The 46760-nt window shown below is 54.0% G+C and carries 46 protein-coding genes and 1 riboswitch (1 of these 47 running past the window's edge); of the genes, 28 read left to right on the top strand and 18 right to left on the bottom strand.

All coding sequences use genetic code 11. The features are described 5' to 3' along the window. A protein-coding gene (gene bioA, locus CNE01S_RS13630) for an adenosylmethionine--8-amino-7-oxononanoate transaminase (RefSeq protein ID WP_061276780.1) crosses the window boundary here: on the bottom strand, positions 1 to 569 show its start. It extends 718 nt beyond the left edge of the window; only the first 569 of its 1287 coding nucleotides appear in the window; its start codon is at positions 567 to 569; its stop codon lies beyond the left edge, outside the window. An 89-nt stretch (positions 570 to 658) separates the two neighbouring features. Here bioA and bioB point away from each other — a divergent pair, with 89 nt between their 5' ends. The 6 genes from bioB to CNE01S_RS13655 all read left to right on the top strand — a co-directional run bounded on the left by bioB (position 659) and on the right by CNE01S_RS13655 (position 5236). Continuing rightward, positions 659 to 1699, top strand: a complete 1041-nt coding sequence (gene bioB, locus CNE01S_RS13635) for a biotin synthase BioB (RefSeq protein WP_061276782.1) — start codon at positions 659 to 661, stop codon at positions 1697 to 1699. Beyond that, entirely contained in the window at positions 1696 to 2847 is a 1152-nt protein-coding gene (bioF, locus tag CNE01S_RS13640) for an 8-amino-7-oxononanoate synthase (protein WP_061276785.1), read from the top strand. The genes bioB and bioF overlap by 4 nt, the downstream gene beginning before the upstream one ends. Beyond that, the gene (gene bioC / locus CNE01S_RS13645) at positions 2831 to 3589 is read left to right on the top strand and encodes a malonyl-ACP O-methyltransferase BioC (protein ID WP_061276787.1); all 759 of its coding nucleotides are present in this window, start codon (positions 2831 to 2833) and stop codon (positions 3587 to 3589) included. Before bioF ends, bioC begins: the two co-directional genes overlap by 17 nt. Further along, the gene (gene bioD / locus CNE01S_RS13650) at positions 3582 to 4265 is read left to right on the top strand and encodes a dethiobiotin synthase (protein ID WP_061276856.1); all 684 of its coding nucleotides are present in this window, start codon (positions 3582 to 3584) and stop codon (positions 4263 to 4265) included. Before bioC ends, bioD begins: the two co-directional genes overlap by 8 nt. A gap of 176 nt (positions 4266 to 4441) precedes the next feature. Next, a complete protein-coding gene (locus tag CNE01S_RS25735) occupies positions 4442 to 4702 on the top strand; it encodes a hypothetical protein (RefSeq protein ID WP_072279141.1) in 261 nt (86 codons plus the stop codon). Between the two features lie 15 nt (positions 4703 to 4717). Next, positions 4718 to 5236 carry a helix-turn-helix transcriptional regulator gene (locus CNE01S_RS13655; RefSeq protein WP_061276789.1) on the top strand — a complete coding sequence of 173 codons (519 nt, stop codon included), beginning with the start codon at positions 4718 to 4720 and terminating at the stop codon, positions 5234 to 5236. Positions 5237 to 5248: 12 nt separating this feature from the next. On the opposite strand, the gene CNE01S_RS13660 is transcribed toward CNE01S_RS13655, so the two are convergent. Next, on the bottom strand, positions 5249 to 5959 hold the full coding sequence (locus CNE01S_RS13660) for an ABC transporter ATP-binding protein (protein ID WP_061276790.1): 711 nt from the start codon (positions 5957 to 5959) through the stop codon (positions 5249 to 5251). A gap of 790 nt (positions 5960 to 6749) precedes the next feature. Between CNE01S_RS13660 and uvrB the strand changes: the two genes are divergently transcribed. Beyond that, positions 6750 to 8765, top strand: coding sequence for an excinuclease ABC subunit UvrB (uvrB, locus tag CNE01S_RS13665; protein WP_061276792.1), 2016 nt, complete (start codon positions 6750 to 6752; stop codon positions 8763 to 8765). A gap of 10 nt (positions 8766 to 8775) precedes the next feature. On the opposite strand, the gene yvcK is transcribed toward uvrB, so the two are convergent. Then, a complete protein-coding gene (gene yvcK / locus CNE01S_RS13670; RefSeq protein ID WP_061276794.1) occupies positions 8776 to 9684 on the bottom strand; it encodes a uridine diphosphate-N-acetylglucosamine-binding protein YvcK in 909 nt (302 codons plus the stop codon). A 208-nt stretch (positions 9685 to 9892) separates the two neighbouring features. Then, positions 9893 to 10026, top strand: a riboswitch (molybdenum cofactor riboswitch). On the opposite strand from yvcK, the gene moaA reads away from it, so the two are divergent. The 7 genes from moaA (at position 9982) to CNE01S_RS13705 (ending at position 14113) form a co-directional block, all read left to right on the top strand. Beyond that, entirely contained in the window at positions 9982 to 11004 is a 1023-nt protein-coding gene (gene moaA, locus CNE01S_RS13675) for a GTP 3',8-cyclase MoaA (RefSeq protein WP_156479829.1), read from the top strand. (Overlaps the previous riboswitch by 45 nt.) A gap of 24 nt (positions 11005 to 11028) precedes the next feature. Next, positions 11029 to 11541 carry a molybdenum cofactor biosynthesis protein B gene (gene moaB, locus CNE01S_RS13680; RefSeq protein WP_061276797.1) on the top strand — a complete coding sequence of 171 codons (513 nt, stop codon included), beginning with the start codon at positions 11029 to 11031 and terminating at the stop codon, positions 11539 to 11541. 3 nt (positions 11542 to 11544) lie between these two features. After that, positions 11545 to 12030 (top strand): cyclic pyranopterin monophosphate synthase MoaC, encoded by a 486-nt coding sequence (moaC, locus tag CNE01S_RS13685; RefSeq protein ID WP_061276799.1) that lies wholly within the window; start codon positions 11545 to 11547, stop codon positions 12028 to 12030. Next, a complete protein-coding gene (moaD, locus tag CNE01S_RS13690; protein WP_061276801.1) occupies positions 12023 to 12268 on the top strand; it encodes a molybdopterin synthase sulfur carrier subunit in 246 nt (81 codons plus the stop codon). The genes moaC and moaD overlap by 8 nt, the downstream gene beginning before the upstream one ends. Further along, positions 12269 to 12721, top strand: coding sequence for a molybdopterin synthase catalytic subunit MoaE (gene moaE / locus CNE01S_RS13695; protein ID WP_061276803.1), 453 nt, complete (start codon positions 12269 to 12271; stop codon positions 12719 to 12721). A gap of 90 nt (positions 12722 to 12811) precedes the next feature. After that, positions 12812 to 13522 carry a Bax inhibitor-1/YccA family protein gene (locus tag CNE01S_RS13700; RefSeq protein ID WP_061276805.1) on the top strand — a complete coding sequence of 237 codons (711 nt, stop codon included), beginning with the start codon at positions 12812 to 12814 and terminating at the stop codon, positions 13520 to 13522. Between the two features lie 183 nt (positions 13523 to 13705). Next, entirely contained in the window at positions 13706 to 14113 is a 408-nt protein-coding gene (locus CNE01S_RS13705; RefSeq protein ID WP_039291296.1) for a YbhQ family protein, read from the top strand. Here the strand turns inward: CNE01S_RS13705 and CNE01S_RS13710 are convergent. Genes CNE01S_RS13710 through cecR form a run of 5 tightly spaced genes read right to left on the bottom strand, consistent with a single transcriptional unit; the run spans position 14075 to position 19745 of the window. Continuing rightward, positions 14075 to 15181 (bottom strand): ABC transporter permease, encoded by a 1107-nt coding sequence (locus tag CNE01S_RS13710; RefSeq protein WP_061276808.1) that lies wholly within the window; start codon positions 15179 to 15181, stop codon positions 14075 to 14077. The genes CNE01S_RS13705 and CNE01S_RS13710 overlap by 39 nt on opposite strands. Positions 15182 to 15191: 10 nt before the next feature. Continuing rightward, positions 15192 to 16331 (bottom strand): ABC transporter permease, encoded by a 1140-nt coding sequence (locus tag CNE01S_RS13715; RefSeq protein ID WP_061276810.1) that lies wholly within the window; start codon positions 16329 to 16331, stop codon positions 15192 to 15194. Further along, the gene (locus tag CNE01S_RS13720) at positions 16318 to 18066 is read right to left on the bottom strand and encodes an ATP-binding cassette domain-containing protein (RefSeq protein ID WP_061276811.1); all 1749 of its coding nucleotides are present in this window, start codon (positions 18064 to 18066) and stop codon (positions 16318 to 16320) included. The genes CNE01S_RS13715 and CNE01S_RS13720 overlap by 14 nt, the downstream gene beginning before the upstream one ends. Then, positions 18053 to 19060 (bottom strand): secretion protein HlyD, encoded by a 1008-nt coding sequence (gene hlyD / locus CNE01S_RS13725; protein ID WP_061276812.1) that lies wholly within the window; start codon positions 19058 to 19060, stop codon positions 18053 to 18055. The genes CNE01S_RS13720 and hlyD overlap by 14 nt, the downstream gene beginning before the upstream one ends. Continuing rightward, the gene (cecR, locus tag CNE01S_RS13730; RefSeq protein ID WP_061276813.1) at positions 19050 to 19745 is read right to left on the bottom strand and encodes a transcriptional regulator CecR; all 696 of its coding nucleotides are present in this window, start codon (positions 19743 to 19745) and stop codon (positions 19050 to 19052) included. Before cecR ends, hlyD begins: the two co-directional genes overlap by 11 nt. Positions 19746 to 19998: 253 nt before the next feature. Between cecR and rhlE the strand changes: the two genes are divergently transcribed. The 7 genes from rhlE (at position 19999) to CNE01S_RS13765 (ending at position 29380) form a co-directional block, all read left to right on the top strand. Continuing rightward, entirely contained in the window at positions 19999 to 21396 is a 1398-nt protein-coding gene (gene rhlE / locus CNE01S_RS13735; RefSeq protein WP_061276815.1) for an ATP-dependent RNA helicase RhlE, read from the top strand. Between the two features lie 131 nt (positions 21397 to 21527). Continuing rightward, the gene (gene dusC, locus CNE01S_RS13740) at positions 21528 to 22463 is read left to right on the top strand and encodes a tRNA dihydrouridine(16) synthase DusC (protein ID WP_061276816.1); all 936 of its coding nucleotides are present in this window, start codon (positions 21528 to 21530) and stop codon (positions 22461 to 22463) included. A gap of 307 nt (positions 22464 to 22770) precedes the next feature. Then, positions 22771 to 24069, top strand: coding sequence for an OprD family outer membrane porin (locus CNE01S_RS13745; RefSeq protein ID WP_245874284.1), 1299 nt, complete (start codon positions 22771 to 22773; stop codon positions 24067 to 24069). 24 nt (positions 24070 to 24093) lie between these two features. Further along, positions 24094 to 24984 carry a 5'/3'-nucleotidase SurE gene (gene surE, locus CNE01S_RS13750; RefSeq protein WP_061276820.1) on the top strand — a complete coding sequence of 297 codons (891 nt, stop codon included), beginning with the start codon at positions 24094 to 24096 and terminating at the stop codon, positions 24982 to 24984. Between the two features lie 161 nt (positions 24985 to 25145). After that, entirely contained in the window at positions 25146 to 25985 is an 840-nt protein-coding gene (bglG, locus tag CNE01S_RS13755) for a transcriptional antiterminator BglG (RefSeq protein WP_061276822.1), read from the top strand. Between the two features lie 137 nt (positions 25986 to 26122). Continuing rightward, positions 26123 to 27970: a PTS beta-glucoside transporter subunit IIABC gene (bglF, locus tag CNE01S_RS13760; RefSeq protein ID WP_061276823.1), complete on the top strand. Its 1848-nt coding sequence runs from the start codon at positions 26123 to 26125 to the stop codon at positions 27968 to 27970. 15 nt (positions 27971 to 27985) lie between these two features. Next, complete coding sequence (locus CNE01S_RS13765) at positions 27986 to 29380, top strand: glycoside hydrolase family 1 protein (protein ID WP_061276824.1); 1395 nt, start codon at positions 27986 to 27988, stop codon at positions 29378 to 29380. Between the two features lie 51 nt (positions 29381 to 29431). Here the strand turns inward: CNE01S_RS13765 and CNE01S_RS13770 are convergent, their stop codons facing one another. Further along, positions 29432 to 30352 carry a LysR family transcriptional regulator gene (locus CNE01S_RS13770; protein ID WP_061276826.1) on the bottom strand — a complete coding sequence of 307 codons (921 nt, stop codon included), beginning with the start codon at positions 30350 to 30352 and terminating at the stop codon, positions 29432 to 29434. A 78-nt stretch (positions 30353 to 30430) separates the two neighbouring features. On the opposite strand from CNE01S_RS13770, the gene CNE01S_RS13775 reads away from it, so the two are divergent. Next, on the top strand, positions 30431 to 31387 hold the full coding sequence (locus CNE01S_RS13775; RefSeq protein ID WP_061276827.1) for an MBL fold metallo-hydrolase: 957 nt from the start codon (positions 30431 to 30433) through the stop codon (positions 31385 to 31387). A 32-nt stretch (positions 31388 to 31419) separates the two neighbouring features. Here the strand turns inward: CNE01S_RS13775 and yohP are convergent, their stop codons facing one another. The 3 genes from yohP to CNE01S_RS13785 all read right to left on the bottom strand — a co-directional run bounded on the left by yohP (position 31420) and on the right by CNE01S_RS13785 (position 32914). After that, a complete protein-coding gene (gene yohP / locus CNE01S_RS24435) occupies positions 31420 to 31503 on the bottom strand; it encodes a small membrane protein YohP (protein ID WP_008456306.1) in 84 nt (27 codons plus the stop codon). Positions 31504 to 31617: 114 nt separating this feature from the next. Beyond that, on the bottom strand, positions 31618 to 32355 hold the full coding sequence (locus CNE01S_RS13780; RefSeq protein ID WP_061276829.1) for a class I SAM-dependent methyltransferase: 738 nt from the start codon (positions 32353 to 32355) through the stop codon (positions 31618 to 31620). Positions 32356 to 32446: 91 nt separating this feature from the next. Beyond that, positions 32447 to 32914 (bottom strand): nuclear transport factor 2 family protein, encoded by a 468-nt coding sequence (locus CNE01S_RS13785; protein ID WP_038474398.1) that lies wholly within the window; start codon positions 32912 to 32914, stop codon positions 32447 to 32449. 107 nt (positions 32915 to 33021) lie between these two features. Between CNE01S_RS13785 and CNE01S_RS13790 the strand changes: the two genes are divergently transcribed. Next, positions 33022 to 33588, top strand: a complete 567-nt coding sequence (locus tag CNE01S_RS13790; RefSeq protein WP_061276830.1) for a TetR/AcrR family transcriptional regulator — start codon at positions 33022 to 33024, stop codon at positions 33586 to 33588. Here the strand turns inward: CNE01S_RS13790 and CNE01S_RS13795 are convergent. Further along, positions 33585 to 34148, bottom strand: coding sequence for a DedA family protein (locus tag CNE01S_RS13795; RefSeq protein WP_061276832.1), 564 nt, complete (start codon positions 34146 to 34148; stop codon positions 33585 to 33587). The two genes, CNE01S_RS13790 and CNE01S_RS13795, sit on opposite strands and share 4 nt — an antisense overlap. Before the next feature lie 164 nt (positions 34149 to 34312). Between CNE01S_RS13795 and CNE01S_RS13800 the strand changes: the two genes are divergently transcribed. Together CNE01S_RS13800 and pbpG are read left to right on the top strand one after the other, a co-directional pair. Further along, positions 34313 to 34900: a Yip1 family protein gene (locus CNE01S_RS13800; protein WP_061276834.1), complete on the top strand. Its 588-nt coding sequence runs from the start codon at positions 34313 to 34315 to the stop codon at positions 34898 to 34900. A gap of 161 nt (positions 34901 to 35061) precedes the next feature. Further along, positions 35062 to 36003 carry a D-alanyl-D-alanine endopeptidase gene (gene pbpG / locus CNE01S_RS13805; RefSeq protein ID WP_061276835.1) on the top strand — a complete coding sequence of 314 codons (942 nt, stop codon included), beginning with the start codon at positions 35062 to 35064 and terminating at the stop codon, positions 36001 to 36003. On the opposite strand, the gene CNE01S_RS13810 is transcribed toward pbpG, so the two are convergent. Beyond that, positions 36004 to 36558, bottom strand: coding sequence for a GNAT family N-acetyltransferase (locus tag CNE01S_RS13810; RefSeq protein WP_061276836.1), 555 nt, complete (start codon positions 36556 to 36558; stop codon positions 36004 to 36006). 114 nt (positions 36559 to 36672) lie between these two features. Then, complete coding sequence (dld, locus tag CNE01S_RS13815; RefSeq protein WP_061276838.1) at positions 36673 to 38406, bottom strand: D-lactate dehydrogenase; 1734 nt, start codon at positions 38404 to 38406, stop codon at positions 36673 to 36675. A gap of 176 nt (positions 38407 to 38582) precedes the next feature. Between dld and bglX the strand changes: the two genes are divergently transcribed. Next, on the top strand, positions 38583 to 40880 hold the full coding sequence (gene bglX / locus CNE01S_RS13820) for a beta-glucosidase BglX (protein WP_061276840.1): 2298 nt from the start codon (positions 38583 to 38585) through the stop codon (positions 40878 to 40880). Between the two features lie 122 nt (positions 40881 to 41002). Here the strand turns inward: bglX and mdlD are convergent, their stop codons facing one another. Beyond that, entirely contained in the window at positions 41003 to 42313 is a 1311-nt protein-coding gene (gene mdlD / locus CNE01S_RS13825) for an NAD(P)-dependent benzaldehyde dehydrogenase MdlD (RefSeq protein ID WP_061276841.1), read from the bottom strand. A 50-nt stretch (positions 42314 to 42363) separates the two neighbouring features. Then, positions 42364 to 43635 (bottom strand): bifunctional tetrahydrofolate synthase/dihydrofolate synthase, encoded by a 1272-nt coding sequence (gene folC / locus CNE01S_RS13830; protein ID WP_061276844.1) that lies wholly within the window; start codon positions 43633 to 43635, stop codon positions 42364 to 42366. A 571-nt stretch (positions 43636 to 44206) separates the two neighbouring features. Here folC and CNE01S_RS13835 point away from each other — a divergent pair. Next, positions 44207 to 44728 (top strand): DUF302 domain-containing protein, encoded by a 522-nt coding sequence (locus CNE01S_RS13835; RefSeq protein ID WP_061276846.1) that lies wholly within the window; start codon positions 44207 to 44209, stop codon positions 44726 to 44728. A 160-nt stretch (positions 44729 to 44888) separates the two neighbouring features. Here the strand turns inward: CNE01S_RS13835 and CNE01S_RS13840 are convergent, their stop codons facing one another. Continuing rightward, a complete protein-coding gene (locus CNE01S_RS13840) occupies positions 44889 to 45752 on the bottom strand; it encodes a dioxygenase family protein (protein ID WP_061276848.1) in 864 nt (287 codons plus the stop codon). Between the two features lie 279 nt (positions 45753 to 46031). Between CNE01S_RS13840 and CNE01S_RS13845 the strand changes: the two genes are divergently transcribed. Continuing rightward, positions 46032 to 46607, top strand: a complete 576-nt coding sequence (locus CNE01S_RS13845) for a YceI family protein (RefSeq protein ID WP_061276850.1) — start codon at positions 46032 to 46034, stop codon at positions 46605 to 46607. The last annotated feature ends 153 nt before the right edge of the window (positions 46608 to 46760 follow it).

A 46760-nucleotide genomic window follows, 5' to 3' on the forward strand; every position in this document is an offset into this window, starting at 1 on the left:
TCCATCTCGTTCCACTCATCACCAAAGCCACACTGCGGCGCCGGTGCAAAAAGATGTTCAGGCAAGTAACCCTGCCACAGGCTGTGCATCGAATTATCGGGATCGCAGACCGACATCGCGCCAAAGGTATCCCCGTGGTAGCCGTTACGGAAGGTTAGAAAACGCTGGCGAGGCTGGCCCTTTGCGTGCCAGTACTGCAGCGCCATTTTCATGGCGACCTCAACGGCGACCGAACCGGAATCCGCTAGAAACACACATTCCAGCGGTGCAGGCGTCATCGCTACCAGCTTGCGGCACAGCTCAACGGCCGGCGGATGCGTGATACCGCCGAACATCACGTGCGACATGTTATCAATCTGGGCCTTCATTGCCTGATTCAGCCGCGGATGATTGTAGCCGTGGATAGCCGCCCACCAGGAAGACATGCCGTCGACAAGCATTCGCCCGTCATCCAGTTGCAGCTCACAGCCCGATGCGGCAACAACGGGATAAACCGGGAGCGGCTGGCTCATTGAGGTGTAAGGGTGCCAGATATGTTGCTGGTCGAACGCTAAATCAGCAGGGGTCATAGGGTGACTTGTAAACCATTTTAAAAACATTTAGGTTTACAAGTATAACGTCAATCAGTTTTCTATAACACCCTTTTTGGAGATGCCCCATGGCTCACCACGCACGCTGGACAATGTCGCAGGTCACTGCTTTATTTCAAAAACCTTTGTTGGATCTGCTGTTTGAAGCCCAGCAAACGCATCGCCAGCATTTCGACCCCCGGCAGGTACAGGTCAGTACCTTGCTGTCGATCAAAACCGGAGCCTGCCCGGAAGATTGTAAGTATTGCCCGCAAAGTGCCCGCTATAAAACCGGCCTGGAGGCCGAACGCCTGATGGAAGTTGAGCAGGTGCTGGACTCCGCCCGCAAGGCTAAAAACGCAGGTTCGACCCGTTTTTGTATGGGGGCTGCCTGGAAGAATCCGCATGAGCGCGATATGCCTTACCTTGAGCAGATGGTGCAGGGCGTTCGCGCTATGGGGCTGGAAACCTGTATGACGCTGGGTACGCTGACCAATGAACAGGCGCAGCGACTGGCCTCCGCAGGGCTTGATTATTACAACCATAACCTGGACACCTCCCCGGAATTCTACGGCAACATCATCACTACCCGAACCTATCAGGAGCGCCTGGACACTCTGGATAAAGTCCGTAATGCGGGGATTAAAGTTTGCTCCGGTGGGATTGTCGGGTTGGGTGAAACCGTCACCGACCGCGCCGGTTTACTGCTGCAATTAGCGAACTTGCCAACGCCACCAGAAAGCGTACCTATCAACATGCTGGTGAAAGTCAAAGGCACGCCTCTGGCGGATAACGAAGACGTAGATGCTTTTGATTTTATTCGCACTATCGCGGTGGCGCGCATCATGATGCCGACTTCCTATGTGCGGCTTTCCGCAGGCCGTGAGCAGATGAGTGAACAGACACAGGCGATGTGTTTTATGGCCGGGGCTAACTCCATTTTCTACGGCTGTAAGCTGCTGACGACGCCGAACCCGGAAGAGGACAAAGATCTGCAGCTTTTCCGCAAGCTTGGGCTTAATCCGCAGCAAATTACCACCGAAATGGGCGACAACGAACATCAGCAGCAGCTTGCCGGACAGATCCTGAACGCCGATACCGACAATTATTACAATGCGGCGGTGTTATGAGCTGGCCACAGCGAATCTCCGGGGCTTTAAGTGAACGGAGGGCCAGCGCAAGCCTCCGCACCCGGCAGGCCAATATGCTCGGTAACGGGCGTATTTTTTCGGCCAACGGTCGGGAATATTTGAATTTTTCCAGCAACGATTATCTCGGACTGAGTCACCACCCGCAGATTGTGGAGGCCTGGCAAAAAGGCGCGACGCAGTTTGGCGTTGGCAGCGGCGGGTCTGGTCACGTCACGGGGTATAGCCGTGCACATCAGGCGTTTGAAGAGCAGCTTGCGGATTGGCTCGGCTTTGAGCGAGCGCTGCTGTTTATCTCCGGCTACAGCGCAAACCAGGCGGTGATTTCCGCGCTGGCGCAAAAAACGGACACGCTTATCGCCGACAAACTTTGCCATGCCTCAATGATGGAAGCGGCGATGCAAAGTCCGGCTCAGCTACGTCGATTTCATCACAATGACGTTCAGGCCCTTGCCACGCAGCTTGGTAAACCGCATGAAGGTGAGCAGCTTGTCCTGACCGAAGGTATCTTCAGCATGGACGGGGACCGCGCACCGCTGGCTGAAATAGCACAGGCGGCACGACAAGCAGGCAGTTGGTTAATGGTCGACGACGCGCACGGCATTGGTGTCCTGGGCGATGAAGGGCGTGGCAGCTGTCATCTGCAAAATACCAGACCAGATATTCTGGTTGTCACCTTTGGTAAAGCGTTTGGCGGCAGCGGCGCGGCGGTATTGTGCAGCGAAGACATTGCAACTTACCTGCTGCAGTTTGCCCGCCACTTGATATACAGCACGGCCATGCCGCCGGCTCAGGCCGTCTCGCTTCAGGCCGCGTTAAAGGTGGTTCAGCGGGGCGATGACCACAGAGCGAGGCTGGCTGAAAATATTCAGCATTTTCGCCAGGGAGCCGCTCGGCTTTCGCTGAATCTGGCTGATTCAGATAGCGCGATACAACCTCTGATTGTGGGTGAGAATCAGCGCACGCTGGATCTTGCCTGCCGCCTGAAAGAGCGGGGGTTCTGGTTAACCGCCATTCGCCCGCCTACCGTTCCTCCTGGCAGCGCTCGCCTGCGGATCACTCTCACGTCAGCCCATACTTCTGGCGATATAGACGCATTGCTGGAGGCGCTTTATGACGCAACTTGTTGATAAAGCCGCCGTTGCCGCAGCGTTTAGCCGGGCGGCAGGCAGCTACGAGCGTTTCGCCGAGTTGCAGCGAGTCTGCGGCGATAACCTGCTGACAGAGGTGGCAGGCCGCCCCGCAGTCAGTGTGCTGGATGCAGGCTGCGGCACCGGCTGGTACAGCCGAATTTGGCGGGATAAAGGAAGCGAAGTTTTGGCGCTGGATATTTCGCAAGCGATGCTTGAGCAGTGCCAGCAAACCCAGTCGGCGCATCGTTTCCTTGAGGGCGATATCGAGTCTATTCCTCTGGCGAATGAACAAGTAGATCTGGCGTGGAGTAATCTTGCTGTTCAGTGGTGTAGCGATCTGCAGCAAGGTTTATCCGAACTTTACCGCGTGACAAAAACGGGTGGGTGCATTGCATTTACTACGCTTGCAGCAGGCTCACTGCCTGAACTGCACGAGGCCTGGCGCGGGATAGATGAACGGGCGCATGCCAATCAGTTTTTATCCGTGGCCGAGATTGAACAAGCGTGTCGGCCGTGGCGGTCCGTCGTCGCCAGCCGCACGGTCAGCCAGCGTTTTCCCGACGTCATGAGCGCTATGCGATCGCTGAAAGGCGTCGGCGCGACACACCTGCACGAGGGGCGCAAAAACACTCTGCTGACGCGTGGGCAGTTGCATCGGCTCAGCGAAGCATGGCCAAAGCAAAATGGGCAATTTTCCCTCAGCTGGCAGATAATTTTTGGAGTAATTGAACGTGATTAAAAAATGGTTTGTGACCGGTACTGATACCGAAGTCGGGAAGACCGTCGCCAGCTGTGCGCTGCTGCAGGCGGCGAATACTGCCGGGTATCGCTCCGTGGGCTATAAGCCCGTGGCCTCTGGCAGTGAAATGACGCTTGACGGTATTCGCAATAGTGACGCGTTAGCGCTACAGCGCAACAGTTCGGTCAAACTGCCGTATGAGGAGATCAATCCGCTGGCTTTTCTTGAGCCAACCTCTCCGCACATCATTAGTGCCGAAGAGCAACGCCCCATTACCTTTTCTGCTATGTCCGGTGGGCTGGAAAAGCTGACTAACAAAGCCGACTGGGTTCAGGTTGAAGGGGCTGGAGGCTGGTTTACCCCGCTATCAGACACCACGACATTTGCCGAATGGGCCATCAGCGAGCAACTGCCGGTTATTTTGGTGGTGGGCGTGAAGCTTGGCTGCATTAACCATGCGATGCTCACGGCGCAGGCTGTGCTGGCCGCCGGATTGCCGCTGGCAGGCTGGATAGCAAACGGCGTTCAACCCGCAGGGAAAAGGCACGCAGAATATCTTGCCACGCTCGAACAACGGCTACCGGCTCCTCTGCTGGGGGAGATCCCGTGGCTTGAGGATATCAGCGATGAAACCTCGCTTGGCCACTATCTCGATCTCTCTGTCATTGCGGTGTAAGCCGCAAGACTAACGCAACAAAAGCCATGCTCGCAGCGAAGCCTCGGGCTGGCTCCCGCTTTAACACATTCCCCAAAGACAAAGATTTTTCTCTGCCGGCAACGCGTATAGAGTAATTCATAATTTAAGTTGTCATGTGACAACCTTTATGAGATGCTTTTTTAGCCGGAGGAGATATGGCAAGAAAACGGCACCCGCAAAAAGAAATTGAAGCGGCATTAAGCTATGCCGAATTTCAAGGATGGCGGGTCAAAGAGGGCGGTTCTCATTGCTGGGGAAAGCTTTATTGCCCGTGGAATGATAAAGCCTGCCGCTGCGGAGAGTTTTGCATCAGCTGTGTCTGGAGCACGCCTCGCAACGCAGAGAACCATGCCAGACAAATTCGCAGGCTTGTGGATGGGTGTGCAAATATGGCCCCACGCAGCGTCCTGCATTAACAAGGAGAAGGACTCATGGCGGAATACACGTTCACGCTTGTTTTTACGCTACCTAAAGGGCAAAAAGATCCGGAAAAGTGGGTTGGTGCGCTGGGCGCTGGTCGCTGTGATGATGCTCTGGTTGGCATTGGCGTGACGGGGCGCATTGCCCTGAATTTCATCCGTGAGGCAGACTCCGCAGAAGATGCCTTGCTCAGTGCGCTGAGGGACGTTTCAGGCATTATCCCTGGCGCTTTATTGGTTGAGGCGGCTCCTGATTTGGTGGGGTTGAGTGACGTTGCGGAACTGCTAGGCGTATCCCGGCAGTATATTCGGAAGGTCATGGTTTCCCGGGAGGCGTTTCCAGCCCCGGTACATGACGGGAAAACCGCACTATGGAATCTCGAAGCGGTTTTGCGCTGGATGAACAGCTCTGGCGTGAAGTCCATACCTTCGCCTTTGCTGGACATCGCAAAAGTGACGCGGCAGTGCAACCTGCATCGGGCTATGACGGATCTCAACCCGGTATTTCAGGCAAAATTAAACAATTTGTAGCAGAGCGCGCGTTCAGGGTTCCAGCCAGTCCGCAACGAGCTTGTCATCCAGCTGTGAAACATTGCCTTGCGCGACATTTCGGCCTTTATGTAGCAGGCAAAACTTGTCTGCAACCCGGCGTATAAAAGGCAGCTGCTGCTCAACCAGCAGAATGGTCAGGCCGAAGTCGCGGTTTAAGCGCCGAATGAGGTTGCCCATTTCTGTGATAAAACGATGTCCTCTACCGAGCGTTGGCTCATCCAGGATCAGCAGCTTTGGCTCCAGAACCAGTGCCCGGGCAAGCGCTAACTGCTGCTGCATATCTCCGCTAAGTTCGCCGCTTTTCACCTGCCGTAGACTATAAAGCTCGGGGAACAGGTCATCAATCAGCACAGGAATGGCCCGGGGGGCCTGATGGCCCGCCATCATCGCTATCTGAAGGTTCTCCTCAACGCTAAGCTGGGAGAAAATGCGTCTGTCCTGGGGAACATAGCCGATACCTAGCGCAGTCCGGCGTTCAATGGGTTTATTGACCAGGTCTTCAGGCGGCTGCCCCGCCTGTTGCCACAGCATAATGCCGCTTTGTACTGGCAAATAGCCGGTAATGCAGTTTACGAGCGTGGTTTTTCCCTGGCCTGGTGCGCCAAGGACGCAGGTGCATTCCCCCGGGGTCAGTTCGAGATCGAGGTTCCACAGTATGTGATGGTCACCGTAGAACTGATTAACAGCGCGTAAGCTAAGCATGGCTAATCTCCGTGGTTGGGGAGTCGTTTCCCCCCTTGATATGCTGCAATTAGCTTGCCAGCTTGGATATAACGCCTGAAAGTATGGCGCTCTTCAGGATAAAACTGAGTATCGGTTCCCTGAAATGGTGAGACCGGTATGCAGAATTGCACTTAGCTGCACCCGGCGGGTGCTAAAAAGAACGAATTTGGTGCAATAAAACGCCTTTTAACCTCAGGATATATCTCGATTTCGAGATCTTGCTCAATATGGCCGGGTATAGCGAAATCGAATGAATAAAAGCAAAAAAATTAGCGAAATTTTTTTTTCATCCCTGACACAGAAAGATCAGGGATTTTTCCGAGTGGCTAAGCAAAAGGGCTGGATGCAGTTATCCACTATTCCTGTGGATAACCTTGTGCATTAGAGTTAGAAAACTTGACGAAAGCGAGAGCGGGCGCGGCCTGCGGCCAAATTGGCGCGAAACCGGTCTTTGTGAAATATTCATTTGAATTCAAGTTGTTAAATAAAATCAACTACTGCAATAAAACTGTCAAACATTCGGCCAGAGGTATCCTTACCTCCCTTGACAAATGTTAAAAGGCGAAAAAATTTGGGGATAACCGGTAGTGACTGGAGATTTATCTGGCGAAGGGGCAAATTGTGGGCAAACAAAGTGGCAAAAAGCAGCCGTTAGCAGGCTTAGTAAAAATGAGAACTGGTGTTTTATACAGTTTTCTACTGGCAAAAATCCCACTGCCGGGTAAAATTACTCTCCGGCCCGCTCGTTTCTTCATCAGGTAGCCCGTTCATGAGTAAAGCGTTCAAACTGAATTCCGCATTTAAACCTTCTGGCGACCAGCCTGAAGCAATCCTCCGCCTTAAAGACGGGCTTGAAAACGGGCTGGCGCACCAGACGCTGCTGGGCGTAACGGGGTCGGGTAAAACCTTCACGGTGGCAAACGTGATTGCCGATCTTCAGCGCCCAACGATGGTGCTGGCGCCAAATAAGACGCTCGCGGCGCAGCTTTACGGCGAGATGAAAGAGTTCTTCCCGGACAATGCGGTTGAGTTTTTTGTCTCTTACTACGATTACTATCAGCCAGAAGCTTATGTGCCGAGCTCGGACACCTTCATTGAAAAAGATGCATCGGTGAACGAACACATTGAGCAGATGCGTCTGTCGGCAACCAAAGCGCTGCTTGAGCGCCGGGACGTTATCGTGGTGGCATCCGTGTCGGCGATTTACGGTCTGGGCGACCCGGACTTGTACCTGAAGATGATGCTTCACCTGACGAAGGGAATGATTATCGATCAGCGGGCGATCCTGCGCCGCCTGACCGAGCTGCAATACACGCGTAACGATCAGGCTTTCCAGCGCGGTACGTTCCGGGTAAGAGGGGAAGTGGTTGATATCTTCCCGGCGGAATCAGACGATCTTGCGCTGCGAGTGGAGCTGTTCGACGAAGAGGTTGAAAGGCTGTCGTTATTTGATCCACTAACCGGGCAAATCGATCAAACTATTCAGCGTTTTACCATCTACCCTAAATCGCACTACGTTACGCCGCGCGAGCGTATTGTGCAGGCGATGGAAGACATCAAAGTTGAGCTGGCCGAGCGTCGAAAATTCCTGCTGGAAAATAATAAACTGCTGGAAGAGCAGCGTATTGCCCAGCGTACCCAGTTTGATCTCGAGATGATGAACGAGCTGGGTTATTGCTCGGGCATTGAAAACTACTCGCGCTTCCTCTCCGGGCGAGGGCCTGGCGAACCGCCTCCAACGCTGTTTGACTACCTTCCAGCCGATGGTCTGCTGGTGGTGGATGAATCCCACGTCACTATTCCGCAAATTGGCGGGATGTATCGCGGTGACCGCGCCCGTAAAGAAACGCTGGTGGAATACGGCTTCCGCCTTCCTTCAGCACTGGATAACCGCCCGCTAAAGTTCGAAGAGTTCGAAGCGCTTGCCCCGCAGACCATCTACGTTTCAGCGACGCCGGGTAACTACGAGCTTGAGAAATCCGGCGAGGACATTGTTGACCAGGTTGTACGTCCTACGGGCCTGCTTGATCCGGTGATTGAAGTGCGTCCGGTGGGCACTCAGGTGGATGATTTGCTCTCGGAAATTCGTAAGCGTGTGGCTATCAATGAACGTGTATTGGTGACGACGTTAACCAAACGGATGGCGGAAGACCTGACCGAATATTTAGAGGAGCATGGTGAACGCGTCCGCTATCTGCACTCGGATATTGATACCGTAGAGCGCATGGAGATCATCCGCGATTTGCGCCTGGGTGAGTTTGACGTGCTGGTGGGGATAAACCTGCTGCGAGAAGGTCTTGATATGCCGGAAGTGTCGCTGGTTGCGATTCTGGATGCAGACAAAGAAGGTTTTCTGCGTTCCGAACGTTCGCTTATTCAGACCATTGGCCGTGCGGCGCGTAACGTTAACGGCAAGGCGATTCTCTACGGCGATAAAATCACGCCGTCAATGGCCAAAGCGATTGGTGAGACCGAACGCCGCCGTGAGAAACAGCAGCGTTACAACGAAGAAAATGGCATTACGCCGCAGGGCCTGAACAAGCGAGTAGTGGATGTCCTGCAGCTTGGTGAAGGCATGGCGAAGACCAAAGGGCGGGTTAAAACCAAAGCACGCAGCGTGATTGAAGACGATGAAATCGTCATGACGCCAAAAGCGCTGCAGCAGAAAATTCACCAGCTTGAAACCAAAATGCTGGAGCACGCGCAGAATCTCGAGTTTGAAGAGGCGGCGCAGATTCGCGACCAGCTTCACAAGCTGCGCGAACTGTTTATCGCCACCTCATAAGCTACGAGGTTTACCCGAGCTGCTGTACGGCCTGCTCGAGGGCCGCTCGCAGCAGCTGGCGGTCGTGGCGATACCGGATGTCGCTGGCTTCCAGCGGCTGCTGAATAACCAACCTGTCGCCCACTTCGCTGACGTCGACCTGCGGGCCAACCAACACGGCATCGATAACGCGTTTTCCGATATGCTGTTCCATCAGCTCCAGTTTTTGACGCAATGAAAGGCCTGCCGCCGCAGGGCTAAGCTCTTTGCCCAAATTTCCGATGTACACCATTGGCGCCGGCGTGCGGCGCAATGCCTGATCCATCTCTTCAAGCAGCAGAATAGGCATCAGGCTGGTGTAAAAACTGCCGGGGCCAATCAGAATTAAATCGGCCTCAGCAATGGTCTCTATGGCTTCACGCGTGGCCGGGACTTTTGGGTAGACCGCGAGATCCTGCGGTGGATTGAGCAACTGGTCGATACTGACTTCGCCATAAACGGCGTTGCCCTGGTCGTCGGTAGCCATTAAATCGACCGGATGTTCCGACATCGGAATCAGCTGCGCATCGACCTTCAGCAGGTTACGAATTAAATTGATTGCCTCCAGAGGGCGCACGCTGAGGTGATCCAGCGCCTTTAACATCAGGTTTCCGAGGTTATGTCCTGAAAGTTCGCCGTTACCGCCAAAACGGTACTCAAACATTGTTGATGCTACGCTTGGTTCGGTGATCAACTGGTTCAGGCAGTTGCGCATATCTCCCCAGGCAATCCCACCCTCAGAGCGTCGAATGCGTCCGGTTGAACCGCCATTGTCGGTTGTGGTGACGATGCCAGTTAAACGTGATCCGAGGGAAGAAAGGGATGACATTACGCGACCCAGGCCGTGTCCACCGCCCAGCGCGACAACGCGATCAAGATCTGCAAGCGTGCGATTACGCATAGAAAAGATAATCCTTAAGAGGCATACAGGCGCTTAAGGTAGCGTAAAAGCGTTAAAAAGACGATTCTTGCTCTGTGGATAATGATGCATATCAAAGTAAAAGTTAGCTTTTTAAGTACTCTGTAGCGAAATTAAGCAATCATCCCGTTATGTATGGATTTATATAGCGAAAACTGATATGGCGCGAAGCCAGATGTCGCGCTACTATCGCAGTAACACACACTCAAGCCCTGGTACCTAAGTCACAAGATAAGGTGCCCTGGCCGCAGCCCTGAGGTTGCCAGGGTGCAGGAAGAAATGACTGCATCTCCCGTATTTGGAAAGGTGTATTCAGTGTCCCAGCTTACCGATGCTTTTGCGCGTAAGTTCTATTACTTGCGCTTATCAATTACCGACGTCTGCAACTTTCGCTGCAGCTATTGCCTGCCTGATGGCTACAAGCCACACGGTGTGGCCAATAAAAGCTTCCTCAACGTCGATGAAATCCGCCGCGTTACCCGGGCTTTTGCCGCCCTGGGAACCGAAAAGGTGCGCCTGACCGGCGGGGAACCTTCTTTGCGCCGCGACTTTACCGAGGTAATCGCCGCGGTGCGTGAAAACGCGTCTATTCGCCAGCTGGCGGTGACGACCAACGGTTATCGCCTGGCCAGGGATGTTAACGCGTGGCGTGATGCCGGGCTCACCGCCCTTAACGTTAGCGTCGATAGCCTGGATGCCCGCCAGTTTCACGCCATTACCGGCCAGGATAAATTTCGGCAAGTGATGGAAGGGATTGACGCGGCTTTCAGCGCGGGTTTTGAGCGGGTAAAAGTGAACACCGTGCTGATGCGCGACGTTAACCACAACCAGCTAGAGACCTTCCTCGCCTGGATCAAACCGCGTCCTATCCAGCTCCGCTTTATTGAGCTAATGGAAACTGGCGACGGTGGCACGCTTTTCCGCAAGCACCATATCTCCGGCAAAACGATTCGTGACCAGCTGCTTGAACGCGGCTGGGTACATCAGCTGCGTCAGCGCAGCGATGGGCCCGCCCAGGTGTTCTGCCATCCTGACTATGAAGGGGAAATCGGGCTCATCATGCCGTATGAGAAAGATTTCTGTGCCAGCTGCAATCGGCTGCGAGTTTCGTCAGTCGGCAACCTGCACCTTTGCCTGTTTGGCGAACAGGGAATTGCGCTGCGGGATCTGTTGGCGGATGACGCCCAGCAAAGCGAGCTGGAAGGGCGTATTTCTTCCGCGCTGGCGCAGAAAAAGCAAACTCATTTCCTGCATGACGGTAATACCGGCATCACCCAAAATCTGTCGTATATCGGCGGCTAGAACCTGCCCACAAGGAGAATATCGATGAGTCAGGTAAGCGCAGAGTTTATCCCGGCACGCGTTGCTATTTTGACGGTGTCCAGCCGTCGAGGTGAAGATGACGACACTTCGGGTCACTATCTGAGTGAGGTCGCCACGGAAGCGGGGCATCAGGTGGTAGACAAAGCTATCGTCAAAGAAAATCGTTATGCCATCCGGGCTACCGTTTCGCAGTGGATTGCCGATGAGCAGGTCCAGGTGGTGCTGATCAACGGCGGCACCGGGTTTACCGACGGAGACCAGACGCCTGAGGCGCTGCTTCCGCTGTTTGACCGAGAAGTTGAAGGCTTTGGCGAGCTGTTTCGTATGCTCTCGTTTGAAGAGATTGGCACATCCACACTACAGTCTCGCGCCGTTGCGGGCATGGCTAACAAAACGCTGATTTTCGCCATGCCGGGCTCAACGAAGGCTTGCCGAACCGCCTGGGAAAATATCATTCAGCCTCAGTTGGATGCCCGTCAGCGCCCGTGCAATTTCCACCCACATATTAAGAAGTAAGTTATGTCGCATTTGACCCATATTAACGCCGCCGGGGAAGCGCATATGGTGGACGTGTCCGCCAAGGCTGAAACGGTACGCGAAGCCCGCGCCGAAGCTTTTGTGACCATGCTACCGGAAACGCTGGCGATGATTGTCGAGGGCAGTCACCACAAAGGTGACGTTTTTGCCACGGCACGTATTGCGGGGATCCAGGCCGCTAAACGCACCTGGGAACTGATCCCGCTTTGCCATCCGCTTTTACTCAGCAAAGTAGAAGTGCAGCTCGAGGCTCAGACTGAGTACAGCCGTGTTCGCATCGAGTCCGTGTGCCGCCTGACGGGAAAAACCGGTGTAGAAATGGAGGCATTGACTGCGGCCTCCGTCGCCGCGTTGACCATTTATGACATGTGCAAGGCAGTACAAAAAGATATGGTCATCGGCCCGGTACGCCTGCTTGAAAAAAGCGGCGGAAAATCCGGCGATTTTAAGGTGGACAACCATGCTTAATGTCCTGTTTTTTGCCCAGGTACGTGAACTGGTTGGCTGCGACAGCCTGACGCTGGATGAAGCCTACGGCGATGTGGAGCAACTTCGTGCGGCATTGGCCGACAGAGGCAGCCGCTGGGCGCTGGCATTGGAGTCCGGCAAGCTGCTGGCCGCGGTCAATCAAACGCTGGTGAGCTTTGATCATCCGCTGGCGAAGGGTGACGAAGTGGCCTTTTTCCCACCGGTGACCGGAGGTTAAATGGACAGCACCCGTATTATTGTTGGCCGCGAGAATTTTAACGTCGGCGAAGAGTATCAGTGGCTTTCGCAGTGCGATGAAGACGGTGCTGTCGTGACCTTCACCGGCAAAGTCCGCAACCATAACCTTGGCGACAGCGTAAGTGCCCTGACGCTTGAGCATTATCCGGGAATGACTGAAAAAGCGCTGGCGGAAATCGTCGTTGAGGCGAGAAGCCGCTGGCCGCTGCAGCGCGTGACGGTGATTCACCGCATCGGTGAGCTGTGGCCCGGCGATGAAATTGTCTTTGTGGGGGTGACGGGCGCACACCGCAGCTCGGCGTTTGAAGCCGCTCAATTCATCATGGATTACCTGAAAACCCGCGCGCCGTTCTGGAAACGTGAAGCGACCTCCGAAGGTGACCGCTGGGTCGAGGCGAGGGACAGCGACAAACAGGCGGCTAAACGCTGGTAGGCTACGCGGTCTGTGGGATGTGTTAATCTTAAAGCGGGTGAGCCAAACAGCTCGCGTTAGAAGCTTAATACACAACACAGAGGAAGCATCATGGACCGATTCCCGCGTCCCAATGAGACTATCGTACAGCGTGCCAATACGGGCCTTCAGACCTTTATGGCGCAAGTTTACGGCTGGATGACCTGCGGTCTACTTTTAACCGCCTTTATCGCGTGGTACGCAGCGAATACCCCGGCGGTTATGGAGTTTGTCTTCTCCAGTAAGATCACCTTCTTTGGTTTGATTATCGTTCAACTGGGGCTGGTTTTTGTGCTCTCCGGCATGGTGCACAAGCTTAGCGCTAGCGTGGCGACTTCGTTGTTCATGCTTTACTCGGCGCTGACCGGGTTGACCATGGCGAGCATTTTCCTGGTGTACACCTATTCGTCTATTGCCAGCACGTTTGTGGTGGCCGGTGGGATGTTTGGCGCCATGAGCCTCTATGGCTACACCACCAAACGTGACCTGAGCGGCTTCGGCAACATGCTGTTTATGGCCTTGATCGGGATTGTACTGGCTTCGCTGGTTAACTTCTGGCTGAAAAGCGATGCGCTCATGTGGGCTATCACCTACATCGGCGTGGTGGTGTTTGTGGGATTAACTGCTTACGACACGCAGAAACTGAAAAACATCGGCGAGCAAATTGATACCCGCGACGCGCAAATGCTGCGTAAGTACTCAATTCTTGGTGCCCTGACGCTGTATCTCGACTTCATCAACCTGTTCCTGATGCTGTTGCGTATCTTTGGCAATCGCCGTTAATATGCACACCCCTCTCCTTCGGGAGAGGGCGTTTCCTCTCAATTTTGCTTTTCCTCTCGCTACTTTTTCCTGTCTGAACGGAAATATATTGCAATATCTGTCACAAAAAGGGGGCGTATTGAGGAAATTTCCGTACACTTGCGTACTCTGATTAACAGGAAGAAATACTCCAGGAGATAAAGCATGAAGTGGCAACAACGTGTAAGAGTGAGAACCGGACTGGGTTGCTGGCAGATTATGCTGCATCTTGCGGTAGTCGCTGCCCTGCTCGTTGGCTGGAAAACGGCGACCTTGATCCCCGTAGGCGTGGGGCTGTGCCTGCTTTATGTTGCCACCGTGGTCATGATGTTTATCTTCCAGCGTTTTCATACCGGCCTGCTGCGCGACATTGGTGATTTCCTCGAAGAGCTGACCACCACCTGGTATTTTGGCAACGCGATGATTGCCCTCTGGCTACTGTCACGCGTGGTGCAGAGTCACCTGATTCTGGCGCTGGCCGGCCTGGCAATGCTCGCCGGACCGGCTATCTTCTCTCTGCTCGCGAAAGACAAGTCACGCAATCTTACGCCTAAACATCCAGTACGCCGCTGAACCCGTTGTGGCCGCAATGACCAGCAGCGGCCACAGACTCTGCCAGACAATCCCAAAGCTCGCATCCTTCAGGTAAATCTGTTTCGTGATGTCGGTGAAATGACGAATTGGGTTTATCCACGTTAAATCCTGCAGCCAAACCGGCATGTTTTCTACCGGCGAGACATAGCCGGAGAGCAGAATCGCCGGCATCATAAAGACAAACACGCCGATAAATGCCTGCTGCTGGGTTGAGCAGAGGGCGGAAATCAGCAGCCCGAACCCCACCAGCGACAGCCCGTAGACGATCATCGTGAAGAAAAACAGCAGCAGCGAGCCGGAGAAGGGGATGTGATACCCCCAAATACCTACAGCCAGCACAATGGTGGCCTGCACCAGCGCGACAATTTGGGCTGGAACCGCTTTGCCAATAAAGATTTGCCAGGTGGCCAGGGGAGAAACCAACAGCTGATCGAGCGTGCCTTGCTCGCGTTCGCGGGCAACCGAAAGGGACGTTACAATCATCACCCCGATGGTGGTTATCATCGCTATCAACGACGGCACCACAAACCATTTGTAATCAAGGTTAGGGTTATACCAGTTGCGAATAGTCAGCTCACTATTGTTGGGTTTTGGCTGGCCGGTCATTAGCTCTTGCTGATAGTTATTGACGATTTGCTGGAGATAATTCGCGGCAATCTGCGCGCTGTTTGAGTTACGTCCGTCGAGCAGGATTTGCAGCTTCGCCGGATTCTGACTGGCAATATCGCGCGAAAAATTCGCCGGGAAGCGAATTAACAGAAGTGCTTTTTGGTTGTCTATCGTCGGCTGTATTTCCTGCGGGCTTTTCAGCAGCTGTACATGGCTGAAGGCGCTGGCGCGGGCAAAACGCTGGGTCAGTTCAATCGAGTGATTGCCGTTGTCTTCGTTATAGATAGCGATGGTGGCATTAGTCACCTCAAGCGTGGCGGCAAACGGGAACAAAAGCACCTGTAGCAGCACCGGCAAAATCAGGATGGCACGGGTTTGAGGTTCACGCAGCAGCGACTGCAGCTCTTTGCGAATTAACGTCCATAAACGATAAAACATGCTTTCTCCCTTAATCGAGCCGACGTTTGGTTTTCAGCGCCGTCAGGCCGATAAATATCACCGCCGAGGCAATCAAAAACAGCGTATTGACGATTAACACAGAGGTGATATTCCCCGCCAGGAACAGGCTTTGCAGCGTACTGACGAAGTAGCGCGCCGGAATAACGTAGGTGACTGCCCGGATAATCGCCGGCATGCTGTCTATCTGGAAAATAAAGCCGGACAGCATGATGGACGGTAAAAATGCGGCGTTTAGCGCTACCTGAGCGGCGTTGAACTGATTACGCGTAATGGTGGAAATCAGCAGTCCCATGCCCAGCGTGCTGAGTAAAAACAGGCTGGTTATCAGAAAAAGCAGCACCAGCGAGCCGCGCCACGGCACGCCGAGGACGAATACCGTCACCAGCATACAAAGCAGCATCGCCAGCATGCCCAGCACGTAGTAAGGCACCAGCTTGCAGAGCAGCAGCTCGGTTCGCGTTACCTGAGTGGAAAGCAGGGCCTCCATGGTGCCGCGCTCCCATTCCCGGGCCACGACCAGAGAGGTCAGTATCGCGCCGATAACCGTCATGATGATGGTCACAGCGCCGGGAATAATAAAGTGCTGACTGATGGCGGCGGGGTTGAACCAATAGCGCAGCTGCACGTCGATTAGCGGCTCAAAATGTTCGCCACGGTCTTCCGCCCGCTGCTGCTGCCAAAGCTGCCAGATCCCCTGCATATACCCCTGCACAAAGTTAGCCGTATTGGGCTCGCTGCCGTCGGTGATCACCTGAATCGGGGCCGTTGCGCCCGGGCGGGCCATGTTCTGTGCAAAATCGGGAGGGATAGTCACCATGCCGCGAATCTTCCCGGCCTGCATCAACTGAATAAGCTGCTCGCGGTTATCGCTGATGGTGGGCTGAATAAACGGCGAAGCGCTGATCGCGTGGCTGAAGTCCAGTGCATCTTCGCTTTGCTGTTCAATCAGGACGCCGACGTGTAGACGGCTGGAATCCAGGTTAATGCCGTAGCCGAAGATAAACAGCAGCAGAAGTGGGATAACCACGGCGATTAACCAGCTGCTGGGGTCGCGCACAATTTGCCGCGTTTCTTTCACGCACAGGGCGCGGACGCGGCGCCACGATACTCTTTGGCTATGTTCGCTCATCGCTGTGTTCCTTATCCCATTCGTGAATCAGCCCGATAAACGCCTGCTCCATGGTCGGATCCGGCGTTTCGTCGTCCGCCACCTGCTGCTTCAGGTCGTCCGGCGTGCCGCTGGCTATCAGCTTGCCGCGGTACACCAGCCCGATTCGGTCGCAGTATTCGGCCTCATCCATAAAGTGAGTGGTCACCATCACCGTGACGCCTTGCTCCACCATGCTGTTGATATGCAGCCAGAATTCGCGCCGGGTAATCGGGTCGACGCCGGAAGTCGGTTCATCAAGAAACAGAATGTCCGGCTCGTGCATCAGCGAGCAGGCGAGCGCCAGCCGCTGCTTAAAGCCAAGTGGAAGCGAGTCTGTGGTGCTGTTGGCGATAGGCTGCAGCGCAAACGCCTCGCTCATGCGGTTAATTTTGTCCTGTTGGGCACGTCCGCGCAGGCCATAAACCCCGGAGAAGAAACGCAGGTTTTGCGCTACCGTCAGGTTGCCGTAAAGCGAGAATTTCTGAGCCATATAGCCAAGATGCTGGCGTGCTTTGCCTGAGCTGGTTTTCAAATCCATGTCCAGTACCAGCGCCTTGCCCGAAGTGGGGACTAACAAACCGCACATCATCTTGAAGGTGGTGGACTTCCCCGCGCCGTTGGGGCCGAGCAGCCCGAAGATTTCGCCGCGCTTAACGGCAAAATTAACGTGGTCGGTTGCCGCAAAGTCGCCAAATTTTTTGGTCAGCTCTTCGGCCTGAATCACCGTCTCGCCGGACTCACCGTCAACGGTATGAAGAATATCGCCGAGTGGCGATTCGTTAGCCCCGGCACCGCCCAGTAAATCAATAAAAGCATCTTCAAAGCGCGGATCGGTTTCTTTCAGGCTGGTCTCGGGAACATTCAACGCGTTAGCCAGTTCGCTGATGTTGGAATCCTTAGCAAGGATCAGCCGTACCGAACGCCCCTGAATCACGCCGTCGCTTACCTGCGGCAGCTTCAGGGCCCGCTGAAGAAGCTGGCGGTTGTTTTCGTGCTCATGGCTGACCAGCAGCGAACGCCCGGCCATCTTCTGCGTCAGCGCTTTCGGCGCGCCGTGATAAAGCAGCTCACCTTCGTTCATCAGCAAAATTTCCCGGCACTGCTCGGCTTCATCCAGGTATGACGTGCTCCAGAGAATCAGCATGCCTTCGCCCGCCAGCTCGTGCACCATCTGCCACAGTTCGCGCCTTGAAATAGGGTCAACGCCCACGCCCGGCTCATCCAGCAGCAGCACTTTCGGCTGGCCGACCAGGGTGCAGGCGAGGCCAAGCTTTTGCTTCATCCCACCGGAGAGCTTGCCCGCCAGGCGCCCGGTAAATGGCCCCAAAGATGTAAACTCCAGCAGCCGGGCAAACGTGCTCTTACGCTGCTCCCCGGTCACGCCTCGCAGGTCGGCATAAAGCGTGAGGTTTTCCATTACCGTCAAATCTTCGTACAGGCCAAACTTTTGCGGCATATAGCCCAGTTCTGCGTGCAGGGCGCGATCGTCTTTAATCGGGTCAAGGCCGATGACTGAGGCGGATCCCTCGCCAGGCTGAAGTAGCCCGGCAAGCATCCTCATCAGCGTGGTTTTCCCCGCGCCGTCGGGGCCAACCAGTCCGGTCACCGCTCCCGCGTGAATTTCGCAATCAAGGCTGGCGACGGCTGGCTTTTCAAGTCCAGGGAAACGCTTCACCAGCCCCTGCAGGCGAATGACCGCGTCATTGTTGCTCATGCTGTGTTCCGCCGTTGAATTTCACCGTAACTGGCATGCCCTGACGCAGCGAGTCATCTGCATCGGTCACGATAATGCGCAGGCGGTAGACTAAATCCGTGCGCAAATCCGGCGTTTCAACCGTTTTCGGGGTGAACTCCGCCGTCGGAGACACAAAGCCCACTTTACCGTGGTAAGGCTTGTCCGGGCGGCCATCGGTATAAATCAGCAGTTCGCTGCCGGGTTTGGCCTGCCCCAGATTGGTTTCGTCGATATATGCGCGAACCCATACCGGGCGAGTGAGTGAAAGGGTGAGTACCGTACTGCCCGCATTAAGCATACTCCCAGGCTCCACCGCGCGGGTCAGCAACGTGCCGTCAGAAGGGGCAATAAGAGTGGTGTCCTGCAGATCGAGCTGCGACTGTGCCAGCTGCGCTTTGGCCTGCTGCAGGCTGGCCTGCGCCTGAGCAATTTCCTGCGGGCGGTTGCCGCTGCGGTACTGGCTGAGCTTATCCTGGGCCGCTTTCAGCGTGGCTTTTGCCTGATCGCTGGATGAGCGGGCGTTAGCTAAGTCATTCGCCGAGATGGTTTTGGTCGCCCACAGCCCTTGCTGACGCTGGTAGAAGTTTTGCGCGTAGTCATAGGCCGCCTGTGCCTGGTTAACCTGCGCCGCAGCCTGGGCTATTTCTTCATCGCGGTAGCCCGCAATAATTAAATCGTATTTGGCCTGGGCGGCCGCAACGTTGGCTTCGGCCTGACGCAAAGCGTTTTCATAAGGCGCTTTATCTATCAGCCCGAGGGGTTCACCGGTTTTGATCGCATCGCCTTCATCAACCTCAAGCGCCGCGAGCCGTCCTCCCACGCGGAAGCTCAAGTTAACGGTGCGGATATCCACGTTGCCGTAGAGCGTCAGCTCGCTGTTTTGCTGGCTCTGGTACCATTTCCAGCCGCCAAACGCCGCGGCCACGAGCGCTACAATCACAATGACGGCAATCACCGGCTTCTTATTGTTCATCACTAGCGTTTCCTCTGTTTACGGATAATCCCTGCAGGATGAAATCAACGTGGCTCAGCACCACGCGGCTTATTTGCTGCACCTTTGCCTGGTCAAACTGAGGCCAGCCGGTGCGCAACAGAATTGTTTCTCGCCCAAGCCGGAAGGCCAGCACCTGGCCGAGCAGCGTGTGGGTATGCAAAATGGTGTCGGTATCAAAGGGATCTCGCCCGGTATAGTGCGCCACCAGCGTGGTCAGCAGGGAGTGCATGGGGTCGATAACCTGCTGGTGAATAAGCTGGTAAGCGGCGGTGGGAGAAAGTTGTTCTCGGGAGATAAATTTACTCAGGTTAAGCGTGTCGTCGGCGGTCAGCAGGGCGATCATTTGCCCGAGTGCGGTATGAATAAGATGCCGTATTTTCTCTTTGTCCGGTTCTGGCTGGCACAGCAGGGCTTCTGCGGCTGCAACATGCTCGTGGAAGTTACTGCTAATGAAGTCGGCGATCCACTGTGCGGAAGCCAGATAAAGCGCGTCTTTGGAGCCAAAGTAATAGGTGATAGCGGCGATATTTTGCCCGGCCTGGGCGGCGATATCTCGCGTCGTGGCGTGCATGCCGTACTCGGCAAATTGCGCAATCGCGGCGGCGATCAGCGTATTTTTAGCCTGCTCTCCGCGGCTGGTGACGGGCGTCGGCGAAGGTGTCATACCGACCTCTTAAAATGTTAATCAATCGATTGATTAAGAGTAAGCAAAGTTATCAACCCTGTCCAGCGCAAGGCTTTATTCTGTTAGCGCGGCAGATAGTGAGAATTTATGCGGAAGATCACAAAAACTGCTACACTGCACGCGAACGGCGCCGTGGTTTGCGCCTCCTCTCTTCGCCAGCTTAGCGCTGGCGCGTGATGTTCCCCCTGGAAACTACACCGCACAATGCGGTCAGGGCGGTTCTGGAGTTCCTATGTCTTTTGATTCTCTCGGCCTGAATGCCGATATTTTGCGTGCGGTGGAAGAGCAGGGCTATCGTGAGCCTACCCCAATCCAGCGCCAGGCAATCCCGGTAGTCTTATCAGGCCGTGACCTGATGGCCAGCGCCCAAACCGGCACCGGCAAAACCGCAGGTTTTACCCTGCCGCTGTTACAGCGTCTGACCGACAGCGCGCCTCACCTGAAGGGCCGTCGCCCGGTGCGTGCGCTGATCCTCACCCCAACCCGCGAACTGGCGGCGCAGATTGGTGAGAATGTCCGCGACTACAGCAAATATTTAAATATTCGCTCGCTGGTTGTCTTCGGCGGCGTGAGCATTAATCCGCAGATGATGAAGCTGCGCGGCGGCGTGGATGTGCTGGTAGCAACGCCAGGCCGTTTGCTGGATCTTGAGCATCAGAACGCGGTGAAACTCGATCAGATCGAGATCCTGGTGCTGGATGAAGCCGACCGTATGCTGGATATGGGCTTCATTCATGACATTCGTCGCGTGCTGGCTAAACTGCCTGCGCGCCGCCAGAACCTGCTGTTCTCGGCAACTTTCTCCGACGACATTAAAGCGCTGGCTGAAAAGCTGCTGCATAACCCGGAAGAAGTCGAAGTGGCTCGCCGCAACACGGCGTCTGAGCAGGTCACACAGCACGTTCATTTTGTGGACAAAAAGCGCAAGCGGGAACTGCTGTCGCAGATGATTGGCGAAGGTAACTGGCAGCAGGTGCTGGTGTTCACCCGCACCAAACACGGCGCTAACCACCTGGCAGAGCAACTGCAAAAAGACGGTATCACCGCGGCGGCAATCCACGGTAACAAGAGCCAGGGGGCTCGTACGCGTGCACTGGCTGACTTCAAAAGCGGTGGTATTCGCGTTCTGGTGGCGACCGATATCGCGGCTCGTGGCCTGGACATTGAAGAACTGCCGCACGTTGTTAACTACGAGTTGCCAAACGTGCCGGAAGACTACGTGCACCGTATTGGCCGTACCGGCCGTGCGGCAGCCACTGGCGAAGCACTGTCTTTGGTGTGCGTGGACGAGCATAAGCTGCTGCGTGACATCGAACGTCTGCTGAAGCGCGAGATCCCACGTATCGCATTGCCTGGTTTTGATGTTGATCCGTCGATTCCGGCTGAGCCAATCGTGAATGGTCGCCAGCAGCGTGGCGGCGGTGGTCGTGGTGGCCAGGGCGGTCGCGGTGGTCAAAACCAGGGGCAGGGTCAGCGTCGCAGCGGTAATGGCGGTAGCGCTAATGCCTCCGGCGATCGTAATAACGGTCCGCGTCGCAGCAGTAAACCGCAGGGCGAAGGTGCAGCGAAGCCGGCAGGTGAAAATGCCCGTCGTCGTCGTCCGCCGCGTAAGCCAGCGTCAGCGCAGTAAGTTTTTTATACCCTCACCCTAACCCTCTCCCTAAAAGGGAGAGGGGATTAAAGACGCCCTGTGTTCGCCCTTTCCTCTTTGGGAAAAGGGCCGGGTGAGGGGACAACAACACAAATATTATCGGATGCGTCATGCGTGTTCTTCTTGCCCCGATGGAAGGGGTTCTCGACTCTTTAGTTCGCGAGCTTCTTACCGAGGTTAACGACTACGATCTCTGTATCACCGAATTTCTTCGCGTGGTCGATCAGCTTTTACCGGTTAAATCCTTTCTCAAACTTTGCCCTGAACTTAACCACGCCAGCCGCACGCCGTCTGGAACGCTGGTCCGCGTTCAGCTACTAGGGCAGTACCCACAGTGGCTGGCTGAGAACGCCGCACGTGCCGTCGAGCTGGGCTCGTGGGGCGTGGACTTAAACTGCGGTTGCCCGTCAAAACTGGTCAACGGCAGCGGCGGCGGCGCGACTTTGCTCAAAGATCCTGAACTCATTTATCGCGGGGCGAAAGCCATGCGCGAGGCAGTTCCAGCGCATTTACCGGTCACGGTAAAAATTCGGCTCGGTTGGGATAGCGGCGCGCGGCAGTTTGAAATTGCTGATGCTGTACAGCAGGCGGGCGCAACGGAGCTGGTGGTTCACGGCAGAACTAAGGAAGACGGCTATAAAGCCGAGCTGATCAATTGGGGGGCTATCGGAGAAATTCGCCAGCGGCTGGCGATTCCAGTCATCGCAAACGGGGAAATCTGGGACTGGCAAAGCGCGCAGGATTGCCTGGCCACGACGGGATGTGATTCGGTGATGATTGGACGCGGGGCGCTGAATGTGCCGAACCTGAGTCGGGTTATTAAATACAACGAAGCGAGGATGCCGTGGGCCGATGTCGTGACGTTGTTGCAAAAATATAGCCGCCTGGAGAAACAGGGTGATACCGGGTTGTATCACGTGGCAAGGATTAAACAATGGCTTGGCTACTTGCGTAAAGAATACGTTGAGGCAACGGAACTGTTTACTGTAATTCGTACATTAAAAACGTCCGGTGAAATTGCCAATATTATTGGTGCATTAAAATAAACTTTTCTAAAGAACCCGTTAATTGATCTTTTAATTAACGGGCGTTTTTTCTGATGAATTTCTTTTCTTACATTCTTTCCTGAATCAAGGTCACAAATTTCACCTTTTATTTTATTTAGTGCTGGAGGTTATTTTGGTGTGATGCCACTATAGCGACACAAATTACATCAAGGATTGTTACTGTCTAACAGGCAAAACCTAAATTCATTCTCCGGTTGTCGGGAAATGAATTTAGGTTTTTTTTTGCTTTTTTTTATTAAAACAAGGGACGTTTATCATGTACTCACGCACGAAAATAACCGGTGGCATGATGCTGCTATTTACTCTGGGAGGTATGCCCGCGGCTTTGGCCAGCTATTCTCACTATGACGGCGGCCTGCTCACAGACAGCCATCTCGATGCCACCTTAAAAAATGTCTGGATGTTGAATACCACCGACGCGATGGCGGATCAGGGTATTGGTGATCAAACTGCCTGGGCTCAGGCGCTGCATCTGGACTGGCAAAGCGGCTGGCTGTGGGATCACGTTGGGGTCGACGCGTCGTGGTATGGCGTAGCGAAGCTGTACGCTAACGATGCCTTCTACGGCAGGGACTTATTGCGGGACAAAAACGGCAAAGCTCAAGGCTTCAATAAACTTGGGCAACTGTACGCTAAAGCACGATGGGGTGACTCAGAGCGGCACCTCAATCTTTGGGCTGGCTGGCGTCAACTCTATAAATTTGGTGCGTTAAACGTTACCCGCAGCCGTGCTGCCCCCAGTACCTGGGAAGGCGTAAGCGCTGAGTTTGCGTGGGATGACTTTGGCGCAAAGGCCGCCGTTGTTAACCGTTTTTCTGAGCGCGATGAACCGGAAAAACGCCGCTTCCGAACCCTAAAAACAAACAAGCAAATTGACTATATCGCGACAAGCGAACTGAGCTGGGCTCCTACAAAGGGCAGTAAAATCAGCTACATTGCCGCTGAAAGCGATAGTTATCTTCTCCGCCACGGGCTTGAGGCTAACGCCGTGGTGCCGCTCGGTAAAGATTTCAATCTCCTGGCGCGGAGCACTTACTATTATGCTCGCGGTCTCAGCGATTGGGAGGGCGCCCGTGGCTTTAGCCGCAGCGCACAGCACCTTTTTGCTCTTGTCGGTTATCAATACGGGAGGTCTGAGTCCGGGCTTGGCTGGTCGCATACCCGAGCCTCTCTGGATAACGGTTTAGGTCAATTCTATTGGCATTTTGGTAAAAACACTCGAGGTGCCTTTAATAGCAAAGCCGATGGCGAAGGTAATGACTACGTCAATGACGGCGAACAAATGCTGTATTTATACAGCCAGTATCAGATCCTGCCTGAATTATTGGTTGGTATATACGGTAATTACGGCTTTGGGATGCAATATAAAGGTGTTGATTTAAAAGAGTGGGAGTACGGGGGGTATTTTCTATGGCATAGCCCGCAGATAAAAGGCCTGAATGTATTTGCTGGCTTCGGTCCGAGTTATGGCTGGAAGTTAACCCTTGCCAGAATGCCTGCCCTGGATGAAAAAAATCATAATTTCCGTCGCGCTAAAGGCGTGGGGGGAAGCGTACGCGTGGAATATCGGTTTAATTTATTTTGATTACGTCATAAATAAGGAGTGAACATGAAAAAGAAAATTATCGCCGGGCTGGTGCTTACGTTAATGGCGGCCTCTGCCTTTGCCGCCGAGCGCCCAATGCGCATTCTGCTGGTCAATGACGATGGCTGTCAGTCTGTGGGGACAACGTCATTGCAGGAGAAACTGGCGGCGAAAGGGTATGACGTCTGGATGGTCGCCCCCGCGACTAATCAAAGCGGTATTGGTTCGGCCATTACCTTTAAGCCAAATAAAATATTTGATGTTAAAAAAGTGGCCGACAAACGCTACTGCTTCCCTGGCACCCCCGCAGACTCCCTTGACTTCGGCGTGCTGGGCGTGATGAAAGAGACGCCTCCGGATCTGGTGATATCCGGCGTGAACGACGGCCCTAATACCGGTGTTGCTCAGCTAAATTCTGGCACCATCGGTGCTGCGGCTCGCGCGGTTCGTTATGGTTATCCTTCCATTGCCGCCAGTATTGGCTACATTCTCAGCGAGGAGGAGATGAAGGCCGGATGGCCGAGTACCCATAAATACTGGCCGGACTCCGTGGATTATATCGCAAGCCTGGTGGATACGCTGGCGAAAAACTGGCAGCCGGGCAAGCCACTGTTCCCTGCTGGCTCGGGGTTGAGCATCAACTATCCGCCTCTGGAAAAGAAGGCCGTTAAGGGCGTGAAATTTGTTGAGAACGAGCGTAACCCGGTGCCGCAGCATTATTACAAGCTGCTCCCGGACGGCAAAGCGCAGCAAATCATGAGTGATAAAGTGCTGACGCCGGTGGACACTGACACCGATACCGGCTGGCTGAATCGCGGGTACATCACCTGGACCGTTTTTGACGGAGAGTGGAACGCGCCGCAGTTTGACGAGCAGTACCGCAAGCTGTTTGCCGCTGAGACTGAAGCTAAATAGCAACGCGGTGCCGCGATCGCTATCACGCTTTTCGCCCCGCAGGCTTGAGCGATATATTCTCCGTGATAGAGTGCGGAAGTTGGATTGTTACTGCGCTTAGCAGGCAAAACCTGATTATCTGGCTCTGCCAGAGGTCAGGTTTTTTTGTTTCTGGGGTAACCATGGAAATTGCCAAGATACTGAACAACAACGTAGTGGTTATCCTCGACGAGCACCAGCGCGAGCAGGTGGTGATGGGAAAGGGGCTGGGTTTTCAAAAGCATCCCGGCGATAGTCTCGACCGCAGCAAGATAGAAAAGGTTTTTGCCCTGCAAAGTGATGAGCTGGTGGCGCGGCTAAGTGAACTGTTGAATAAGATCCCGCTGGAGGTGATGACCGCCTGCGACAGGATTATTCAACTGGCGCGTGAGCGGCTCGGCAAGCTGCAGGAAAGTCTCTACATTTCGCTCACCGACCATTGCCACTTTGCGATTGAGCGTCAGAAAAAGGGCATGGCTATCCGCAATGTGCTGCTTTGGGAGATCAAGCGCCTTTATCCTAAGGAGTTTGCCCTGGGTGTTGAAGCGCTTGGCATTATCGACCAACGCCTTGGCGTACGGCTGGCGGAAGACGAGGCGGGGTTTATTGCTCTGCACCTGGTCACCGCCCAGCTTGCAGGGGAGATGCCGGAGGTCATGGACGTCACCCGAGTGATGCAGGAAATCCTACATATCGTGAAGTACCAACTGCAAATTGAGTACCAGGAAGAGAGCCTCAGCTACCAGCGTTTCGTGACCCATTTGAAGTTCTTTGCCCAAAGAATGCTAAATCGGGCCACCGTCCCGGATGATGACGAAACGCTGCACGTGGCGGTGAAAGAGAACTATCCGCTGGCGTGGCGCTGTGCGGAAAAACTTCAGCGCCACCTCGCCAAAAGCTATCAGCGTGAGCTGACCAACGAAGAAATAATGTTCCTCGCCATCCATATCGAGCGGGTACGTAAAGAGAGCCAAAAGGCTTAAACAACAAGACGGATTGTTACTGCTTCGGCAGGCAAAACCTGAGCATTGTCTTCCCTACGGGGTGGCCGGCTCAGGTTTTTTTTTTAACCTTACTCAGCACATTTCGCCTGCGGGCGTGACGTAAAAGGAAAGCGGTTATGGACTATCAAGGGCTGGCGCAAGACATTCTGAAACATGTCGGCGGGAAGGAGAACATCGTTAGCCTGGTGCACTGTGCGACCAGGCTACGCTTCAAGCTGAATGAACCCAGGCTCGCAGAGCCTCAGGCGCTGAAGAGCAACCCGGGCGTTATCACGGTGGTGGAGAGCGGTGGTCAATTTCAGGTAGTCATTGGCAACCACGTTCACGATGTCTACACGGCAGTTTGTGCTGCGGCAGGCATCAGTGAAGAAGGCATAACAAAAGAAATCCGGGACGAAAAAAGCAATCCATTGAACCGGCTTATCGATATCGTTTCGGCAATTTTCACCCCCTTCCTGGGCGTGATGGCCGCCTCCGGTATTCTTAAGGGGATGCTGTCGCTTGGCGTTGTTTGCGGTTGGCTAAATACCGAATCCGCCACCTATAAAATCTGGTTTGCCGCCAGCGATTCGCTGTTTTATTTCTTCCCGTTGGTTCTGGGCTACACGGCCGGGAAAAAGTTTGGCGGTAGCCCGTTCCTGACCATGGCCATCGGTGGAGCTTTAACGCATCCTCTGATTACTCAGGCTTTTGAGGCCGCATCCCAGCCGGAACGTTTTCTTGGCATTCCGGTGACCTTTATCAACTACAGCTCGTCGGTCATCCCGATTATCTTTGCCGCCTGGGTCAGCTGCTGGCTAGAAAAGCGCTGCAACAAGGTATTCCCGGCGGCGATGAAGAATTTTTTCACCCCCTTGATCTGCCTGGGCGTCGTGGTTCCACTGACGTTTCTGGTTATTGGCCCGGCAGCAACCTGGCTGAGCCAAATGCTGGCGCATGGCTATCAGGCTATTTACGCCTTTGCGCCGTGGCTGGCGGGAACCGTGATGGGGGCTATCTGGCAGATCTGCGTGATCTTCGGCCTGCACTGGGGGCTGGTGCCGATCATGATCAACAACCTCAGCGTGCTGGGTCACGATACGCTGATGCCGCTCCTGCTTCCGGCGGTGATGGGGCAGGTGGGGGCCACGCTCGGGGTCTTCCTCTCCACGCGAGACGCAAAACTTAAAGTGCTGTCCGGTTCGGCGGTCACCGCCGGGATCTTCGGCATTACCGAACCCGCTGTTTACGGCGTGACGCTGCCTAATCGCCGCCCCTTCATTTTTGGCTGTATTGCCGGGGGAATCGGCGGGGCTATCGTCGGCTTTAGTCAGAGCAACCTTTACTCCTTCGGCCTGGCGAGCATTTTCAGCCTGGCGCAAATGCTGCCTCCGGGTGGCATGGACAGCACTGTGTGGGGCGCGATTATCGGTACCGTACTGTCGCTGCTGCTGGCCTGCGGGTTAACCTGGGCCTTTGGTCTGCCGCGCAGCGTGCAGTCAGCTTCATTACCAACGGCCATTGCCGGAGATGAAGACATTCTGGCCCCGATGAGCGGCACCGTACTGGCGATGGAACAGGTCCCGGACGCCACTTTTGCCGGGGGATTATTAGGCAAGGGGGCGGCCATCATTCCGCTGAGCAACGAGGTCCGTGCGCCGTTTTACGGTGAAGTTGCCTCGCTGTTCCAGACTCGCCACGCCATTGGCCTGCTGAGCGACAGCGGCATCGAAGTTTTAATCCACATTGGTATCGACACGGTGAAGCTGGATGGACAGCACTTCACCGCGCACGTCCAGCCGGGGGACAAAATTAAACCCGGCGATCTGCTCATTGAGTTTGACCGCGAGGCCATTCTCGCCGCCGGGTACGACCTCGCTACGCCAATAATTGTCAGCAATAGCGAGGATTACCGGGAAGTGATCCGCGTAACGCCGCAGTCCAGTATTGATTCAGGTATGCCGTTCCTGACGGTAGAACGTTAAGCAAAGGAGAGTGACATGACAGCATTTCCGAAGACATTTCTATGGGGCGGGGCTATCGCCGCAAACCAGGTTGAAGGCGCGTGGCAGGAGGGTGGAAAGGGTATTTCTACCTCGGACGTCATGCAGCAGGGGGTATTTGGCGCGCAGAAGGAGCGCGTGCCGGGGGATAGTGGCATTAAAGATATCGCTATCGACTTCTACCATCGTTACCCACAGGACGTTGCGCTGTTTGCCGAGATGGGGTTCAGTTGCCTGCGAATTTCTATCGCCTGGACGCGTATCTTCCCGCAGGGCGACGAGCTTGAGCCGAACGAGGCCGGGTTGGCGTTTTACGACAAACTGTTTGATGAGCTGGCGCAGCACGGCATTCAGCCGATGGTGACCTTATCCCACTACGAAATGCCGTGGGGGCTGGTTAAGCAATACGGCGGCTGGGGCAATCGCAAAGTCATTGACTGCTTTGAGCGTTACGCGCGCTGCGTTTTCACCCGCTATCAGCATAAAGTTAAGCTGTGGCTGACCTTCAATGAAATTAACATGTCGCTTCATGCGCCGCTGACGGGCGTCGGGCTGGAAGGCGAGCCGGAAAAAGGCGAAATTTATCAGGCAATCCATCATCAGCTGGTTGCCAGCAGCCTGGCGGTTAAAGCCTGCCACGAAATCATTCCTGATGCGAAAATCGGCAATATGCTGCTGGGCGGCCTGATGTATCCGCTGACCTGTAAACCTGAGGACATGCTGGAAACTATGCAGGAAAACCGCAGTTGGTTGTTCTTCGGGGATGTTCAGTGCCGGGGCAGCTATCCGGGTTATATGCAGCGTTATTTCCGTGACAATGGCATTCAGCTTGAAATTAGCGAGAACGATCGTGAAATCCTGAAAAATACCGTCGATTTTATCTCATTCAGCTACTACATGACCGGTTGCGTCACGGCGGACGAACAGCTTAATGAGAAGCTTCGCAGCAATATTCTCAGCATGGTGCCTAACCCGCACTTACCCAGTTCTGAATGGGGCTGGCAAATTGACCCGACGGGGATGCGCATCCTGCTCAATATGCTGTGGGATCGCTACCAGAAACCGCTGTTTATTGTCGAAAACGGCCTTGGGGCGAAAGATAAGCCCGAAGCTGACGGCACGATCAACGATGATTACCGCATTAGCTATTTGAACGACCATCTGGTGCAGGTGGGCGAGTCTATTGAAGACGGTGTCGACGTGATGGGCTATACCAGCAGGGGTCCTATTGATCTGGTCAGCGCCTCAAAAGCGGAGCTGTCGAAGCGCTACGGATTTATCTATGTTGACCGCGATGACCAGGGGAATGGCACGCTGGCGCGTTCAAAAAAGAAAAGCTTCCACTGGTACAAAGAGGTGATTGCCACTAACGGCGGTAGCCTGAAGCGCTAAGTTGTGTCCACAGGAGGGAAAACGTGTTTTCCCTCTTTCCTTCATGCTCCTTTATGCCACATTCACTCGTCGCTGAATAAACCCGCGCAGCCACATCAGCGCGGCGTCGCTGTTATGGCGCTGATGCCAAAGTAGCGCGACCTCAAACGGCGGTACTTCAACGGGAACCGGGCTCGCGGTCAATCCCCAGGTTTTCTGCCAGCTTTCTGACAGCCCCGCAGGCACGGTAGCCAGCGCGGGCATTTGCATCAGTAGACCCGGCAGCGCGGCAAAGTGCGGTGTTGTGTAGCTGACGTGGCGCGTCTGCCCAAGCTTCGCCAGCAGGGTGTCGATTTGACTGCTGTTAGCTTCACGATAGCTGACCAGCACGTGCTGGTGGGCCACATACTCTTCAAGCGACAGCGGGGAGCTGGCCTCTACTTGCTGCGGTTGCCATAGCGTCACAAAATCCATGCTCGTCAGCACCTCGCGCTCCAGCCAGCGTGCGCTTTGGTTCGCCACGCTGATCGCCATATCCAGCTCGCCGCCTTCCAGTCTTTGGGCGTCGGTAAACGGGTCGCTGGCGACAACGTTAATGCGCATGCCCGGCGCGTCCTGTTTCAGCGCGGGAATGAGTTTTGGCATCAGCCACATTTCAACCCAGTCGGTCATACCGATGGTCACTGTGGCTTTGGCGCTGGCCGGGCAGAATTCCGCCTGCTGGAAAAGGGCGCTTTGCAGCTGCTCCAGCAGAGGCATCAACTCTGTATGCAGTTCGCTTGCGCGAGCGGTGGGCTGCATGCGGTGCCCGCTGCGAATAAACAGCGGATCGTCGAACATATCCCGCAATCTTGCCAGCGCGCCGCTGACCGCAGGCTGCCCGAGGTGCAGTTTGTCAGCTGCCAGCGAGACGCTTTGCTCGCGGAACAGCACCGCAAAAGCGATCAGCAAATTAAGATCGATTTTGCGAAAATCATTTTCTTTGATAGTCATTATTTCTCCAATCAATTGGCGTGATGATACGCTCGACGGGATACTGACGGCAAGTTGAACACCTGCTTGGGGAATAAAATGAAAACTTTGCTCATGCTGCTTACGCTTTTAGGCAGCGCGCTTTCCACTTCTGCACTGTCCCAGTCTCTGGCCGTCACCCAGCAGCAGGCACCGGGCTATTACCGCATGATGCTGGGTGACTGGCAAATTACAGCGGTGTCGGACGGCACCGTGGTGGTACCGCTGGATAAACTACTGACGCACATTACGCCGCAGAAGTTACGTCAGCGTATGGCGGAGGACGCAATGACGCCCGCCGCAGAAACGTCGATTAATGCCTTTGTCATTAATACGGGAAGTGAGCTGATTCTGGTCGATACGGGAGCCGGATCGCTGTTCGGCAAGGCGGGCGGACACCTGCTGGAGAATCTGCGTGCGGCGGGAATTGCCCCTGAGGATATTTCTCTGGTGCTGCTGACCCACATTCATGCCGACCACTCCGGCGGAGTGGAATACCGCGGCAAGCCCGCTTTCCCAAACGCGACGGTTCGCGTTGAGCAGAAGGATGTCGATTTTTGGCTCAACCCCGGCCACCTCCGCGACGTTGAGCCGGGCCAGCGGCACACCTTTGCTGAGTCTGAACGCTCGCTGCGCCCGGTGATTAACGCCGGTAAGCTAAAAACTTTCCACGCACCGGCTAAAATCCTGCCGGGCATAGAGGCCATTCCCGCCGCAGGGCATACGCCGGGCAGCGTGATTTATCGTCTCAGCCGTGGCGAGCAAAACATGCTGATGTGGGGGGATATTATTCATGCTAAAGCGGTGCAGATGCCCGACCCTGAAGTGGCGATTCATTTCGATGTTAACCAGCAGCAGGCGATTGCCACACGTGAAAAGGTGTTAAAACTGGCGGCTCAGGAAGGTGACTGGGTGGCGGCAGCGCATATTGCTTTCCCGGGGTTTGGCCACGTGAAAGAAGAGGGGAAAGGCTGGCGCTGGGTGCCAGTAAACTACAGCAGCCAGGCTGGAAAGTAGCAACGGGCGCCACAAACGTGGCACCCGCATCTTTAAAAGATCATTTTGAATACGCCGGTCACCACCAGCAGCCCAATAAGGAAGATGATCAGAATGGCCCATAAAATAATTTTCATTAGCGCTCCTTACCTTTTTGTTTGGTCATTATGAGTATAGGCAAGGATACGAAGACGGGGGGAGTTGCCTCCCCGTAAACGGAATAATGAAGAAAAAAGCGGTGTTGCTGCGGACTAGCGCTGAGGTTTACCGGCCGCGAGCAGGAAGATCATTGGCCGTTCGGCCTCTTCTGCCAGGGCGGGGTTAAGGGCTATTTGTGCGGATTCCGGGCCCCATTCGTCCAGTTTTTCAAGCACAAAGCCGCTCTCAATCAGGGCATTTATCCAGGTAGCCAGTTTGCGATGCTGTTTTTTAACGCCTTCGGCAAACCAGTTGCTAAGGCGCTCACCTTCCTGCTGATAATGATTCACCGGCCAGCTGCGTTGCCCCGTCTGATCCTGCAACCAGGTCTGCGCCGCGGGAGCGGTATAGATCGGGTGTTCGGCGGTAAAGACCAGCTTGCCGCCTGGCACCAGCGCCTGATACAGCGTGGCGAACAGCGGGCGAATGTCCTCCAGATAGTGGAGCGCCAGCGAACTGTAGGCTAAATCGAGGCTGTTGGCCGGAAGCTGCAGCGTGGAAAGATCTTCCTGCCGGTACTCAATACCTGCTCCTTCGGTCATTTCATGGGCTTTCGCCAGCATGAGAGTAGAGACATCCAGCCCGACCGTTTTTGCCGCACCGGCATCGCGCGCGTAGCGGCAGAACCAGCCGTAGCCGCAGCCCAAATCCAGCACCTGCTTGCCCGCCAGCGGCGGCAGCATAGCCTGAACTTCGGCCCACTCAGGCGCGCCATCCAGACCCTTTATTGAGCGGTCCAGCGTGGCATAACCGGCAAAAAATGCCGGATCGTCATAGATATTTTGCGTCATAAATCCTCTGCATTAGTGAGGCCATCATTGGCCAGCAGGAATTTTAGACGCTACGCCGCCGGAAAGAAAACCGGCTCCGGCGGCAAAACCGTTAAAAACCGAAATGGCTCAGTTCAGGATGATCGTCCGGGCGACGGCCCAGCGGCCAGAAGAAGGCGCGTTCGCTTTCTTTGATCGGCGTATCGTTGATGCAGGCGTGGCGGTTAATCATCAGGCCCTGTTCGTCAAACTCCCAGTTCTCGTTGCCAAAGCTGCGGAACCAGTTGCCGGAATCATCGTGCCATTCATAGGCGAAACGCACCGCGATACGGTTACCGTCGTGTGCCCAGATCTCTTTGATCAGCCGGTAGTCCAGCTCTCGCTGCCACTTACGCGTTAAAAAGCCCACCACCGCCTCGCGGCCATCAACAAATTCTGCTCGGTTCCGCCAGTGAGTATTCAGGGCGTAAACCTGTGAGACGCGTTCAGGGTCGCGGCTGTTCCAGGCATCTTCCGCCAGGCGAACTTTTTGTTTTGCCGTCTCAAGCGTAAACGGCGGAACCGGGGGTTTTACTGTCATGGTTTTGCTCCTGTGAATATGTAGACAGATCTGTCTACATATTCACACTAGCCTGGGTAGACAGATTTGTCTACATGCGTCATGATAGATTTTTAACAGGAGAGATCATGCCTACTGCGACCCTCGGCGCGCGCGACCGTATCTTGCAAACCGCGCATGATTTGTTTTACCGCGACGGCATTCGCGCCACCGGTATCGACCGAATCATCAAAGAAGCCAGCGTCACCAAAGTGACCTTCTACCGGCATTTTCCTGCAAAAGATGACCTGATCCGCGCCTTTCTGGGTTATCGGCATCAACGCTGGATGGCGTGGTTTAGCCACACGCTGGAGGCACAAATTGGCGAAGGGAAAGGGCTTGCAGAGGCGTTAGCGGCCACTTTACAAAACTGGTTTGATGACGAGGCGTTTCGCGGCTGCGCATTTATCAACTCGGCGGTAGAAATGGCCGAGGCGCTGCCGGAAACGCTGCCGATAGCCCGGGCCCACAAGCAGGCAATGGTACAATGTCTGGCAGGTTATTTGCCCGATAATACAGGCGGCAGGCGGCAGGCGGAAATGCTGGCGCTGGTGATTGACGGGGCGATAGTCAAAGCCCAGCGCGACGGCAACGGCGAAGAGGCACTTCTGCTGCTGCGGGCGTGGCTTGCGTTGCTGCCCGCTTTGGAAGATTAATCGTCTTTTTGCCGGTGCTTAAACCACAGGCGAACGCCTACGACCAGCACCACCGCCACAATAAGCCAAATCCAGTGGCGCAGATGAGTATCCAGGCTGTGCAGCCACGGGCCGACCACTTCGCCACCAAGGTAGCCGAGCGTCGTAAATAGCGTGGCCCACAAAATGGCCCCGCAGATATTCAGCGGAATAAACAACTTTGGCGGCAGCTTGCTGGCGCCGATGATGATTGGCCCGACGATGCGAAACCCGTACATAAAGCGGCTGCCTATCACGAACAAATAGGGATGGCGGTTGATCAGTGCCTGCGCTTTGGCCACTTTCTTTTGGTGCTTTTTAAAGCGGGCGAGCAGGGCGCTGCCAAAATGCCTGCCCACCAGGAACAGGATCTGATCGCCAATCATGCCGCCCAGCGCGACAGACAAGACCACCAGTGGGAAGGTTAACAGCCCCTGATGGGCGGCCACGCCGCCTAGCAGGGTAATGGTTTCCCCCTCAGCCATGCTGCCGATAATCAGCGCGGCATAGCCATACTGTTCGATTAAGCCATTGATATCCATTAAGGTGGACTCTCCTCCATGTAAAAATGCATCCCTAAAGCATACAACTCATCGCCGCCTGTCTGCACAGAATCAGAGATATTTTTTGGCTGGTTAAATAATAACCTGAAGGTGAATTATACTTGGTGTATCGCAAGCATTTGCGCCGCAGGTCCGGAGGTTGTATGAGCCATGTCTGGGGATTGTTTTCCCATCCTAATCGGGAAATGCAGGAAATCAGGCGCGAGAATGAGTCCGTCTCGCATCACTACACACACCATGTGCTGTTGATGGCGGCCATTCCCGTCATCTGCGCGTTTATCGGCACCACGCAAATCGGCTGGAACTTCGGGGACGGCACCTACGTCCAGCTCTCCATGTTTACCGGTCTGTATCTCGGGATTCTGTTCTACGCCCTGATGCTTGCCGGCGTCGCGGTAATGGGGCGGGTTATCTGGTGGATGGCGCGTAACTATCCGCAGCGGCCGTCGCTTGCCCGCTGCATGGTCTTTGCTGGCTACGTTGCCACGCCGCTGTTCCTAAGCGGGATAGTAGCGCTTTATCCGCTGGTCTGGCTGTGCGTAGCGGTAGGCGCCATCGCGCTGGTTTACACCGGCTATCTGCTCTACGTCGGCGTGCCGGACTTCCTTGGCATCGACAAAGAAGAGGGGATGAGTTTTTCCAGCTCAACCCTGGCGATTGGCGTGCTGGTGCTTGAAGTGCTGCTGGCCGTCGCGGTGATTCTGTGGGGCTATGGCTACCGTTTGTTCTGACGGGGCGAATGAACAGAAAGTTTTGATATAACGTTACGATTCTTAACTGGCAGTACAGCGGGGCGCCGGAGTATGATTCCGGCGCCCCGCATGTTTATAGTATTCAGATGAATGCCTGCGGTGAGCCCATACTTTTCCGGAATCATTACAGAAGTGTCACCATGCCGACAAAAATCCGTTTATCGTTGTTCAGCCTTGCGCTGATGATGACTGTGCCTTTTGCCCCGCAGGCAGAGGCCAGTAAGGTCGCCACCCACGCGGCCAGCGCCGGCCAGGAGATAGCCTCCGGCAGCGCCATGATTGTCGATTTGCAAACCAACAAAATTCTTTATTCCAGCCATCCGGATCTGGTTCGTCCCATTGCCTCCATCACCAAACTGATGACCGCGATGGTGGTGCTGGACGCCCATCTGCCGATGGATGAAATGCTGAAAGTGGACATCAGCCACACGCCTGAAATGAAAGGCGTTTACTCCCGCGTTCGCCTGAACAGCGAAATCAGCCGCAAAAACATGATGCTGCTGGCGCTGATGTCATCGGAAAACCGCGCGGCGGCGAGCCTGGCGCACCACTACCCTGGCGGCTACGACGCGTTTATCCGCGCGATGAACGCTAAGGCGAAGTCGCTGGGCATGACCCACACCCGCTATGTGGAGCCGACCGGCCTGTCGATTGAAAACGTCTCCACCGCGAACGATCTGACTAAACTGCTTATTGCCACGCAGAAATATCCGCTGCTGGGGCAACTCAGCACCACGCATGAAGATATGGCCACCTTCCGCAACCCGGCTTATACGCTGCCGTTCCGCAACACCAACCACCTGGTGTACCGCGAAAACTGGAATATTCAGCTGACGAAAACCGGTTTTACCAATAACGCAGGCCACTGTCTGGTGATGCGCACCGTGATCAACGGCCGCCCTGTGGCGCTGGTGGTACTGGATGCGTTCGGGAAATACACCCACTTCGCCGACGCCAACCGCCTGCGAAACTGGATGGAAACCGGCAAAGTGACCCCGGTTCCGGCAGCAGCGTTAAGCTACAAGCGCTCTAAAGCGGCGCAAATGGTAAGCAACACCGCAGTAGGTTCAGAAGAAGAGTAATCAGTCCGGCAGCGTCCCGTCTCCACCGTTGAGGGGGCGCTGCATCATTAAAGTATCCCGCCAGTCGCCCAGCTTAAACCCGACGCTCCGCAAACATCCGACGGTTTCAAACCCGTGCTGGCTGTGCAATTTGCACGATCCGGTGTTATTTTCCCCGTCGCCAATCACCGCAATCATCTGCCGCCACGGCCCCTTTTCGCACAGAGCTATAAGCTCGTTCAGCAGGGCTTTGCCGATGCCGCGCCCGGTCATCGCGGCGTCGATATACACCGAATCTTCTACCGTGTAGCGGTAGCCGGGGCGAGGGCGATAAACCGTGGCGTAGCAATAGCCAACCACATGATTGTCAATCACCGCGACCAGCCACGGCAGGCCATAACGGTGAACCGCCGCCAGCCGCTCGGTCATCTGTTCTATATCAGGTGGAGTTTCTTCAAACGATCCTTTACCGTTCAGCACGTGCCAGGCATAAATCGTTGTAACGGCAGGAATATCCTCGGGCGTCGCTTCCCTGATGTGGACTGAAGGGAAAGGCAACGTTTCTACTGCGGACATCTTTCGCTCCTTGGGCAGAAAAAAGGGTGAAGATAACCTTCACCCTGTTTCATTAATCTATGCCCAAAAAAGCGTGAAACATAGATTGCTCGTCATAGGAGAAACTTATCTCCGTCAGCCGTGCTCCTGAGCGCTGTCGTCTTCGGCCCAGCCTTTACGCCGGGTCGTTTTACCAATCCCAGGGTTCATGCTATTGGTCGGGTCGTTGGCCTTGTAGAACTGCCTCAGCGTGTCCGGCGCTTTATAGAGATGGCCGACGTTGTGCTCGGCGGGGTACTGCGCGCCGCGTGCCTGCAACAGCGCCAGCATCTGCTCTTTCAGCTCATGCACATCCACGCCTTTTTTGACGATGTAATCCTGGTGGAAAACATGGCACATAAAGTGGCCGTAATAGAGACGATGGATAAGCTTATCGCCGATTTCCGGCGGCAGTTCTTCGAACCAGTCTTCGTCGTTGCGGCGCAGGGCGATATCCAGTGCCAGAATATCTTCCACCTCATCCGCATGCACGGCGTGATAGCGAATGGCGGCCCCGGCGGCTGCAAAGCGGTGCAGGAAGGCTTTACTGCCTTCTTCTGCGGTACAGACGAAGAAATCACCCTCGGCTGTTTTAAAGTACTCGGTCAGCCAGGCTTTGGCCTCGTCGATGCCGTCTCCGGCCATTTTTAGCAAAAGATGGTGAGGGTATTTATCGCGCCAGGTTTTCATCCGCTCCGGGAGGTGAGCCGGGAAAACGCCGCCGAGCTTCTGCATAAAGCGGTCGGTAAAGTGTGGCTTAAACAGCGAAACTTTGTCGAGCATCGCATCGGTGCGCCCCTTCATGGTGAAGAAGAACGGCATTTTGTCGGTGCCAAGCTTGTCGATCATCAGGAACGTGTCTTTACCGTATTTCTCCGCGATGTCGTAAATATCGCGGTGCATATATTCCCCGGCAACCGGCAGGTTTTCGAAGTTGGCCAGAATATGGCGACGAATTTCGGTCAGTACATCAGGCTGGTTTGTGCCGATGTAAAACACCTGCTGGCGCTTTTCCGCCGGGAAGGTGTCGAGGCGTACCGCGAAGACAGCCAATTTGCCCGCGCAGCCGGATGATTCAAACAGGCGGTCGGGGTCAGCGTTATAGCGCGCGGGCGTGTCGGCCTCAACGTCGCGCACGCGGGTGACATAATCATGGTCGTGAGCGTGGCGGCCATCGTGCTGCACATCGCTGTCTTTCACTCGTTCGTCATCTAATGCGCTGAGGATTTGCTCCGGAGTGGTGCCCAGGTTAATCCCCAGATGGTTCACCAGCTGCAGCTTGCCGCTGTCATCAATGCGGGCGAAAAGCGACATTTCGGTATAGGCTGGGCCGCGCTGCACCAGCGAACCGCCGGAGTTATTACAAATGCCGCCGACAACCGACGCGCCAATACAGGAAGAGCCAATCACCGAATGCGGCTCACGCCCGAGTGGCTTAAGCGCTTTTTCCAGCGAGTAAAGCGTGGTGCCGGGGTAAGCCAGCACCTGCTCGCCCTTATCCAGCAGATGCAGCTTGTCGAGGCGCAGCGTACTGATGATCACAATATCGCGATCGTAGTCGCTACCGCTTGGCGTCGAGCCTTCGGTCAGGCCGGTGTTAGCCGCCTGCATAATAATGATTTTATCCGCCGCGACGCAGGCGCTTAATACGCGCCACAGCTCCAGCAGGGTGCCGGGAAACACCACCGCCAGCGCTTCCCCCTGGCCTGAACGGAAGCCTTTACGGTAGCGGGCCGTTTTGGCCGGATCGGTTAAAACATGGTGCGAGCCAACGTGGCGAGAGAGTTCGTTTATCAGCGTTTTATTATCGGAATTCATCAAAACAGACATGGATCCACTCCTTGTGGTGGCATCAAAAAGCCTGTCGTTAAGCATAGCGCCGAAAAACGTGAGCGTAACGAGGAAATCTCCGCGAAATCAGCAGCCAGGCTTTGCTACGCTCTTCTTACCGTGGTGGCGATGTGGCAAACTGCACGCCTTAACAAACGCTTGTGAGAGTGAATCCGATGAAATGGCTCTGTTCTGTAGGGGTTGCCGTAAGCCTGGCGCTGCAGCCTGCGCTGGCCGACGAAATGTTTGGCCCGCACCCTTTAACGCCGGAAGCGCGTGATGCCTTCGTCACCGACCTGCTGAAAAAAATGACCACCGACGAAAAAATCGGTCAGCTACGTTTAATCAGCGTCGGCCCGGATAACCCGAAAGAAGCCATCCGCGAGATGATCAAAGACAGTCAGGTGGGGGCGATTTTCAACACCGTTACCCGGCAGGACATCCGCGCCATGCAGGACCAGGTGATGCAGCTCAGCCGCCTGAAAATTCCTCTCTTCTTCGCCTACGATGTGGTGCACGGTCAGCGCACCGTGTTCCCGATAAGTCTCGGCCTTGCGTCCTCGTTCAATCTCGATGCAGTGAAAACCGTGGGGCGTATTTCCGCCTATGAAGCGGCGGACGACGGCTTGAACATGACCTGGGCACCGATGGTCGACGTCTCGCGCGATCCGCGCTGGGGCCGCGTCTCTGAAGGGTTTGGCGAAGACACTTACCTGACCTCGATTATGGGGCGCACCATGGTGGAAGCGATGCAGGGCAAAAGCCCGGCGGATCGCTACTCGGTGATGACCAGCGTGAAACACTTCGCGGCCTATGGCGCGGTGGAAGGCGGCAAAGAGTACAACACCGTCGACATGAGCCCGCAGCGCCTGTTCAACGACTACATGCCGCCATATAAAGCCGCGCTGGACGCGGGCAGCGGCGGCGTGATGGTTGCGCTGAACTCCCTGAACGGTACGCCGGCCTCCGCAGACAGCTGGTTGCTGAAAGATTTGCTGCGCGACGAATGGAAGTTCAAAGGCATTACCATCTCCGATCACGGCGCGATTAAAGAGCTGATTAAGCACGGCGTAGCCAGCGATCCGAAAGATGCGGTGCGCATTGCGCTCAACTCCGGCATCAACATGAGCATGAGCGACGAGTACTACAGCAAATATCTGCCAGAGCTGGTGAAAAGCGGCGCGGTGCCGATGAAAGAGCTGGATGACGCCACCCGCCACGTGCTGAACGTGAAATACGACATGGGGCTGTTTAACGATCCGTACAGCCACCTTGGGCCAAAAGATTCTGACCCGGCAGACACCAACGCCGAAAGCCGCCTGCACCGCAAAGAAGCGCGTGAAGTGGCGCGCGAAAGCATGGTACTGCTGAAAAACCGCCTGCAAACGCTGCCGCTGAAAAAGACCGCCACCATTGCGGTGATTGGCCCGCTGGCGGACAGCAAACGTGATGCCATGGGCAGCTGGTCTGCCGCAGGCGTGGCCGCGCAGTCCGTCACCCCGCTGGAAGGTATCAAAAATGCCGTAGGTCAGCAGGGCAAAGTGGTGTTTGCCAAAGGCGCGAACGTCACCGATGAAAAAGATATTGTCGAGTTCCTGAACCAGTACGAACCTGCGGTCACCGTTGACCCACGCACGCCGAAGGCGATGATCGACGAAGCGGTGAATACGGCGAAAAATGCCGATGTGGTGGTGGCCGTGGTCGGTGAAGCCCAGGGCATGGCGCATGAGGCATCCAGCCGCACCAACCTGACGCTGCCGCAGAGCCAGCGCGACCTGATTGCCGCGCTGAAGGCCACCGGCAAACCGCTGGTGCTGGTGTTGATGAACGGCCGTCCTCTGGCGCTGGTGAAAGAAGATCAGCAGGCGGATGCCCTGCTGGAAGCCTGGTACGGCGGCACCGAAGGCGGGAACGCGATTGCCGACGTTCTGTTCGGCGACTATAACCCGTCCGGCAAGCTGCCAATGTCCTTCCCGCGCTCGGTCGGGCAAATTCCGACTTACTACAGTCACCTGAATACCGGCCGGCCGTACAACCCGGAAAAACCAAACAAATACACCTCACGCTACTTTGATGAAGCGAACGGGCCGCTGTATCCGTTTGGCTACGGGCTGAGCTATACCACCTTTAAAGTGGGTGACGTGAAGCTTTCCGCGCCGACCATGCAGCGCGACGGCAAAGTTGAAGCGTCGGTTACCGTTACCAATACCGGCGACCGCGCAGGGGAAACCGTGGTGCAGATGTACCTGCAGGACGTGACCGCTTCCATGAGCCGCCCGGTGAAAGAGCTGAAAGGCTTTAAGAAAGTGGCGCTGAAAGCGGGTGAAAGCCAGACCGTCAGCTTCCCAATCGACATCAACGCCCTGAAGTTCTGGAACGCGAAGATGAAGTACGACGCGGAGCCGGGCAAGTTCAACGTGTTTATTGGCCTGGATTCCGCCCGCGTGCAGCAGGGTGAGTTTGAGCTGAAATAAGCGGATTATATTTAAATTAAGCCACCTCTCGGGGTGGCTTTTTTATATTCTTATTTTTCAGAAGCAGCGTAACCCCGGTATTTGACTGAGATTAACGCTTCGCTTTTCATCAAGATAGAAAGTCATTTATTAATAACAACGGATTTTCGATGAGTGAAAGCCAGGTAACTGTAATAGCCACGGTATTCGCCCATGCCTGACATACCGGTACCACCAAAGGGTAGATAAGGTGATGTTGCCTGCTGCATTACGCCATTTATTATGGCATCGCCTGACGGGATTCGGGATGTTATTTCTTTGCCTTGCTCTGTGTTATTGGTAAAAACATAGGCGGCTAAAGGTTTGGGATGATATTGATTGATGGATTCTATGGCATTGTCAATATCAGTAAACGTCAGGACTGGAAGGATAGGGCCAAATAGCTCATTGCGCATTAGTACATCATGCCAGTTTACTTCCGTCACGACCGTGGCCTGCATATGCCTGGTTGCTACATTTGCCTGACCGCCATAGATTATTTCACCTTTGGTATATGTCAACAACCTGGTTAAATATTCTACCTGTTTTTCTGATACCAGTTTTCCAATAGCATCGATGCCTGGCATTGTTGCTTTTATTTTTTCAAGCAACTTGCTCAACAGAATGTCTTTGATGCTTTCATGGGCCAAAACATAGTCTGGTGCTACACAAGTCTGGCCACTATTAGAGAATCGGCCAAACGTCAGCATGTTAACCGTGCGGTCGATATCGGCATCGCTTAGCACAATAAATGGCGATTTACCGCCTAACTCGAGAATAACCGGGGTAAGATTCTTTGCGGCTGCGGCCATGACGATTTTTCCGGTAGCAGGGCTGCCGGTGAAAAATATAAAATCAAACGGTAAGCTAAGAAGATAAGTATTCTCCTCTCTCCCCCCTTGTATTACCGCGATGTATTCTTCGTCAAAAGTCGATGTAATGATTTTTTCGATAACCCGGGCGCTCTCAGGGGTGAGCTCTGAAGGTTTAATTATCGCCGTATTACCACCCACAATAGCACCAAGTAGTGGGCAAAAAACAAGATTTATCGGGTAGTTGAAAGGGCCGATAATATAGCTAACGCCAAATGCTTCATGCTCAATAAAAGCCTCGGAAAAAGTTGTCCCTGGATACTCAGGCACGGCTTCCGGGGTTGCCCATTCATCAAGGTGCGCAAGCATAAAATCGAGTTCTGAAATGACCCGGCCAATTTCTGTGCGGTCAACAAGATCTTTTGATTTGCCTAGATCTTTGTCTAATGCGACATATAAATCCTCGGCGTGATCCAGGATAGACTGCTTAAGCTTTTGTAAGCTCTTTTTCCTGAATGAAATGCTTTTGGTTACGCCCGTTTTGAAAAAATATTTTTGCGCATTAAATATTCTATGAGTCGTGGGGTTATCGGTTGTTAACATTTTTTTCCGATGCTTGAGGTTGATTGATGTGTGGTGGTTAATTGTCGTTCTCAGCGTTGCTCTCTGGCCGGGTTCAGCTCGTTAAGCACTGGCGCTACTGAATAGAACGACCCGCATACGACAATAACATCGTCTGGATTGGCATCCCTTTTGGCTGCATCCCAGCCGGATAAAATATCCGGGAAATGTTTTGCCTCCGATAAATACTGCGCAATATCTTCTGCCTTAGAGCTTCTCGGGCCTGCCTGAATACCACAGCAATACCACTCTTCGGAAAGATCCTTTAAATAATCGATGGTGCCTTTAATGTCTTTATTAATGAGCATGCCGATCACAAAAAGATATTTACCTTTTATAGGATAGTTACGTAACCTTTTCGCCAGGTACGCCGCAGCGTGAGGGTTATGCGCTACATCTAAAATCACTCTGGGCTTATGGTCAATTATCTGAAAACGGCCGGGTAAATTGGCCTGATGGATGACGTCATGCAGTGCACTCAACTCAAATTTAAGCCCGCTGATACGCAGCGCAGCCAGGGCGGTAGCCACGTTATCGCGCGGCATCTTAGGTAGGTTCAGCGGAGCAATTTCGCCGAATTTATCGCTAAACGTCCATTCATCACCGCGCTCTGTTATGTGCCAGTCCACGCCATTTTGATGGGAAATAGCGCCTATTTGCTGAGCATGGCGAAGCATTGATTCCGGGGCCTGGTGTTGCCCAATCACTGCCGGGCGCCCAGGGCGGAAAATACCCGCTTTTATTTCACCGATGGCTTCTGTGCCTTTGCCCAGCCAGTCTTCGTGGTCCAGCGCGACGTTGGTAATAACAGAGACATCCGGCGCGAGAATGTTGGTCGCGTCGTCACGGCCACCCATACCGACCTCAATGACTGCAACATCAACCTGAGCCCATTTCATCAGGCAGAATGCGCCCAGCGTATTGAACTCGAAAGGCGTGAGCGTGGTAGCCTGGCGCGCTTTTTCAATTTCAACAAAAGCGGCGATGTGGGCCGCATCTGACAATTCCTGGCCCTGAATGCGCACGGTCTCTTTATAGTGAATCATGTGGGGTGAACTGAAGACGCCCACTTTGTACCCTGACAGCATCAGCACTTTTTCGAGGGTATGGCAGGTGGTCCCTTTGCCGTTGGTCCCGCCGACTAAAAAAACAAAAGGCGCAGGTTTTAACACGGCAAGTTTCGCGGCGACTTCTTTTATTCTGTCTAAACCCATATCAATGACCTGCGAATGAAGGCTGTCGATATAAGCCAGCCAACGAGGTAAATCAGAGGTGAGATCGGGTATGTTTGTGCTGTTGCTCATTAAATATTCCTAGGTTGAACATCTTCGCTATCTGAACAAGGTGCCTACGCCAGGTTATAGTACTGATAGAAGAAAAAATAAGATGCTGTAGTTGTAAGAAACAAATAATGCATTTTTGAAGCAATACTGAATATTTATCCCACTGAGTTACGGGCTGGCAATCTAAGTGGGTTTTCAACATGACGAGTGGTTTGCCTGTAAAGTGAGAGCCGGTGGCTTAGGTTTGGAAAATAGTTATGTTTTTCAATATGATTTGGAGTTCATGATGTTTTTATTTATGTGTTTTTTTCCTTTCATTTAATGCCTGTTTTTGCCATAAATGCATGCGATGAAAGTTGATAGACATCTAATGTTAGCCCTGTAAATCATTTAATCCACTTATTTAGAGTAACCTTTGCTTACAACTAGCTATACGGCAAAGCGTTCAAAACGATGAGGAACCCTATTATCTTTCTGCCCGGTAGTTAAGTAAATGCTAAGGCAAGTCTGGCGAGGAAAGATATTCTTTCTCTTTATTTACCGTTATCTGCTGAGGTGATGTTACCCGGCATACTGGTACAGTGTGGTTTATATGCATATTTATAATGTTAAAACGTTATCGGTATCTCATGCTACGGTCATCATCAGCGTCGCTTATGATGATTTTACCCACCATTTCGAATCGCTGACAGGGCAATTTGATGAGGCGAGAATTCGTTCGGTTTCGACGGAAGATATTGCTGGTGAGATAGCCAAAATGGAAGGGGAGGAGGGATTTATGATATTCGGAAAACAAAAACATGGCGCGCTTTTTCCCGTAAGTGAGGAAAGAAAAAAAGCTTGTCGATATTATATTGGTAATCCACTTATATTGTCGTCAATGAACCAATATGATATTCGCGCAGGGCTGTCGGCCCCGCTCACGGTGTTAATGTATGAAGTCGATAAAAGCGCATTAGCCGTTGAGTTTGATTTGCCGACGTCGATTTTTGGCAGCTATAACGTGCCTGAAATCACCGTGGTTGGCGAAGTCTTACATGCCCGTTTGCTTCGCCTGATTGACAAAACGACTAAGCAGGTCAAACAATCCCGTTCGTCTAAAACAATGCATTAATTTAAAATTAAATTGTCTGCATAGGGTGTTGAATATCGGGTGACCGATGCCAGGAGGACAAGGAATGTTTTGTACTGGGTAAACCGCTGCCGTGAATCATTCTGGGCAGCGGTTTTTTTATTTTGATCGAGGCAAAAATATGTCGGTCTTGTATGTAACTTTAGTTGACCGGGTTCAGGACAAAATTGAAGTCCAGGGTGCAGAAAGATTGCTGGCAAAATGTACCGTCAGGCGCAATGCCCGGCGCGTGCTTAATCCAGTCGGCAATCAATGACGTTCGTACCCCAAAAACGCTATCCGAATTGAGGCGATCGTCATCTTTATTGAAGATATGCGTAATTAAACGCTGGTATCCCTCCGCATTGATCATAAAGTGAAGATGCGCCGGGCGCCACGCACCTCTCCCCTGGGCCGCAAGCAGGCTGCCAACCGGGCCATCGCTGGGGATCTCGTAAGCTTCAGGAACCACGGTTCTGAAAAAGAACTCTCCCTGTGAGTCAGCCTTCATGACACCGCGACAGCGAAGTCCGTGAACATCCGATGCCTGCACATCGTATTGGCCATCGCCGTCGGCGTGCCAGATATCAATCGTTGCATTGGCGACCGCTTCCCCGCTAATCCCGATGACTTTGCCTTTTACAAACCACGGTGTGCCCGGTGCACCCTGTGAAAAATCCTCTCCCGCTGCAAGCAGCGGAGCTTCTGCCACATGGAAAGGCCCAAATACGGTGGACTCCGTGCAGCCAACGGGTTTTCGATTATTTTGTGCAATAACCAAAGAAGATAATCCCAGCACATCGGAAAGCAAAATAAACTCCTGGCGCTCGGGGCTGCAATATTTTCCAACCTGGGTAAGAAATTCAATGCCTTTCTCCCACTCCTGTTCCGTCAGCTGGACTTCCCGGGCAAAAGAATGCAAATGCTCGATCAGGCCAGTAAAAATTGTATGCATCCGGTCGTCGGTGGGAATTGAAATGTTGGAAAGCACTTCCTGGGTAATATTTTTATCATCAATATTTAACATTTTATTATATCTCGCTGCCACGAGGGGTAAGGTGAGGGACAAACAATGTGACACTGACTTTTGAAACTTAAAATATCTCCCTCTGACATTAGTGTAATGAAGTGTATTATTTTTGGTTTAATTGTTTTTGTGTGGTTACTAAGAAATTAGATGTCTAATTTCGCGGGTTTGTCTGGTTTTTACGGTTATTCGAATAAACAAAAAAATTTATAAAAATAAACATGAATAAAATACGGCAGTGAAGCGTTAGCTAAGTATGTTTGCTACCGGAAAGACTCCATGCTGCGTATTCTTCTGAAAATAACCCTCGGCCTGATGATCAGCCCCTGGCTGTATGCCGCGCCGGAAATCTACAGCGTTCTCACGCCGCAAACCGCGATAGAACTTTCATGGCACGCTTTTGGCGGGACTTCTCAGGCGCACCTCGATGGTGTCACCGGCTCACTTTTGCTGGATGCAGGGAACGACATGCACGACAGCATCAGCGTGCGTATCCCGGCTGCTACGCTCCAGGCATCCAATAGCTTACTCACTTATCAATTACAGGGCGGGCTATTCTTCGATACGGCACATTACCCCTCGCTCTCCTTTACAAGCAGCAGAGTCGTGGCCGAAGGGCTGGGGCATTACCGGATTTTTGGCCTGCTGCAGGTAAAAAATGTTCGGCGCGCGGTGGTTCTTGAGGCCAACATGGACGGCGATCCCGCCGCTGCGGCAGATAAAAGCTTCATCTCGTTACGTGCGACAACGGTGATTTCACGCGCGGCCTTTAACATGGATAAATTTGAGGCCGTGGTGGACGACAGGATTTCGATTGAGATTAAGATCCGAGCAAGGAGTAGCCAGGCTGGCTAGCGGAGTATCAGCTGTGGTAGGGGATCTTGCCAGGAGTATTTTTGCTAGAAAAATCTCTATTTATGCAGAATCAGCTAAGTTTCCGTTCACCTCAAGTACCGCTTCATATTCAGCTCCTGCACCGGTGAACGTCTTAGGGGAGTCACCGTCACT

The sequence above is a fragment of the Cedecea neteri NBRC 105707 = ATCC 33855 genome (assembly GCF_001571265.1).
GTDB lineage: Bacteria > Pseudomonadota > Gammaproteobacteria > Enterobacterales > Enterobacteriaceae > Cedecea > Cedecea neteri.

Excerpts from the sequence above, each read along its gene's own strand:
- moaA (WP_156479829.1), top strand. The coding sequence starts at position 9,982 with ATGACTGCATCTCCCGTATTTGGAAAGGTGTATTCAGTGTCCCAGCTT.
- CNE01S_RS13835 (WP_061276846.1), top strand. The coding sequence starts at position 44,207 with ATGCATATTTATAATGTTAAAACGTTATCGGTATCTCATGCTACGGTC.
- CNE01S_RS13655 (WP_061276789.1), top strand. The coding sequence starts at position 4,718 with ATGGCGGAATACACGTTCACGCTTGTTTTTACGCTACCTAAAGGGCAA.
- dld (WP_061276838.1), bottom strand. The coding sequence starts at position 38,406 with ATGTCTGTTTTGATGAATTCCGATAATAAAACGCTGATAAACGAACTC.
- bglX (WP_061276840.1), top strand. The coding sequence starts at position 38,583 with ATGAAATGGCTCTGTTCTGTAGGGGTTGCCGTAAGCCTGGCGCTGCAG.
- bglG (WP_061276822.1), top strand. The coding sequence starts at position 25,146 with ATGGAAATTGCCAAGATACTGAACAACAACGTAGTGGTTATCCTCGAC.
- bioB (WP_061276782.1), top strand. The coding sequence starts at position 659 with ATGGCTCACCACGCACGCTGGACAATGTCGCAGGTCACTGCTTTATTT.
- CNE01S_RS13790 (WP_061276830.1), top strand. The coding sequence starts at position 33,022 with ATGCCTACTGCGACCCTCGGCGCGCGCGACCGTATCTTGCAAACCGCG.
- CNE01S_RS13845 (WP_061276850.1), top strand. The coding sequence starts at position 46,032 with ATGCTGCGTATTCTTCTGAAAATAACCCTCGGCCTGATGATCAGCCCC.
- CNE01S_RS25735 (WP_072279141.1), top strand. The coding sequence starts at position 4,442 with ATGGCAAGAAAACGGCACCCGCAAAAAGAAATTGAAGCGGCATTAAGC.
- bioC (WP_061276787.1), top strand. The coding sequence starts at position 2,831 with ATGACGCAACTTGTTGATAAAGCCGCCGTTGCCGCAGCGTTTAGCCGG.
- yvcK (WP_061276794.1), bottom strand. The coding sequence starts at position 9,684 with ATGCGTAATCGCACGCTTGCAGATCTTGATCGCGTTGTCGCGCTGGGC.
- moaD (WP_061276801.1), top strand. The coding sequence starts at position 12,023 with ATGCTTAATGTCCTGTTTTTTGCCCAGGTACGTGAACTGGTTGGCTGC.
- hlyD (WP_061276812.1), bottom strand. The coding sequence starts at position 19,060 with ATGAACAATAAGAAGCCGGTGATTGCCGTCATTGTGATTGTAGCGCTC.
- CNE01S_RS13800 (WP_061276834.1), top strand. The coding sequence starts at position 34,313 with ATGAGCCATGTCTGGGGATTGTTTTCCCATCCTAATCGGGAAATGCAG.
- CNE01S_RS13765 (WP_061276824.1), top strand. The coding sequence starts at position 27,986 with ATGACAGCATTTCCGAAGACATTTCTATGGGGCGGGGCTATCGCCGCA.
- moaE (WP_061276803.1), top strand. The coding sequence starts at position 12,269 with ATGGACAGCACCCGTATTATTGTTGGCCGCGAGAATTTTAACGTCGGC.
- CNE01S_RS13745 (WP_245874284.1), top strand. The coding sequence starts at position 22,771 with ATGATGCTGCTATTTACTCTGGGAGGTATGCCCGCGGCTTTGGCCAGC.
- bioF (WP_061276785.1), top strand. The coding sequence starts at position 1,696 with ATGAGCTGGCCACAGCGAATCTCCGGGGCTTTAAGTGAACGGAGGGCC.
- CNE01S_RS13715 (WP_061276810.1), bottom strand. The coding sequence starts at position 16,331 with ATGAGCGAACATAGCCAAAGAGTATCGTGGCGCCGCGTCCGCGCCCTG.
- CNE01S_RS13705 (WP_039291296.1), top strand. The coding sequence starts at position 13,706 with ATGAAGTGGCAACAACGTGTAAGAGTGAGAACCGGACTGGGTTGCTGG.
- CNE01S_RS13720 (WP_061276811.1), bottom strand. The coding sequence starts at position 18,066 with ATGAGCAACAATGACGCGGTCATTCGCCTGCAGGGGCTGGTGAAGCGT.
- CNE01S_RS13780 (WP_061276829.1), bottom strand. The coding sequence starts at position 32,355 with ATGACGCAAAATATCTATGACGATCCGGCATTTTTTGCCGGTTATGCC.
- moaB (WP_061276797.1), top strand. The coding sequence starts at position 11,029 with ATGAGTCAGGTAAGCGCAGAGTTTATCCCGGCACGCGTTGCTATTTTG.
- CNE01S_RS13840 (WP_061276848.1), bottom strand. The coding sequence starts at position 45,752 with ATGTTAAATATTGATGATAAAAATATTACCCAGGAAGTGCTTTCCAAC.
- mdlD (WP_061276841.1), bottom strand. The coding sequence starts at position 42,313 with ATGTTAACAACCGATAACCCCACGACTCATAGAATATTTAATGCGCAA.
- CNE01S_RS13710 (WP_061276808.1), bottom strand. The coding sequence starts at position 15,181 with ATGTTTTATCGTTTATGGACGTTAATTCGCAAAGAGCTGCAGTCGCTG.
- CNE01S_RS13785 (WP_038474398.1), bottom strand. The coding sequence starts at position 32,914 with ATGACAGTAAAACCCCCGGTTCCGCCGTTTACGCTTGAGACGGCAAAA.
- moaC (WP_061276799.1), top strand. The coding sequence starts at position 11,545 with ATGTCGCATTTGACCCATATTAACGCCGCCGGGGAAGCGCATATGGTG.
- CNE01S_RS13775 (WP_061276827.1), top strand. The coding sequence starts at position 30,431 with ATGAAAACTTTGCTCATGCTGCTTACGCTTTTAGGCAGCGCGCTTTCC.
- CNE01S_RS13810 (WP_061276836.1), bottom strand. The coding sequence starts at position 36,558 with ATGTCCGCAGTAGAAACGTTGCCTTTCCCTTCAGTCCACATCAGGGAA.
- yohP (WP_008456306.1), bottom strand. The coding sequence starts at position 31,503 with ATGAAAATTATTTTATGGGCCATTCTGATCATCTTCCTTATTGGGCTG.
- CNE01S_RS13700 (WP_061276805.1), top strand. The coding sequence starts at position 12,812 with ATGGACCGATTCCCGCGTCCCAATGAGACTATCGTACAGCGTGCCAAT.
- dusC (WP_061276816.1), top strand. The coding sequence starts at position 21,528 with ATGCGTGTTCTTCTTGCCCCGATGGAAGGGGTTCTCGACTCTTTAGTT.
- CNE01S_RS13770 (WP_061276826.1), bottom strand. The coding sequence starts at position 30,352 with ATGACTATCAAAGAAAATGATTTTCGCAAAATCGATCTTAATTTGCTG.
- rhlE (WP_061276815.1), top strand. The coding sequence starts at position 19,999 with ATGTCTTTTGATTCTCTCGGCCTGAATGCCGATATTTTGCGTGCGGTG.
- surE (WP_061276820.1), top strand. The coding sequence starts at position 24,094 with ATGAAAAAGAAAATTATCGCCGGGCTGGTGCTTACGTTAATGGCGGCC.
- folC (WP_061276844.1), bottom strand. The coding sequence starts at position 43,635 with ATGAGCAACAGCACAAACATACCCGATCTCACCTCTGATTTACCTCGT.
- pbpG (WP_061276835.1), top strand. The coding sequence starts at position 35,062 with ATGCCGACAAAAATCCGTTTATCGTTGTTCAGCCTTGCGCTGATGATG.
- CNE01S_RS13660 (WP_061276790.1), bottom strand. The coding sequence starts at position 5,959 with ATGCTTAGCTTACGCGCTGTTAATCAGTTCTACGGTGACCATCACATA.
- CNE01S_RS13795 (WP_061276832.1), bottom strand. The coding sequence starts at position 34,148 with ATGGATATCAATGGCTTAATCGAACAGTATGGCTATGCCGCGCTGATT.
- bglF (WP_061276823.1), top strand. The coding sequence starts at position 26,123 with ATGGACTATCAAGGGCTGGCGCAAGACATTCTGAAACATGTCGGCGGG.
- uvrB (WP_061276792.1), top strand. The coding sequence starts at position 6,750 with ATGAGTAAAGCGTTCAAACTGAATTCCGCATTTAAACCTTCTGGCGAC.
- cecR (WP_061276813.1), bottom strand. The coding sequence starts at position 19,745 with ATGACACCTTCGCCGACGCCCGTCACCAGCCGCGGAGAGCAGGCTAAA.